Annotated in this window: 63 protein-coding genes, 1 riboswitch and 1 other annotated feature (2 of these 65 cut by a window edge); of the genes, 18 read left to right on the top strand and 45 right to left on the bottom strand. The window is 34.7% G+C overall.

From position 1 onward, the window contains the following. Nucleotides 1-420: the 5' portion of a YIEGIA family protein gene (locus CO726_RS07545; RefSeq protein WP_098759519.1), read on the bottom strand. Its footprint begins 474 nt before the window's first position; 420 of the gene's 894 nt are visible here — the first part of the coding sequence; it begins with the start codon at nucleotides 418-420; its stop codon lies off the left edge, out of view. Further along, nucleotides 413-1024 carry a YphA family membrane protein gene (locus tag CO726_RS07540; RefSeq protein ID WP_099683847.1) on the bottom strand — a complete coding sequence of 204 codons (612 nt, stop codon included), beginning with the start codon at nucleotides 1022-1024 and terminating at the stop codon, nucleotides 413-415. The genes CO726_RS07545 and CO726_RS07540 overlap by 8 nt, the downstream gene beginning before the upstream one ends. 116 nt (nucleotides 1025-1140) lie before the next feature. On the opposite strand from CO726_RS07540, the gene CO726_RS31430 reads away from it, so the two are divergent. Further along, nucleotides 1141-1275 carry a YpzI family protein gene (locus tag CO726_RS31430; RefSeq protein WP_000513900.1) on the top strand — a complete coding sequence of 45 codons (135 nt, stop codon included), beginning with the start codon at nucleotides 1141-1143 and terminating at the stop codon, nucleotides 1273-1275. Between the two features lie 312 nt (nucleotides 1276-1587). Here the strand turns inward: CO726_RS31430 and CO726_RS07530 are convergent, their stop codons facing one another. The 4 genes from CO726_RS07530 to CO726_RS31720 all read right to left on the bottom strand — a co-directional run bounded on the left by CO726_RS07530 (nucleotide 1588) and on the right by CO726_RS31720 (nucleotide 5113). Continuing rightward, a complete protein-coding gene (locus tag CO726_RS07530; protein WP_099683846.1) occupies nucleotides 1588-2637 on the bottom strand; it encodes a type 2 isopentenyl-diphosphate Delta-isomerase in 1050 nt (349 codons plus the stop codon). A 12-nt stretch (nucleotides 2638-2649) separates the two neighbouring features. Further along, on the bottom strand, nucleotides 2650-3798 hold the full coding sequence (gene rpsA / locus CO726_RS07525; RefSeq protein WP_098759522.1) for a 30S ribosomal protein S1: 1149 nt from the start codon (nucleotides 3796-3798) through the stop codon (nucleotides 2650-2652). 335 nt (nucleotides 3799-4133) lie between these two features. Beyond that, on the bottom strand, nucleotides 4134-4811 hold the full coding sequence (gene cmk, locus CO726_RS07520) for a (d)CMP kinase (protein WP_099683845.1): 678 nt from the start codon (nucleotides 4809-4811) through the stop codon (nucleotides 4134-4136). 128 nt (nucleotides 4812-4939) lie between these two features. Continuing rightward, a complete protein-coding gene (locus CO726_RS31720) occupies nucleotides 4940-5113 on the bottom strand; it encodes a YpfB family protein (RefSeq protein ID WP_098759523.1) in 174 nt (57 codons plus the stop codon). A gap of 181 nt (nucleotides 5114-5294) precedes the next feature. Between CO726_RS31720 and ansA the strand changes: the two genes are divergently transcribed. Continuing rightward, complete coding sequence (gene ansA, locus CO726_RS07510) at nucleotides 5295-6269, top strand: asparaginase (RefSeq protein ID WP_099683844.1); 975 nt, start codon at nucleotides 5295-5297, stop codon at nucleotides 6267-6269. Nucleotides 6270-6307: 38 nt separating this feature from the next. Here ansA and CO726_RS07505 read toward each other — a convergent pair whose 3' ends face one another. The 12 genes from CO726_RS07505 to CO726_RS07450 all read right to left on the bottom strand — a co-directional run bounded on the left by CO726_RS07505 (nucleotide 6308) and on the right by CO726_RS07450 (nucleotide 16304). Further along, nucleotides 6308-7288 (bottom strand): YpdA family putative bacillithiol disulfide reductase, encoded by a 981-nt coding sequence (locus CO726_RS07505; RefSeq protein WP_099683843.1) that lies wholly within the window; start codon nucleotides 7286-7288, stop codon nucleotides 6308-6310. Nucleotides 7289-7396: 108 nt separating this feature from the next. Beyond that, nucleotides 7397-7927, bottom strand: coding sequence for a peptidoglycan recognition protein family protein (locus CO726_RS07500; RefSeq protein ID WP_001240643.1), 531 nt, complete (start codon nucleotides 7925-7927; stop codon nucleotides 7397-7399). Nucleotides 7928-8006: 79 nt separating this feature from the next. Continuing rightward, nucleotides 8007-8243: a DUF3961 domain-containing protein gene (locus CO726_RS07495; protein ID WP_001983018.1), complete on the bottom strand. Its 237-nt coding sequence runs from the start codon at nucleotides 8241-8243 to the stop codon at nucleotides 8007-8009. Nucleotides 8244-8335: 92 nt separating this feature from the next. Beyond that, nucleotides 8336-8545 (bottom strand): hypothetical protein, encoded by a 210-nt coding sequence (locus tag CO726_RS07490; protein ID WP_099683842.1) that lies wholly within the window; start codon nucleotides 8543-8545, stop codon nucleotides 8336-8338. Between the two features lie 78 nt (nucleotides 8546-8623). Next, a complete protein-coding gene (gene gudB, locus CO726_RS07485; RefSeq protein WP_048527007.1) occupies nucleotides 8624-9910 on the bottom strand; it encodes an NAD-specific glutamate dehydrogenase in 1287 nt (428 codons plus the stop codon). 352 nt (nucleotides 9911-10262) lie between these two features. Further along, on the bottom strand, nucleotides 10263-10871 hold the full coding sequence (locus CO726_RS07480; protein ID WP_099683841.1) for a genetic competence negative regulator: 609 nt from the start codon (nucleotides 10869-10871) through the stop codon (nucleotides 10263-10265). Nucleotides 10872-10948: 77 nt separating this feature from the next. Beyond that, nucleotides 10949-11824, bottom strand: coding sequence for a MerR family transcriptional regulator (locus tag CO726_RS07475; RefSeq protein ID WP_136699457.1), 876 nt, complete (start codon nucleotides 11822-11824; stop codon nucleotides 10949-10951). Continuing rightward, entirely contained in the window at nucleotides 11824-12600 is a 777-nt protein-coding gene (locus CO726_RS07470) for a metallophosphoesterase (protein WP_099683839.1), read from the bottom strand. The genes CO726_RS07475 and CO726_RS07470 overlap by 1 nt, the downstream gene beginning before the upstream one ends. A gap of 58 nt (nucleotides 12601-12658) precedes the next feature. Continuing rightward, the gene (locus tag CO726_RS07465; RefSeq protein WP_099683838.1) at nucleotides 12659-13138 is read right to left on the bottom strand and encodes a LysM peptidoglycan-binding domain-containing protein; all 480 of its coding nucleotides are present in this window, start codon (nucleotides 13136-13138) and stop codon (nucleotides 12659-12661) included. A gap of 22 nt (nucleotides 13139-13160) precedes the next feature. After that, a complete protein-coding gene (locus tag CO726_RS07460; RefSeq protein ID WP_098759097.1) occupies nucleotides 13161-13724 on the bottom strand; it encodes a CPBP family intramembrane glutamic endopeptidase in 564 nt (187 codons plus the stop codon). Beyond that, nucleotides 13724-15253, bottom strand: a complete 1530-nt coding sequence (locus CO726_RS07455; RefSeq protein ID WP_099683837.1) for a RecQ family ATP-dependent DNA helicase — start codon at nucleotides 15251-15253, stop codon at nucleotides 13724-13726. The genes CO726_RS07460 and CO726_RS07455 overlap by 1 nt, the downstream gene beginning before the upstream one ends. Beyond that, nucleotides 15243-16304 (bottom strand): YpbB family protein, encoded by a 1062-nt coding sequence (locus CO726_RS07450; protein ID WP_099683836.1) that lies wholly within the window; start codon nucleotides 16302-16304, stop codon nucleotides 15243-15245. Before CO726_RS07450 ends, CO726_RS07455 begins: the two co-directional genes overlap by 11 nt. 290 nt (nucleotides 16305-16594) lie before the next feature. Between CO726_RS07450 and CO726_RS07445 the strand changes: the two genes are divergently transcribed. After that, nucleotides 16595-16843, top strand: coding sequence for a ferredoxin (locus CO726_RS07445; RefSeq protein ID WP_001151996.1), 249 nt, complete (start codon nucleotides 16595-16597; stop codon nucleotides 16841-16843). Between the two features lie 199 nt (nucleotides 16844-17042). Here CO726_RS07445 and CO726_RS07440 read toward each other — a convergent pair whose 3' ends face one another. Next, nucleotides 17043-17621 (bottom strand): ECF transporter S component, encoded by a 579-nt coding sequence (locus CO726_RS07440; protein WP_000810851.1) that lies wholly within the window; start codon nucleotides 17619-17621, stop codon nucleotides 17043-17045. A gap of 162 nt (nucleotides 17622-17783) precedes the next feature. Further along, a riboswitch (FMN riboswitch) is annotated at nucleotides 17784-17923 on the bottom strand. A 245-nt stretch (nucleotides 17924-18168) separates the two neighbouring features. Between CO726_RS07440 and CO726_RS07435 the strand changes: the two genes are divergently transcribed. Next, nucleotides 18169-18855, top strand: coding sequence for a hypothetical protein (locus CO726_RS07435; protein WP_099683835.1), 687 nt, complete (start codon nucleotides 18169-18171; stop codon nucleotides 18853-18855). A 29-nt stretch (nucleotides 18856-18884) separates the two neighbouring features. Here CO726_RS07435 and CO726_RS07430 read toward each other — a convergent pair whose 3' ends face one another. From CO726_RS07430 to CO726_RS07365, 14 genes are all read right to left on the bottom strand, one after another. Beyond that, nucleotides 18885-19499, bottom strand: coding sequence for a peptidoglycan DD-metalloendopeptidase family protein (locus tag CO726_RS07430; protein ID WP_099683834.1), 615 nt, complete (start codon nucleotides 19497-19499; stop codon nucleotides 18885-18887). Between the two features lie 84 nt (nucleotides 19500-19583). Further along, a complete protein-coding gene (locus CO726_RS07425; protein WP_099683833.1) occupies nucleotides 19584-20165 on the bottom strand; it encodes a cob(I)yrinic acid a,c-diamide adenosyltransferase in 582 nt (193 codons plus the stop codon). A 137-nt stretch (nucleotides 20166-20302) separates the two neighbouring features. Further along, on the bottom strand, nucleotides 20303-22078 hold the full coding sequence (gene resE, locus CO726_RS07420; RefSeq protein ID WP_099683832.1) for a sensor histidine kinase ResE: 1776 nt from the start codon (nucleotides 22076-22078) through the stop codon (nucleotides 20303-20305). Further along, nucleotides 22078-22794, bottom strand: coding sequence for a DNA-binding response regulator ResD (gene resD, locus CO726_RS07415; RefSeq protein WP_098759145.1), 717 nt, complete (start codon nucleotides 22792-22794; stop codon nucleotides 22078-22080). The genes resE and resD overlap by 1 nt, the downstream gene beginning before the upstream one ends. Nucleotides 22795-23096: 302 nt before the next feature. Beyond that, a complete protein-coding gene (resC, locus tag CO726_RS07410) occupies nucleotides 23097-24254 on the bottom strand; it encodes a cytochrome c biogenesis protein ResC (RefSeq protein ID WP_099683831.1) in 1158 nt (385 codons plus the stop codon). Between the two features lie 14 nt (nucleotides 24255-24268). Then, a complete protein-coding gene (gene resB / locus CO726_RS07405; protein ID WP_136699455.1) occupies nucleotides 24269-25891 on the bottom strand; it encodes a cytochrome c biogenesis protein ResB in 1623 nt (540 codons plus the stop codon). Between the two features lie 124 nt (nucleotides 25892-26015). After that, the gene (resA, locus tag CO726_RS07400; RefSeq protein ID WP_016088669.1) at nucleotides 26016-26537 is read right to left on the bottom strand and encodes a thiol-disulfide oxidoreductase ResA; all 522 of its coding nucleotides are present in this window, start codon (nucleotides 26535-26537) and stop codon (nucleotides 26016-26018) included. A 94-nt stretch (nucleotides 26538-26631) separates the two neighbouring features. Beyond that, nucleotides 26632-27360 (bottom strand): 23S rRNA pseudouridine(2605) synthase RluB, encoded by a 729-nt coding sequence (rluB, locus tag CO726_RS07395; RefSeq protein ID WP_063224409.1) that lies wholly within the window; start codon nucleotides 27358-27360, stop codon nucleotides 26632-26634. A gap of 289 nt (nucleotides 27361-27649) precedes the next feature. Then, nucleotides 27650-28180 carry a spore maturation protein SpmB gene (gene spmB, locus CO726_RS07390; RefSeq protein WP_099683829.1) on the bottom strand — a complete coding sequence of 177 codons (531 nt, stop codon included), beginning with the start codon at nucleotides 28178-28180 and terminating at the stop codon, nucleotides 27650-27652. After that, nucleotides 28177-28773 carry a spore maturation protein SpmA gene (spmA, locus tag CO726_RS07385; protein ID WP_000247806.1) on the bottom strand — a complete coding sequence of 199 codons (597 nt, stop codon included), beginning with the start codon at nucleotides 28771-28773 and terminating at the stop codon, nucleotides 28177-28179. Before spmA ends, spmB begins: the two co-directional genes overlap by 4 nt. Beyond that, nucleotides 28766-29890, bottom strand: coding sequence for a D-alanyl-D-alanine carboxypeptidase DacB (dacB, locus tag CO726_RS07380; protein WP_099683828.1), 1125 nt, complete (start codon nucleotides 29888-29890; stop codon nucleotides 28766-28768). The genes spmA and dacB overlap by 8 nt, the downstream gene beginning before the upstream one ends. A gap of 111 nt (nucleotides 29891-30001) precedes the next feature. Next, nucleotides 30002-30916 carry a superoxide dismutase gene (locus CO726_RS07375; RefSeq protein ID WP_099683827.1) on the bottom strand — a complete coding sequence of 305 codons (915 nt, stop codon included), beginning with the start codon at nucleotides 30914-30916 and terminating at the stop codon, nucleotides 30002-30004. 106 nt (nucleotides 30917-31022) lie between these two features. Beyond that, nucleotides 31023-31514: a YpuI family protein gene (locus tag CO726_RS07370; protein ID WP_099683826.1), complete on the bottom strand. Its 492-nt coding sequence runs from the start codon at nucleotides 31512-31514 to the stop codon at nucleotides 31023-31025. Nucleotides 31515-31536: 22 nt separating this feature from the next. After that, the gene (locus CO726_RS07365) at nucleotides 31537-31926 is read right to left on the bottom strand and encodes a hypothetical protein (protein WP_099683825.1); all 390 of its coding nucleotides are present in this window, start codon (nucleotides 31924-31926) and stop codon (nucleotides 31537-31539) included. Nucleotides 31927-32112: 186 nt separating this feature from the next. Here CO726_RS07365 and mprF point away from each other — a divergent pair, with 186 nt between their 5' ends. Continuing rightward, nucleotides 32113-34695 carry a bifunctional lysylphosphatidylglycerol flippase/synthetase MprF gene (gene mprF, locus CO726_RS07360; RefSeq protein WP_099683824.1) on the top strand — a complete coding sequence of 861 codons (2583 nt, stop codon included), beginning with the start codon at nucleotides 32113-32115 and terminating at the stop codon, nucleotides 34693-34695. 4 nt (nucleotides 34696-34699) lie between these two features. On the opposite strand, the gene CO726_RS07355 is transcribed toward mprF, so the two are convergent. After that, nucleotides 34700-35488 carry a hypothetical protein gene (locus CO726_RS07355; RefSeq protein ID WP_136699453.1) on the bottom strand — a complete coding sequence of 263 codons (789 nt, stop codon included), beginning with the start codon at nucleotides 35486-35488 and terminating at the stop codon, nucleotides 34700-34702. A 175-nt stretch (nucleotides 35489-35663) separates the two neighbouring features. Between CO726_RS07355 and deoD the strand changes: the two genes are divergently transcribed. From deoD to CO726_RS07335, 4 genes are all read left to right on the top strand, one after another. Then, nucleotides 35664-36371, top strand: coding sequence for a purine-nucleoside phosphorylase (deoD, locus tag CO726_RS07350; protein ID WP_000110707.1), 708 nt, complete (start codon nucleotides 35664-35666; stop codon nucleotides 36369-36371). A gap of 156 nt (nucleotides 36372-36527) precedes the next feature. Continuing rightward, nucleotides 36528-38339 carry a sensor histidine kinase gene (locus tag CO726_RS07345; RefSeq protein WP_099683823.1) on the top strand — a complete coding sequence of 604 codons (1812 nt, stop codon included), beginning with the start codon at nucleotides 36528-36530 and terminating at the stop codon, nucleotides 38337-38339. A gap of 107 nt (nucleotides 38340-38446) precedes the next feature. Next, nucleotides 38447-38977: a tyrosine-type recombinase/integrase gene (locus CO726_RS07340; RefSeq protein WP_000806236.1), complete on the top strand. Its 531-nt coding sequence runs from the start codon at nucleotides 38447-38449 to the stop codon at nucleotides 38975-38977. Nucleotides 38978-39096: 119 nt separating this feature from the next. Beyond that, a complete protein-coding gene (locus CO726_RS07335) occupies nucleotides 39097-39291 on the top strand; it encodes a DUF3924 domain-containing protein (protein ID WP_001094861.1) in 195 nt (64 codons plus the stop codon). A 294-nt stretch (nucleotides 39292-39585) separates the two neighbouring features. On the opposite strand, the gene CO726_RS07330 is transcribed toward CO726_RS07335, so the two are convergent. Beyond that, the gene (locus tag CO726_RS07330; protein WP_099683974.1) at nucleotides 39586-40431 is read right to left on the bottom strand and encodes a DUF72 domain-containing protein; all 846 of its coding nucleotides are present in this window, start codon (nucleotides 40429-40431) and stop codon (nucleotides 39586-39588) included. A 160-nt stretch (nucleotides 40432-40591) separates the two neighbouring features. On the opposite strand from CO726_RS07330, the gene CO726_RS07325 reads away from it, so the two are divergent. Continuing rightward, nucleotides 40592-41863 (top strand): ATP-binding protein, encoded by a 1272-nt coding sequence (locus CO726_RS07325; protein WP_099683822.1) that lies wholly within the window; start codon nucleotides 40592-40594, stop codon nucleotides 41861-41863. A gap of 594 nt (nucleotides 41864-42457) precedes the next feature. Further along, entirely contained in the window at nucleotides 42458-42886 is a 429-nt protein-coding gene (locus CO726_RS07320; protein ID WP_099683821.1) for a hypothetical protein, read from the top strand. Between the two features lie 123 nt (nucleotides 42887-43009). On the opposite strand, the gene CO726_RS07315 is transcribed toward CO726_RS07320, so the two are convergent. Then, complete coding sequence (locus CO726_RS07315; protein WP_099683820.1) at nucleotides 43010-45052, bottom strand: transglycosylase domain-containing protein; 2043 nt, start codon at nucleotides 45050-45052, stop codon at nucleotides 43010-43012. Nucleotides 45053-45364: 312 nt separating this feature from the next. Between CO726_RS07315 and CO726_RS07310 the strand changes: the two genes are divergently transcribed. From CO726_RS07310 to CO726_RS07300, 3 genes are all read left to right on the top strand, one after another. Further along, nucleotides 45365-45985, top strand: coding sequence for a DUF47 domain-containing protein (locus CO726_RS07310; protein WP_000231448.1), 621 nt, complete (start codon nucleotides 45365-45367; stop codon nucleotides 45983-45985). An 11-nt stretch (nucleotides 45986-45996) separates the two neighbouring features. Further along, nucleotides 45997-46995, top strand: a complete 999-nt coding sequence (locus CO726_RS07305; RefSeq protein WP_098759121.1) for an inorganic phosphate transporter — start codon at nucleotides 45997-45999, stop codon at nucleotides 46993-46995. A 117-nt stretch (nucleotides 46996-47112) separates the two neighbouring features. After that, nucleotides 47113-47913 (top strand): sulfite exporter TauE/SafE family protein, encoded by an 801-nt coding sequence (locus CO726_RS07300; RefSeq protein ID WP_099683819.1) that lies wholly within the window; start codon nucleotides 47113-47115, stop codon nucleotides 47911-47913. Nucleotides 47914-48205: 292 nt separating this feature from the next. Here CO726_RS07300 and CO726_RS07290 read toward each other — a convergent pair whose 3' ends face one another. Further along, a complete protein-coding gene (locus tag CO726_RS07290; RefSeq protein ID WP_000882907.1) occupies nucleotides 48206-48433 on the bottom strand; it encodes a hypothetical protein in 228 nt (75 codons plus the stop codon). A 169-nt stretch (nucleotides 48434-48602) separates the two neighbouring features. Here CO726_RS07290 and CO726_RS07285 point away from each other — a divergent pair, with 169 nt between their 5' ends. Then, entirely contained in the window at nucleotides 48603-49115 is a 513-nt protein-coding gene (locus tag CO726_RS07285; protein ID WP_098273431.1) for a Crp/Fnr family transcriptional regulator, read from the top strand. A gap of 30 nt (nucleotides 49116-49145) precedes the next feature. Here the strand turns inward: CO726_RS07285 and hmpA are convergent, their stop codons facing one another. The 3 genes from hmpA to CO726_RS07270 form a co-directional block, all read right to left on the bottom strand. Beyond that, nucleotides 49146-50354, bottom strand: a complete 1209-nt coding sequence (gene hmpA, locus CO726_RS07280) for an NO-inducible flavohemoprotein (protein WP_099683817.1) — start codon at nucleotides 50352-50354, stop codon at nucleotides 49146-49148. A 163-nt stretch (nucleotides 50355-50517) separates the two neighbouring features. After that, a complete protein-coding gene (locus tag CO726_RS07275; protein ID WP_099683816.1) occupies nucleotides 50518-51036 on the bottom strand; it encodes a hypothetical protein in 519 nt (172 codons plus the stop codon). A 114-nt stretch (nucleotides 51037-51150) separates the two neighbouring features. Then, the gene (locus CO726_RS07270; RefSeq protein ID WP_099683815.1) at nucleotides 51151-52248 is read right to left on the bottom strand and encodes a site-2 protease family protein; all 1098 of its coding nucleotides are present in this window, start codon (nucleotides 52246-52248) and stop codon (nucleotides 51151-51153) included. Nucleotides 52249-52399: 151 nt separating this feature from the next. Here CO726_RS07270 and CO726_RS07265 point away from each other — a divergent pair, with 151 nt between their 5' ends. Then, the gene (locus CO726_RS07265) at nucleotides 52400-52597 is read left to right on the top strand and encodes a hypothetical protein (protein WP_098759125.1); all 198 of its coding nucleotides are present in this window, start codon (nucleotides 52400-52402) and stop codon (nucleotides 52595-52597) included. Between the two features lie 70 nt (nucleotides 52598-52667). Here the strand turns inward: CO726_RS07265 and CO726_RS07260 are convergent, their stop codons facing one another. Then, nucleotides 52668-53519 carry a YhfM domain-containing protein gene (locus CO726_RS07260; protein WP_136699451.1) on the bottom strand — a complete coding sequence of 284 codons (852 nt, stop codon included), beginning with the start codon at nucleotides 53517-53519 and terminating at the stop codon, nucleotides 52668-52670. A 108-nt stretch (nucleotides 53520-53627) separates the two neighbouring features. On the opposite strand from CO726_RS07260, the gene CO726_RS07255 reads away from it, so the two are divergent. Then, nucleotides 53628-54404, top strand: coding sequence for a class I SAM-dependent methyltransferase (locus tag CO726_RS07255; protein WP_099683814.1), 777 nt, complete (start codon nucleotides 53628-53630; stop codon nucleotides 54402-54404). A gap of 39 nt (nucleotides 54405-54443) precedes the next feature. Here CO726_RS07255 and CO726_RS07250 read toward each other — a convergent pair whose 3' ends face one another. Beyond that, the gene (locus CO726_RS07250) at nucleotides 54444-54653 is read right to left on the bottom strand and encodes a hypothetical protein (protein ID WP_000880630.1); all 210 of its coding nucleotides are present in this window, start codon (nucleotides 54651-54653) and stop codon (nucleotides 54444-54446) included. A 269-nt stretch (nucleotides 54654-54922) separates the two neighbouring features. Further along, nucleotides 54923-55181, top strand: a binding site (T-box leader). 56 nt (nucleotides 55182-55237) lie between these two features. On the opposite strand from CO726_RS07250, the gene brnQ3 reads away from it, so the two are divergent. Next, entirely contained in the window at nucleotides 55238-56593 is a 1356-nt protein-coding gene (gene brnQ3 / locus CO726_RS07245) for a branched-chain amino acid transport system II carrier protein BrnQ3 (RefSeq protein WP_099683813.1), read from the top strand. 23 nt (nucleotides 56594-56616) lie between these two features. Here the strand turns inward: brnQ3 and CO726_RS07240 are convergent, their stop codons facing one another. The 3 genes in view from CO726_RS07240 to CO726_RS07230 are tightly spaced (at most 54 nt apart) and all read right to left on the bottom strand, a layout consistent with a single transcriptional unit that may run on beyond the window. Continuing rightward, nucleotides 56617-56955: a DUF3922 domain-containing protein gene (locus CO726_RS07240; RefSeq protein ID WP_136699476.1), complete on the bottom strand. Its 339-nt coding sequence runs from the start codon at nucleotides 56953-56955 to the stop codon at nucleotides 56617-56619. 54 nt (nucleotides 56956-57009) lie between these two features. Next, nucleotides 57010-57642 (bottom strand): response regulator, encoded by a 633-nt coding sequence (locus tag CO726_RS07235; protein ID WP_000598709.1) that lies wholly within the window; start codon nucleotides 57640-57642, stop codon nucleotides 57010-57012. Further along, nucleotides 57639-57671, bottom strand: partial view of a sensor histidine kinase gene (locus CO726_RS07230; RefSeq protein WP_098759129.1) — the 3' end only. Its footprint extends 1023 nt past the window's final position; the window shows 33 of its 1056 coding nt (coding positions 1024-1056); its start codon lies beyond the right edge, outside the window — the gene reads right to left on this strand; the stop codon is at nucleotides 57639-57641. The genes CO726_RS07235 and CO726_RS07230 overlap by 4 nt, the downstream gene beginning before the upstream one ends.

Below are 57671 nucleotides of genomic sequence, written 5' to 3'. Positions count from 1 at the left end.
CATAATTACCCCAGCAATCCATGAACGGAATCCTATATACGCAAACGTCGTTGCAAACGACGTTAACATCGCCAAATAGTTACGACTTTCAAAAACTAATGCAATTCCTTCAATGTATGTATTTCCACGCGGTACGAGCTCATATCCATCTAATTGTTGAAGTGTATTTCTTTCCATATTACGCACATCACGAAACTGTGTTGCTGCTAACGTAAGAAACGTAATGGCAGAAAAATCTTTTTTCAAAATTGACGGGATCGCAATTGCTCCTAAAGCCGCTGCAATTAACCCCATCGCAATGTGAATAATTTTCCCATGAAGCCTCGTCGGATATTGCCGCGTATCCGTCCGGAGCATTAGCACTCTCGTTATTGTCCCCGCTATTACGCCGCATAAAATGGCCGGTGTATATTCAGTCATGTATTACCCTCGCCTTTCTTTTACGTGTTTTTCCCTTGAACTGTTCCATATATACTGATGCTTTTGCAATCCAAAACAAAATTGCCATGAAAAATGTAGAAACGGCGACGATATCAAAAAACGCTAAACTACCGTAATCGTAAGGAAAATGTAGCTTTCGAAAAATAAGTGTCACTAACAATTCTCCCTGTAACATTCCTATATACAGAGAACATAATCGTAATATGCGATCCTCGTGTAATAAAACCGTTGCATACACAAGAGCACCACTTAACAAAAACAACCTGTCCACCACAATCCAAATCGGATCATATACTTCTAACAAATGAAAACTTGTATATAACATTGCAATAATAAGTGCCGAAAGTAAGCTATATAATTTTTTCCAAATAGAATATAGTGTGATTCCTATAAAAGCAACAACAGAAAGTAAAAATGCATTTACTGATACCGTGAATGAAGCAATCGTTACATGTAACGGAGAGCAAATAATAAAAATCAATATACAGGCGCTTATCTTCCACCGAATAGAGTCCTTTTTCATAAAAAAAGTTACAACAATCCACCCTATCCAAGCTACAAAATAAAAAGTACTCCCTTCCATCATTTCACCTCCTATGTTTTCCATTATGGGAACTTTTTATGAAAGTTAATCCACTTTCTTCGCGCATAGTTTTTTCATATAACAGCAACACTTTTAATAAGGAGGTGCAATTCATTATGGGTAAAGATCGTCAAGAACGAAAACTAAGAGAATCACGCCGCGTTGAATCTGACCGTGACCAATCATTACAATATCCGGGTGCTACTGGGCTTGATACACCAGAGCAAGCTCGAAAACAAAATCAACACTAATGAATACAAAAAGACGGTTTCGATATTGTACGAAACCGTCTTTTACATATTTCTTCATAATTTCTATTTATATTGAAATAACATTTCACATACAAATCTTTCTACACTTTATTTTTATCCATCCCTATTTCCCTTGACAAAATTAAACCTTCCTCAATAATTCAATAGCACATTATCTACATTTTTCAGTCGCGACTTTTACAAAATAATATATATGAATAATTTCATTTTTATAGAATATTAATTCCATTCCTCACTTTATATTACTAAAAAAGAACAGAAAACAAAAAAATCAACCAAACGGTTGATTTTTCATCTCCTACTATAATGCGTCGTATCAATACCACGCTGCGTTAACCAATGATATGTTTCGCCCTTTATAACAAGAGGTACAGACTGTAACTCTTCTATCGTCTTCGCACCGAGAGCTGTCATAATAAATTTCAAATCTGTATGTAAAAGATCAATTTCATCTACTAATTTCTCGATACCGCCTTGCATTAAAATGCGTAAAAAGTATCCAGCAAACGCAGTTGTATTCGCCCCTAATGCGATTGCTTTCGCTACATCAAGCGCTGTTTGTATACCCCCAGATGCAATAAAAGAGAGGTTATTATTTGTAGAGGTTGCTTCAATAATCGAGGTTGCTGTTTGTATGCCCCAGTTATTAAAATAAGAAAGCATTCGCTGTCTTCTTTCATTTTCAACAGCAGCAAAATTCGTACCACCTTGTCCGCCAATATCAATTGCCGTTACACCAACGCTCGCTAACTGTTGGACCGTTTCCTTACTCATCCCAAATCCAACTTCTTTCACAATGATAGGAACTTTACTATTTAAAACAATTTTCTCAATGCGCTGAAGTACACCAGTAAAGTCACGGTCTCCTTCTGGCATCGTTAACTCTTGTATGACATTTAAGTGAATTTGCAATGCATTCGCTTCAATCATATCAACGGCACGCTCTGCCTGTTCGGTAGTTGCCTCACTACCTAAATTAGCAAAGAAAATACCATTTGGATTTACCTTTCTAATAATCTTATAAGAAGCAGCCTCACTTTCATCTTTTAACGCCGCCATTTGCGACCCTACAGCCATAGCAAGATTATGATGTTTCGCTACATATGCTAATTGCTCATTAATATGTAACGTTTGCTCTCCCCCACCACCAGTCATCGCATTGATAAAAATCGGCGAACTTAGTGAAAGTTCGCCGATTTTTGTTTCACATGTTATTGTGTCATAACTTGAATTTGGCAAACCTTGATGCACAAAATCAATATCATGAAAGCCATGCGTACGAGACTGACCAGTAGAAAGAGCGTATTCAATATGATCTAATTTACGTTTTGCCCTTACCACTTGTACCCCTCTTTATTTCTTTAATTTTTTCAGTTGTTCACCAATAATATCACTTAATTGGAATGTAGCAGAATCAGCATTTGGTTCATACTGACTGTAATCTTCAATTACATTATTTTCCTCAAGCGCTTCTTTTATACTTAAAGAAATACGTTTCTCTGCTACATGGACTTCAAGCACTTTCACTTTTACTTCTTGTCCCATTTCCAATACTTCATTTGGATTTTTCACGTGACGATTTGCAATTTGAGATACGTGCACAAGCCCTTCAACGCCAGGTAAAACTTCAACGAATGCACCGAATGTAACAAGACGTTTTACTACTCCCTCACGAATATCTCCAGCTTTTAGTTCGCCAGCAACATTTTCCCAAGGTCCTGGTTGAGCTGCTTTAATTGATAAAGAAATACGTTGTGTATCCGCATCAACAGATAACACCTTAACCTTTACCTTTTGACCTTGCTCTAATACTTCAGAAGGTTGCTCTACACGTTCGTGTGAAATTTGTGAAATATGAACTAAACCGTCCACACCACCAACATTAACGAAAGCACCGAAATCCGTTAATCGTTGTACTGTTCCTTCAACAACGTCTCCTTCTTTTAATGAAGAGATTGCTTCTTTTTTCTTAGAATCTAGTTCTAATTCTACTACTGCTTTATGTGAAAGGATTACACGATTTTTTTCGCGGTCTAATTCAACAATTTTTACATCTAATGTTTTGCCTTTATAGTCAGTAAAATCTTCTACATAATGTACTTCTACAAGTGAAGCTGGGATAAAACCACGAACACCAAGGTCCACAACTAACCCACCATTCACAATATCTTTTACAGTAACATCAAACACATGACCAGAAGTGAATTTCTCTTGTAATTCTACCCATGCTTTTTCTGCATCAACAGCACGTTTAGATAAGACAAGATCATCTTCTTCTAATTTAATAACCTTTAATTCTAGTGTTTGATCTAATTCTACAACATCGCTTGCTTTTTCAATATGAACGTTAGCTAATTCACTAATTGGAATTACGCCATCTGTTTTGTATCCAACATTTACAAGCACTTGTTTCTCTTCAACTTTCGTTACAGAACCTGTAACAACGTCACCAACTTGTAATTCTTTTGAATCCATAACTTCTTCATTCATTTTCTCTACCATGGAAATACCTCCCTACAGAATTGACAAAGCATTTTTTATGTATATACGAAATGAAAACAATTGTTTTCATTTGCATGTTTAAGAATTTATCATCACATACTCGGTTTTCATACATTTCACTAGAAAATATATTAAACTTATATAAATAGTATACAGCAAAATCATCTTGAAGAAAGTATGTTTTGAAATATAATAGCGAATATATTCTGAAAGTTTTATCCCTCTTTTACTAACTTCTTACAAATCCGATCATTTGTCAAGGAAAGTGGCTCACAATTCACGTATCCTTTACATTTCTATACAAACAAAAAAAAGAAAGAGGCTATCCCCTTCCTTTATTTCGCAAACACTCCTGAAACAATACTCATAATTTTTTGGACAACTTCTTCAATTGATAAAGAAGTTGTATCTAATTCCAATGCATCCTCAGCTTTTTTTAGAGGAGAAACTTCGCGTTCTGAATCTAATTTATCACGCTGAGCAATTTCTTCTTTTAACTGCTCTAAATTAGAATCGAAACCTTTATTCATATTTTCTAAATGTCTTCTTTCTGCTCTTTCTTCAACTGAAGCAAGCATAAAGATCTTCACTTCAGCATCTGGTAACACATGTGTACCAATATCACGGCCATCCATTACAACGCCGCCTTTTTCCGCTAACTCTTGTTGACGACGTACCATTTCTTCACGAACAAGGCGATGCTTTGCCACAATAGATACTCGATTCGTCACTTCAGGTGTACGAATTACTTCAGAAACATCTTGTCCATTTAAAAATACAAGTTGTGTATTTTCTCCTTGCTGAAACTCAATATTTACATTCTTTACAACTTCCATTAACTGCTCTTCATTTTCAATGTCCACTTTTTGCTCAAGGGCTGCATATGTAAGCGTACGATACATTGCGCCTGTATCAATATAAACGTAAGAAAGCTTCTTCGCTACAACTTTCGCAACTGTACTTTTTCCAGCAGCTGCTGGACCATCTATAGCAATTGAAATTTGTTTATCCATTGTAACACCTCATTTTTTCACTTATAAAACAAAACGAAAAGCAGGTATTTTCCTGCTTCTTCTCATTTGCTTCACGTCATTAAATCCTCAATTATTGTAGCATAATCCTTAATAGAAGAAAATGAAAACTACCTATTCACCTGTAAGATTTCTGCTTTGTTTTTTACCATGACACCTTCATAATAAACAATTTTAGATAAATATTTCACTGATGACTTATGTATAAATAACAATTGCACAACACAAAGACAAATGAATTGTATAATTAATATACGAATAAAAATTTTCTCCATCTTTTTCAACGTAATCGCCCCTTCCTATCCTATATTTGCACATTTCGTTTCGTGATTTTATACATCGTACATATAGCAGTTAATTTTATTGTCATTTTCGAGACATACTTTTATACATTTCCATTGTCGAATTTACTCAAAACATGTTATGTTCTAAATGTATTTTTTTTACTTGAAAGGGGTATAAGCATTGAAAAGAATCCTAGTTTTACACACAGGTGGAACAATTGCAATGGAGGAAGATAAAGAAACTGGAGTCGTACAACCAGGTGAAAAAAATCCTCTTTTAAAATTTATTCCTGATTTAGAAGGCGATGTTGATTTAATCGTTGAAGATGTGTTCCATCTTCCATCTCCTCATATGACACCGAGCGAAATGTTACAATTACAAGTCATCATTGATGAAAGAGTAAAACAAGACAACATTCATGGCGTAGTCATTACGCATGGTACGGATACATTAGAAGAAACAGCCTATTTCTTAGATTTAACAGTACAAGCAACTATTCCAATCGTTGTGACAGGTGCAATGCGCTCTAGCAACGAATTAGGTGCTGATGGTCTATATAACTTCTTATCAGCTGTAAAAGTCGCTAGCAGTAGTGAAGCTGCCGAAAAGGGTGTTCTAGTCGTATTAAACGACGAAATTCATTGCGCTACAAATGTAACGAAAACACATACAAGTAATGTAGCAACATTCCAAAGTCCACAGTATGGACCAATTGGTATGGTCACAAAACGTGGTGTTGTATTCCACCATGCTTTAGTACATCACGAAACATATTCAGTAAATACGATTTCTAAAAACGTAGTCGTTCTAAAAGCATACGCGGGTATGGACGATACATTATTAGCAGCAATTGAAAATCTTCCAGTAGACGGGATTGTTATTGAGGCACTTGGACAAGGTAATTTACCTCCAAGAACACTTCCTAGTCTAGAACGATTAATAAACAAAGGAATTCCTGTGGTATTAGTTTCTCGCTGCTTCAACGGCATCGTTCAAGATGTATATTCATATGAAGGCGGCGGCAAACGATTAAAAGATATGGGTATTGTATTCACATACGGTTTAAATGCTCAAAAAGCACGTATTAAATTATTAGTTGCATTAGAGAATACAAATTCTCATGAAACAATCCAAAATATGTTTATGCACGATTAAAAAAAGAAGCTGTCGAAGTTTATTTCGACAGCTTCTTTTTATATTTCTCTTGTTGCAATGGTTTGCGCAATCGCATCTCCATGAAATCTACCGTTCTCGATAAATATTTCATTCGCATTATTTCCAGCAGCAATTACACCTGCAATGAAAATATTTTCAGCGTTCGTTTCCATTGTATCCTCTGCATAAATTGGACGTCCTGTTTCTCCATCAATCTGAACACCCATCTTCGTTAAGAAACTATGATCAGGATGGTAACCAGTCATCGCAAATACAAAATCATTTTGGATTGTATATGCCTCGCCATCAACTGTATACGTTAATGTATGTTCAGTAATTTCTTTCACATGAGCCCCGAAATGCATTTGAATTGTGCCGCTTCGTACTAATGCCTCAAACTCCGGCAAAATCCACGGCTTTATGCTTGGTGAATATTCACTTCCGCGATATAGTACCGTTACACGCGCACCCGCTTTAATAAGTTCTAACGCGGCATCTACACTCGAGTTTTTCCCACCTATAACTACTACATCTCGGTCAAAATAAGGATGCCCTTCTTTAAAATAGTGAGCTACTTTCTTCAGTTCCTCACCCGGAACATTCATATAATTTGGATTGTCATAATATCCAGTTGCTACAACAACGTATTTCGCTACATACATTTCTTTACTTCCATCACGTTTTGTCGTCCCAACCTTAAAGACTTCTCCCTCTTTTTGAACTTTCTCTACTCGTTCAAAAGCATTTACACGTACAGATTTACGCTTTACTACTTCACGATAATACGCAAGCGCTTGATTTCGAACTGGCTTACGGTTTTCTGTAATAAAAGCTACTTCACCAATTTCTAATTTTTCACTAGAAGAGAAAAATGTTTGATGAGTTGGATAATTATAAATGGCATTTACAATGTTTCCTTTTTCAATTACTAACGGATTTATCCCTACCTTTTGCAACGAAATTGCTGCTGCTAATCCGCACGGACCGCCTCCGATTATAATAACTGTTTCTTTCTGCATACTCGTCCACTCCTAGTCTTCTACCTCTGCACTATTTATAAAAACAAGAAAAAACCTACTTACAGCAGTAGGCACCTATCTTTATTGTATTCATTTTTCATATATTTGTCATCTAAACGAAACATACATCCGATAGACATCTGCTAAAAACTGCTGAAATTTAATGCCTTGTTTCCCTAATACATTTTCAGGATCAATCTTTCTAGCTGGGTCAAGCGTTTTATGTGATACGATATCTTTTTTTGGATTCAAGCCGAAGTTTTGACATAAATACGCATGGTACCACGTAAAACGGGTATACGCTTCCCAAAAGTTAACATCACCGCCATAGCAAAGTTCCACTCCAATGGCAGCCTTATTTGCATCATAACCATATAAGTCATTATCTGTCGGCACACCATATCGAACATGATAAGCAACTTCATTTATAGGTATAATTTCTAATATTGTTTTGTCATCTATAAATGTATGTGCCGAGGCTTTCGGTTGTATCTCATTAAAATAATCCCGATTCCCTATCGCATTGCTACCAGGATTCCCCGTATCATGACTTACAATAAACCTTACTTTAGAAAGAGGAATTCCCGGTCGTGAACTTCCATATCCAATATAGTTACGCTCTATAGGAAACATCGCCATTACTACCAACTCCCGCTTCTGAAGATTACCTTACTTCCTTATATATGTATTCGGTAGTAATGTCCTTATAGCATATTTCTTAAGCGAAGAGAAAATCGAAAATATTTGATGTGAACACCATAAATAATAAAATACTTACAGCCACTCCATAAAAACCGTAAAACCAAACACAATCTTCTTTCGTATCTAAACCGAAAAATTTATTTACTGATTGTAATAATGTGCCACGCTTACTTTGCTTGTTTCGTAATACTTCCACTCGTTCTACAACATCCGCTGGCATCATAAATCTTTGGTCCACTGTCATTTTCATCATTAATCTCTCCTTAAAATCATTTCCGTTTTGTTTATCTAAAGAGAGTATAGCACGTTTGTTCGTGCAGAACAAGCGTTCTTTTTATTTTTGTTTTATTTTTCAGCAATCCAAGTAAGAATTGAGATTACAACGGCGATAATCGGCCCTACTACAACCAAACCAAATATTAAAAACAGTAGCCCTTCCCCGAACACCCGAACGATACTTGTTTTTCTAGCTTCCATCGTTCTTGCAAGTTCTCCCTCTAACCTCTTAACCTTTTCTTCTAATTGTTCTACTCGTTCCATCATTTCATTTTTCATATACAACACCTCAATTTAATACTTCAACAAAAAAACGTGATTCCCTCGAAAGGAATCACGTTTTCTCACGATATAATATTATACCCAACCTCTGAAGCGACTTGCTTCAGCCATTTTACGAACACCGACCATGTACGCTGCTAAGCGCATGTTCACTTTACGAACTTGTGCTGTTTCATAAATAGAATCAAATGATCTTACCATTACTTTTTCTAAACGTTGTTCTACTTCTTCTTCAGTCCAGTAGTAACCTTGGTTATTTTGTACCCACTCAAAGTAAGATACTGTTACACCACCAGCACTTGCTAATACGTCTGGAACAAGTAAAATTCCGCGATCTGTTAAAATTTTAGTTGCTTCTAATGTTGTTGGACCATTTGCAGCTTCAACAACGATTTTCGCTTTAATATTATTAGCATTTTCTTCTGTAATTTGGTTTTCAATTGCAGCTGGAACTAAAATGTCGCAATCAAGTTCTAACAATTCTTTATTTGAAATTGTATTATTAAATAATTTTGTTACTGTACCGAAGCTATCACGGCGGTCTAATAAATAATCAATATCTAATCCGTTTGGATCATGCAATGCACCGTAAGCATCTGAGATTGCAATAACTTTCGCACCTGCATCATGCATAAATTTAGCTAAGAAGCTACCAGCATTACCGAATCCTTGAACAACAACGCGCGCACCTTTAATATCAATGTCGCGTTTTTTTGCAGCTTCGCGAATACAAATTGTTACACCTTTCGCCGTTGCTGTTTCACGTCCATGTGATCCACCTAATACAAGTGGCTTACCTGTAATAAATCCTGGTGAGTTAAATTCATCAATACGGCTATACTCATCCATCATCCATGCCATAATTTGAGAATTTGTGAATACATCTGGAGCTGGAATATCTTTCGTCGGTCCTACGATTTGGCTAATTGCTCGTACATAACCGCGGCTTAATCTTTCTAACTCACGGAATGACATTTCACGTGGGTCACAGATAATTCCACCTTTACCTCCGCCATATGGTAAATCAACAATACCACATTTTAAACTCATCCAGATTGAAAGTGCTTTCACTTCATTTTCTGTTACATTCGGATGGAAGCGAATTCCACCTTTCGTTGGACCAACAGCATCATTATGTTGTGCACGATATCCTGTAAATATTTTAACAGTCCCGTCATCCATACGAACTGGTATTTTCACTGTCATCATACGAACTGGTTCTTTTAATAATTCATATACTTCGTTTGGATAACCCAATTTTTCTAATGCTTCACTAATAACAATTTGTGTCGAATTCAATAGTTCAAAATGTTGTTCCCTTTGTTGTTGTGTTTTTGTTTGAGTTCCCTTTTCGGCTACCATAGTAAGTAAACCCCCTGTAATTTCACTTGTTTAGTAAACCTTCATTGCCTAGTATACACCGTTAAATTTGGAATGCAATAGAAAACGCTAACAAATATATACAAACTTTTTTCTGTTGCAAGCGTTTTCACTATCATTATAGTCCTTTTATTACTTTTAGAAAAGTAAAATACTTAAATATTTAAATATTTTTTATTTCACTTAAATACAACACCTTAAAAAGATACATTTAAGTAAAAGAAAGAATGATTAAGTATTTATGATTCCCACTATACCATTGATCGTTTTGAAATTTTCAGACCAATATTTTAGGCTTTCCAAATAAAAAAAACAAAACCTTAGCTATGTTATATTAGCTAAGGTTTTGTTTTTTTACAAAGTAATTGTGTATTTGTTCAATTGCTTGAGAATCCATTAATTCTTTACCATACTCCATTAGACGATAAATAGTTGCTGTAGACGGATTACCATATTCCGCTAAAATAGCTATAAAATCTGCCTTCAGTAATTGAACTTGCTCCTCTTCTTCCATCCAAAGATAGAAACGCCCATCCCACGTATATAGTTTTCCGCCAGTTACATCAAGGTTATATAAACGATTCGACAAGTTAATTACGTCATCTAGTGTAGCAAACTCATAAAGGATGTGCTCGCTTTCATCTAGAGTCACTTGCATTTCAATAAACTCGTCACGGAACTCATCATCTGTATCCGCTTCTTGATGTTCTTTCGTTACAATTACGACCATTCCTTGCGCTTGTAGAGAAAATACTTCAACTGCAATCGGACCATCCGCTTCAAATCCTAATTCTTTATTTGCTTCTTGCATCATATCACGAAATAATTGCTGTACTTTCGGTGCATTTCTCCATAAATCTTCTTTCGTTAATCCTCGTTCAGATAAATCATCAAATGTTAAGAAAATTTTTATCTTATTGTAATTTAATCGTTCCAGCCTCATCTCATACCCTCCCTACGCAACCAATGAATATAATTTTTATTATATGAAATAGAAAATAGATGGTTCTTTTCGAACAACTATTCTGACATTTTTAACCAATCATCCCATTCTTCTTTCGTATCACCAATTAGGCTTGTTTGAATGTTCAACTGATCTCGAGCACCTATTTCTCCTATAACCCCAACAGAAAGGTTCTCATTTTTTTCTTGCAACAAATTCACGTAGTTCACCGCGTTCTTAAGTTCTCGTCCGTCATCAAAAGAGATTACTACATATTTAGGTCTTATTTGCTCAACAGCTAACGAAATGCTATCTTCCGCCAAGCTTGCCCTAATATATATCACCTCATATCCTTTTAATCGTAAATACGTTGAGAAAACAAACCCTTTCAACATATTACTTTCTAACACGACAACTTTGTGTATAGAAGAAAACGATGATGCATTATGATACACCATCCCTAGACGCGTTTGTAAAAATGATACGACATATTGGAATTGCACCATTGTAACTTCATTATTATTTTTTAACGTTAACAATTGATTTGACACTTGAAGAACAATACTTGCGATAACTTTTTCTGTTGCATAAATACTAAAAGCCTCGTTTAACAATGCAGAAGTTGTAATTTCATCAAATTTTAACAAAGCTTGTAGTAAATCGTCCACTAAAACAACTTCTCTATCGTAATGTATTTCTTTTTGAACATCACTCTGCAAACGATTCCCTTCTAATAATTGAACTGCTTGTCCAATCATCATGCCGGAAGAAACCTTGTCCATTAACCATTTCAAAATTTGAATATGCTCTTCTGTATATAATCGATGCCCCGCATGATTCCGCTTTGGGGCAATAATTTGATATCGTCTTTCCCATGCACGAAGCGTACTTGGTTGAATTCCAATTATATTCGAAACAGCTTTTATATTATATTTTCCGTTTAGAGTTGGCATCATTTCCCTCCGCATAACGTAATAATATGTGTTTGAGCAGGTGCTCGGAAGCGAAGTGGAATCAACGTTGTTCCATACCCATTACTAACAAAAAGAGTCATATTTGAATGCTTATATACGCCGCCTTTTAAATATTTTTCAGATGGAAATAATCGAATCTGCCCTCCATGTGTATGTCCACTTAGCACAAGTGAAATTTGTTCTTTTCCAGACATTTTATTTATTATATCAGGGTTGTGGCTAATTAATATACGAAAACCATCTTCTTTACAATCAGCCAATGCTAAATCTAAACGATCGCGTTTCAAACCAACATCATCTACACCGAGCAAACAAATTTTCTCTCCTAATTCAGATTCAAATACAACTCTTGTATTATCTAAAACTTTCACATTATTTTCTAATAACAAAGCATCTAATTCATGATATTCAATCTCATAATCATTGTTTCCCCATACAAAATATACAGGAGCGATCGCTCTTAACTTTTGTATATTAGCAGAGATGTTTGATAAAGGGACACCTCTTTCCGCTAGATCACCACCAATAATTACAAGGTCTACTTTTCCTTTTACTTGTTCAATTAACGAATTTGAAATGACCCTTCTATGAATATCAGAAATAAAAAACACATTTACCTTTTGAAAACTTTCCGGAAATTCTTCAAATATTAAAGTATGTTCTAGCACCGTATTACGCATTGCTTCTGTATACATTACAAGAAGAAATATAATACCAATACATACGAGAGTACTTAATAAGATAATCCATATCATATATTTTTTACTCCCCTCCTCATAAAGATGATCCTCAGTTTTTATAGCAAGTATGTTACTAACTCTCTTGCTTTGTGGACTTATCTTTTATCGGAATTTTTAATTCTTGACCTACATTCACTTCATCTTCTTGTAAATTATTATACTTTTTAATCACTTCGATCCCAGTTTCATCTGAAAAATATTGCTTCGCTATACTTTCTAAAGTTTCTCCCTCTTTCACCGTATGCGTTACCACTTTCTCAGATGGTGCCCCTGACTCAGATTTAGCTGAGTCAAAGAAAATGACCTCAAATGCACTTTTTCCAGCGTTATTACCATCACTTTTCACCTGAATATATTTATCTGTATACCATAAGATACTAATTGGTAGTAATATGAATAGAAATGTTAATACTCGGACGAAAATATGATTCATTTTAAACTTTTGTTTTTTCTCTTTATTTCTATGAATTTCACTACGCGGCGGTAAACCTTCTTTTTCTTCCACTCGCTCAACTTCTAATTCCTCTTCAAAATCAGGAATTCGTTTCCTCATGTTGTTCACCACCACCTTCCATTTATTTTCTTAATTGGAGTCCCATTATAAAATCAACAAGAAAGTGTGCAAAGATTGTTATAAACAAATTTCCTGTCCATTCAAATACATAACCAAAGACAAAACTAATGAAACAGACGAAACAAAACAAAAATGGCTTTGTTATATACCGAATATGTAACACTGCAAATACTAAACTCGCTATTATAATTCCAAAGTGCGTCTGCACTACACCTCTAAATAAAAATTCTTCTGCAAATCCGATAATGAACGTAACAACAAGTAGATGCATAACTGACATCCCTTGAAACATCCTATCGTTAATACCACCGTCATCAAACCAAGACTCTGGAAATACTCGCATTGCAACATAATCTAATAACACAATACCAATCGCTAACAAGCCACCTATTATAAGTATAGACACCGGTTCCCATTTCCACAGACTATACACCGATTTTATATCTCGGAATAATATATATGCTAGTAAACAACCGATGCCGATAATAATGAACTGTGTAATATACAGATTCAGCCTTATTTCTTTCGGACTCATTTCTTCAATATTATGCCTTTGAATGTTCATCATTCCCCCATCTTTTCTAGACCGAAAAGCTTTTGTAACTCTGTTTCCCAATTATAGTCGAAATCCGATTGTTGCGCTTGTCTTTTTTTATAATCTGTTTTTGTAATATGACAATAGTCACAGCAATTTTTCAACTCGTTCTCTTTTTTATAACCGAACTGTTGTAGCAAATATTCACGTCTACATCCTTTCACTTGTATCCATGATTTCATGTTTTCTAGCTCACTATATTTATTACGTAGCCTTATTTCTACTTCAGCTATTAATCTGTTCATAATTTCATCTGACAAGCTCTCTAATATTAATTTTCGCTGCTGTATGATTCCAAGCTGTTCGAGATGATAGCGGATGAAACGCCAATATTGTTCATTAAATCTTGCTGCATTATAACAAATTTCTTCTACCTCTTCTATTGGTAATTCTTTCGTTTGAAACATTCTTTCTTGTAATAAAGAAAATAAAAATTGTATTTGCGACGGACTTGGCAATTCATCTTCAATGATTGAAATTGGCAAATCGTGATCTAACGGACTACATAATAAGATAGCTATACTTGGTTCACCATCTCTTCCAGCTCTTCCGATTTCTTGTAAATAAGAAGCTATATTAGTCGGATAATGGAAATGAATAATATATCTCGTATTCGACTTATTTACTCCCATACCAAAAGCGCTTGTACATATTACAAGCTGCAACTGGTCATTCATAAACTGCTGTTGAATTAACATACGCTCTTCATGTTCCATACCACCATGATAGAAAGCGACACCAGTAACGCCTTTTCCTCTTAAATATTCCGTTAAACGTTCTGTCCACGCTCTGCTTGAACAATATACAATCCCTGGCCCTTGTAAATACATCACCTGGTCCAAAAGCGCCTCTTTCTTCTCTTCTATTGTCTCCACAAATTGTACTTCCATTGCAATATTTGGACGATCAATAGAGTATACATGCTGCGTCACATTCTTCAAATCTAAACTTTCTGCTATATCTCGTAGTACATCTTTCGTTGCTGTTGCCGTTAATGCTAGCACCGTTGGAGACCCGATATTCTCAATGACTACATTTAGTTTTTTATAGTCTGGTCTAAAATCATAACCCCATTGCGAAATACAATGCGCTTCATCCACAACAAATAACGAAATATGAACTTTCTTCAATTCTCTTATTAACAATTCCGACTGCAACATCTCTGGCGAAACAAAAATAAATTTATATGAAGCTAATTTTTTCATCGCTTCTCTTTTTTCATGTAATGTCCGAAAACTATTAAGTGCTATCACTCGGTTTTTCACAACATATTTTAATTGTGTAACCTGATCTTCCATCAAAGATAATAATGGTGATACAACAAGTACTGTTCCTTCTTGCATTAGTCCTGGAAGTTGATAGCACATAGACTTCCCTCTTCCGGTCGGAAGCATCGCTATAACATCTTTTCCTTCCAATAAATCTGTAATTACCCCTTTTTGACCTGGACGAAATTCAGAATATCCAAACCACCTATATAAATATTCCTCAAGTTTCATTTATACCCTCCATCCGCGCCAATACAAGACGAACTTCAAAATAAGAGATATCCTCTCCAACTGCTTGTTTCAACTCACGCAACTTACGTGTTTGTAATGCATCAATTACTTTTGTTACTTTATCTATTTTGGCTTTTTCCATAAACATCTCGATAGAAAAATCTCTTTCTCGCAAAGCAATTTCAACAAAATGATCTTCTATCGTTGCAACCTTTAAATTTCTAATTGTCGCTATTTCTTCTAAAGAGCGCCCTTGCCTCCAAAAATTATATGTTTTTTTCGTTGATAAACTAAATAATTCGGCTCTCTCATTTGGATAAGAGATAATCTCAGCTAATAATGGAAATTCATTTTCTTTATCGCGAACTTCTTGTATAAGGAAATGAATTGTACCCCAAAATAAAAAGTACACCCTGAATATATCTTGTTTCGTAATTTCCGCTAATTGCTGCAATGTACAACCGATACGTTCATATCCTGTTAATCTATATGTTACAATCGTCGCTTCTACCACATTACATTTACCTAGAAGATTATGTATTTCTTTCCATAATCTTTTTGCCAATTCATTTCGCCTATACGGCATACCTGTTAAAAATCGTTTCACCCACACCATTATTTCTGTATCTTGTTGAATAGGAATAAACTTCGTATTATTCTGTTGTAAATTAGATATAGTTTGAATAATTAAGGATAATCTTTTCCAAAATGTTTCACCTAATTCACCATAGTGCAAACCATGTAAATGCGCTGGAAAAGTATACACTTCCTCCCATGTATGTAACTGCCTTTTACCTTTAGATGTTAACAAATATGTATTTTCATGTATTTCTTGAATCAAGTCTGCTTGCAACAACTTTGCAACTTCACGATCATATTCGATTCTATTTAACGATTTATATATTCCAAATAAAAAGGAAATTCGGAACATATTTCCATCTTGTAACGTTTGCGAAGAACGTTTTCCCTTTAATAAATAATAAATAGAAGAAACGGTCCTTTCACCATTCAATTGTTTTAAACAATACAATAAAGTATATTGTAGTTGCATTATACCGCTTCCACCTTTCAATCTAACTTAATTGCTTTTTGATATGATTGTATCACTCATTAAACTTTTCATATCGACACTATACACTTGTATATATTCTATTGTACCAAACGAAATAACATTTACGTATTTTGAAAATCTTATGACATAATGCAAAAATCAGTTGACACCCTAATTGATAAGCATTATCATTATAATTTTATGTTGAAAAGTTTTAAAAACCGTTTTACAATAAGGTTATAATTTTTATGGCGAGCTTTTCACATACATATTATCAGGAGGGAAAAAAGATGGCAAAATATACAATCGTTGATAAAGATACTTGTATTGCATGTGGTGCTTGTGGCGCTGCTGCACCAGACATTTATGACTATGATGATGAAGGTATTGCATTCGTAACATTAGATGATAACCAAGGTATCGTTGAAATTCCAGATGTATTACTTGAAGATATGATGGATGCATTCGAAGGTTGTCCAACTGACTCAATTAAAGTTGCTGATGAATCATTTGACGGCGATGCTTTAAAATTCGAATAGTCTTTTATTAACTTCAAAAAATGTCCCTCATATTAATGAGGGACATTTTTTGTTTTCATGATACTTATTAAAAAACCATTAGTAGTTCCATACTACTAATGGTTTTTTAACCCCGCTATTTGCTGGGCAGCCCGATTGGTGAGGGCTAATAATCAGCGGGGGATGAACCCCCCCACTGATTAAAGTTTCACTTTATATTTTATGCATTTTTCATTTTTGCAAACACCCATACTTTCAGGCGTGAGAATAACGCTACAAATACAATTGTCACAACAATTCCTTTAATCAAATTAAATGGTAAGATTGCCGTTACAACCGTTGTTCTTATAGCCTCGCTAGACATAGCTGGTGAATTTAAAAACCAAGTGTAAGCTGGGAATATGATAATGTAATTTAACACACTCATAATGAGCGCCATTGTAATTGTCCCTAGCATTAATCCTGTCGTTAAACTCTTAACAGTACGATACTTCCTAAATAAGAAAGCTGCTGGTCCAATAAATAAACATCCTGCAATAAAGTTAGCAATTTCTCCAACTGGTACTCCCGTTAAACTCCCTTGAATCCCGTAATGTAAAATATTCTTTATCGCCTCTACAATTATACCTGCAACTGGCCCGAAAATAATTGCAGCAATTAGAGCTGGCACATCACTAAAATCAATTTTTAAAAATGGCGGAAGCCCTGGGAACGGGAAATCCAACATCATCAGTAAATATGCAATACTACTTAGCATCGCTACACTCACCATCTGCACTACACTGTTTTTTTGTTTCATCTTTCTCTCTCCTTTTCCATCGATCATCTCATGGAAAGTGGAAAGGTTCTGCTATGCCTACTTTTTCATAGAACGAAAAAACCCTTTGTATTTTACACAAAGGGAGAATTTAAGGCACATCAAACAGACGTTCAAATCCATATCTTTTTTGAACGCTTGAACCTCCATCTTCTCCCATCCAGACTATACTGTCGGCTTTGGAATCACACCAAATCCTGCCTTAACGGCTCGCGGGCTTAGAACAAAATCACATATAGTTCATCACCGCCGGTCGGGATTTTCACCCTGCCCCGAAGATAGACCGATATTCTATTTTCCATTTCATTATACAACAACATGATTGGATTGTGAACAAAAAAATCGTAACTTATTAAAAATAAGTTATTAATTTTATATAACCAAAACCATTCGTTATATTTTACAATACACCCCAGATTTTTTAGCATTCGGCATTTCTCCTATAAATCCCCTAGTCATATATAATTAAAAGTGATAAGATGTTGAATTGTTAAGATAAGAACATTTTCTGGATTATGGAGGAAATGTCATGAAGAAAGAAAAGAGACACTCTATTCGAGAAACAATGAAAAAAAACTTAAGAAAAGAATACTTTTACTTAAAAAAAGAATTACTTTTCTACTGCCCAATTGATTTAGGCACATTCTCAAGCGAGACATACTATGCTGCTTTCGATGAAGATGGTATCAGTATTTATCAGTATGATAAAAAAACAGAGAGTAAATTAAAATTGCGTGAGCGTCATCCGTGGAAAAGTTGGAGTAAAGTGAAGGTGGATCATTATTTAACAACTTCTCAATTTATTTTTCAAGGGGAGCGAAACTGGATATTATCCCTTTTCCAAAAAGGAAAAGAAGCTCAAAAAATAATCGAAGAACATACATCTTTACAAACTGAAGTTGTTTCCCGCTCTTTCTTAAAAAAGCTTCCAGGTTTCCGTTCTAATGCACCGTTGAATAAATACATCGGCAGCATTTGCTACACTGCACTTATTGCATTTTTATTAAAATGGATGATTCCATTTCAAGCACCACAAATCGCCCTGTACTCCATTTCAATCGGTTGTATGCTTCTTGGTTTACTTTGTTTGACAATCGGTTTAATCGAACCGACTATTGTACTGTTTAGAACAAACGAAAAAACAAGAACAAAAGTATTTTACTTATATAGCTACTTAGCTATTTCTGGATTTATATGTGTCTTTATTTTTTGGTAAAAAAAGAGCTAGTTAAACTAGCTCTTTTTTTACTTTACATATAATTGTTGATTTGGATAAATCAGCTCTTGCTGCAGCCCGTTCTTTTCTTTAATTTCCTTAACCGAGATACTAAATTTCCGTGCAATACTCATTAAAGTATCCCCTTTTTGGACAACATATAACGATGAAGAAACTGCTTCATTTCTTTGCTCATGTAAAACAAGCAATGGATTCATCGCATTTTTTTTCGCCATCGTCCACCTTCCTTGATGAACTTCTAAATGTAAGTGTGCACCTCGAGATTCTCCTGTATTTCCTACTTCTCCAATTATTTCTCCTTTTGAAATATAATCCCCTTGAACTACATATCTCTTATTTAAATGTGCATACACAGCCTCATATTCTCCATGTTTAATAAATACAACATTTCCATAACTACTTGAATAATAAGACTTTGTTACCTTACCATCTTGAATAGCTGCCACAGCCGCGCCAATCGGTGCGGCTATATCTATACCGTAGTGTTTTCCATGCCTTGTCCCAAAATAATCACTTATCTGCCCTTCAACAGGCCATGTCCATTGATTTCCCTCTGCGTACACATGTAATTGAGATAAAAACAGTATAGTCAATAACATGACGCCGTATTTTAAAGCCTTCATATACATCCTCCGTTTTCTAATTACCACCATACCTTCTCTATTTTGGTATATTACAGAAAAAAGTATACAAAAAAAGAAAGTGAATCACTCCACTTCCTTCTCTATTTTATCTCGAAAAACTATTGCGCTGCGATTATACTCCACATCTTTTACTTGTAATCGAGCGTTTATTACTCTAGCTACTGCAAACAAATAATCAGATAATCTATTTACATACTTTAGAACAACTTCATTTATTTCTCCTTCTTTTTGCAAGGACACTACACATCGTTCCGCTCGCCTTACAACTGTACGTGCAATATGAATAGCAGCTGCCGCCTCGCTTCCACCTGGTAAAATAAAGCGCTCTAACGGCGGTGCTTCTTCTATATACGAATCAATCCTTCTTTCTAAGCTTTCGACCATTTCAATCGTTACTTTATAAGGAATTTTCTCTCCTACTATCGCCAAGTCTCCCCCGCAATCAAATAGTTCATGTTGAATATTTTCAAGTTCATTGTAAATATCTCCGAAAGACCCGCCTCGTAGCTTAGTCATCGTATATCCAATATGAGAATTCGCCTCATCTATCGTGCCATATGCTTCAACTCGAATATCATCTTTATCCACTCTACCACCTATTACACTTGTTGTCCCTTTATCCCCTGTTTTCGTGTATAATTTCATCGCTTCACGACACCCCTCTCATTATTCTTCATTCGACTAAGATAGAAAAAAAGTTCTACTATTATTTATTTAATTGATTTTACAAAAAAATAAAAAACAGTAGAACTTTATTCATTATCAACTTTAAAAACGTATATCTAAATTATACGATTCGGTAAATATACAGAGAATGTAGTTCCCTCTCCAACAACACTTGAAACAGCAATTTTCCCATCATGGCCTTGCACAATATTCTTTGCAATCGCAAGCCCAAGTCCTGTTCCACCTTTTTTCCCACGTGTTCTTGCTTTATCAGCTTTGTAGAAACGATCAAATAAAAATGGAATATCTTCTTCTGGAATACCAGCGCCCGAATCTTGTACTTCAAAAATAAGACCATTATTTTTCGTATTAATTACAAGCGTTACATGTCCACCTGCATTCGTATGACGAATTGCATTATCAATTAAATTCGTCAATACTTGCTCCATACGATCTGCATCAAACGGGTATTGTTCGATTGGATTTTGGAAATCAACCGTTAGTGCTACTTCTTTATCCTTTGCAATCCCTTGGAATTTACGACCTATTTTTTCAACGAAAGGATGAATATCAACTTCACCTATATGTAGCTCTACATTACCGCTTTCCATACGTGCTAAATCTAATAATTCATTTACAAGTTTACCTAAACGAACGGATTCATCATAAATGATTTGAACAAACTCATTAATTTCTTCTTTCGTTTGTACAATATCATCTAAAATTGCTTCACTATACCCTTGAAGCATGACCATCGGTGTACGAAGTTCATGTGATACGTTCGCAATAAAGTCTTGTCGCATCTTCTCAAGACGGCGTTCTTCCGTCATATCACGCAATACAGCTACAGCTCCACGAATTTTCGTTTGATTGTAAAGCGGCGTCATAAGAACTACATAGTTACCTTTTTGTAAATTAATTTCAACCACTTGTTGTTGTTCGCTTTCTACAACGAGATGGAATAATTCAACAAGTTCAGAAGGGAGCTGTTTACTTAGCTCTACTTCTTTTTCTTCTTGCCAAACTTGTAAGAAATGTTCAGCTGGCGGATTGATTACAACGACTTCACCTTCTTGATTTAACGTAATAACCCCATCTGCCATACTGCTTAAAATACTAGCTAACTGTTCTTTCTCTTGCTGCAGGGCATTCATATTAAACTTCAACTGTTTCCCCATTTGATTTAAGGCCGTTGCAAGCTCACCAATCTCGTCCTGAGATACCATAGGAGCTTTCGCATCAAACTTCCCACGCGAAACCTCAAAAGCAACCTCACGCATTTTACGGAGTGGTGCTGTAATTCGAGTAGATAAGAAGAATGCAAAGAAAGTTGTTAATATAATCGCAATCCCTGCTGATAAGAATATAAAATCAGTCGTTCTCTCCATACCTTGTATCGGTACTTGTAAAGATTCGTATACGAACACTGCACTTTGATTTTTTGAATGCACTGGTTTTCCGACAATCATAATATCATTTTCAGTATTTTTATTCTTTCTACTATTAGAGGCTTTTCTAATGTTATTTTTAATTTCTTTTTTGTCTGTAAAAACAGCCGCTAATTCTTTATCTTCTTTTAAGTCATCCATTGTAAGAGTGACTAACCCTTCTTGTTTCGGTGAAGAAGAAATTTCCTTACCATCTTCTACAATAATAATCCTTGAAAGTGGATCAGAGAATTTGTACGCGATATTCTCAATCGTTTTTACATCGGCACCTTCTTCAATTAACTCTGAAACACTTGTTGCAACTTTTTGAAGCCTTGCTTCACTCATATCAACATAATATGTTCTAAAAAACTGTGAAAGTAAAATCGCAACAAATCCAAGTACAAACGAAACGAGAAGTAATATGGTCATCCATAACTTCCCTACTACACTTCTCCAAAGCATCAGTCGTTCACAACCTCAAACTTGTAACCTACGCCCCAAACAGTAACAATCATCTTCGCAGCATCTGGGGATTTTTTGCTTAACTTCTCACGTAAACGCTTTACATGCGTATCAACTGTACGTAAATCTCCGAAGAATTCATATTGCCATACTTCTTTTAACAATTGCTCACGATCAAATACTTTATCAGGCGCTTTCGCTAAGAATAATAGTAATTCGTACTCTTTCGGTGTTAAGTTCACTTCATTACCATCTGCTGTAACACGATGTGCATCATTATCAATTGTTAAATGAGGGAACACAGTAACATCTTTTGTCGTTGTATCTTGTGTAAAGAATGTTGTTGGTACAGCACGGCGTAAGACCGCTTTCACACGAAGCACGACTTCACGTGGGCTAAATGGTTTCACAATATAATCATCGGTTCCTACCTCAAACCCTTGTACTCGATTTACTTCTTCACCCTTTGCTGTCAACATAATAATTGGCGTCGCTTTCTTCTCACGAACCCCTTTACATACTTCAATACCATCTTTACCAGGCATCATAAGATCTAATAGGATTAAATCGTAATCATTTTGTAACGCCATTTCTAAAGCTGTATCACCATTGTCCGCTTCTTCAATTGCGTATTGTTCTCTTTCTAAATACATTTTCAACAAACGACGAATACGATCCTCATCGTCTACAATTAAAATTCTTGATTCATTTTCCATTTCTACCCGTTGCGTACTTTTACCACAACGGTTCACACCTACCCTTCTACACTATTATGTTGCGCTATTCTCGTTTATTTAAGCAATCTTCTAAATGTTTCACTTCCCATATTATGCTTCACAAGAATAATAAAGTTTGTTCAATTTTTTTCCAAAACTATGTATTTTTTTTGAACAGTATATAATGTCCTCGACATCATTTTACAAAATCAACCGCTACTTTGTCATGTTTTTCTCAAAAAAGAAGAAAAGTTGACAAAAATAAAATAGGAAAGTGACATCCACTCTCCTATTTTATTTCTCTATGCGTATGAATGTAAACCCGCGATAATTAAGTTTACTACAATAAAGTTAAACATAATAATTGCAAAACCAATTACCGCTAACCAAGCTGACTTCTCTCCATGCCATCCTTTTGATAGGCGTAAATGTAATACCGCAGCATAAAAGAGCCAAGTAATAAGCGCCCAAACCTCTTTTGGATCCCAGCCCCAAAAACGTGTCCACGCTATTTGTGCCCAAATCATCGCAAAAATTAATGCACCTAATGTGAAAACTGGGAATCCGATTGCAATAGAGCGATATCCGATTTCATCTAGTAAGTCACTATTCGTATTCTTTACTAACGGCTGAAGTGCTGCTGATACTCGTTTCCGTAAAACAAATCTTAATACAATATAAAGTAATGTTCCAACTAACACTGACCAAATCACAGTATTTAATTTTTTCGCATTTACAATCGCTGGAACTTCAACTGTCGGCTCTAATTTATTTTCTGTCAGTAACTTCCCTTCATGCGGCCCTACTAAAGCCGGAAGATTGTACTTCATTTCCACTTTCTGTTCATTTTTATCAATCCATTGAAACTTCGCTTCATATTTCATACTAGAAAATACCGTTGTTACTCCAATAAATCCAACTGTACAAACAAGCGTGAACACGACCGTTTCCAACCAAAATGTACGTTTACTTTTCACTGATTGATCTACATTTTTCAATAAATACATAACGCCCGTAATAAAACTAATTGCTAAAATTGCTTGTCCTGCAGCCGCAGTTGTCACGTGAACATGTAACCAGTTACTTTTTAAAGATGGAATAAGCGGAGATATTTCCCTCGGAAACATACTCGCGTAGGCAATTAATAAAAGCGCAACTGGTAACGCAAAGAGTCCGATTATACTTACGCGGTACATAAAATACATGACAATAAATGCTCCGACAAGCATCATGCCAAAAAACGTACCGAACTCAAAAAAGTTACTAACTGGTGCATGTCCTGATGCAATCCATCTTGTAACAAAATATACTGTTTGTGCAATAAACCCTAAAATTGTAATCGTTATTCCTACATTTGCCCATTTATGACCCTTTTCTTTAATTGCTCCCCCGAAAAATAGAGTTGCAATTAAATATAAAATAAATGCGGTAAAGAGAAAGTTACTACTTATTTGCACCATATCATTTCCCCACCTTAACTAATTTTTTTATCCACTACTTTATCGTTTGGCTGCGGAATTGCTGTACCTTCTATTACTCTTTCAATATCTTTCTTTAAACCGAACCAATTTTTATTCGTATGTCCTGCAATCCACCATTCATCATTAACGCGTTGTATCCAAATACGGCGATGATTCCAATACATTCCTTGAATCACACCAACCATAAATATAAATCCTCCAATACCGAGAATCCAAAGCGTTAAATCTTTCCTTACAGTAAGTGCTGTTGCATTTTGCATTTCCACACCTGCAAAGGACATTTTATATTTGTTATTCCCATCAGGTTCTATATTTTGCTGAATACCAACAAAACTCACTTCACCATCCGGTGTTTCAGGTGTAAACATTTTAAAGACAAATGCAGGATTGTTTGGTAATTTCGTTTTTGTGTTCGGTCTTCCACTCTCGTCAAAATAAAAATCAGGAAAATAGCTTAATAGTTCTAAAGAATAGCCATTTCCTAAATCGAATTTTTCTGTAGGATTCGTTAAATCAACTTTAATCGGTCCCCACTTTTGATTATTTTCTTTGTTTTGCAGGTTAAAGGACATACTTTTAAATTCATTTTCTTTATAATCCACTTGATACACTGCAAACTTATCAAATTTCAGTGGTTCATTCACTCGAATTTCCGATTCTTTTACTTTTTCCAATTTTGGTTTTTGTCCTGCTATATTTTCGCCGACCGCTTTATATAATACAGCATTCGTTTGGAAGTTTTTCGCAATCATTTTATCACCTACACGGTCAATTGCTTCATCAAAAACTTCCTTGTCCTTACTTTTATCATAAACTTCCTTTATAAACTTCTCGTTTTTTAAATAGTATTGGCCATCTGTCCCTGGTATTTCTTTCGTTTCTCCATCACGTAACCAAAGCGCTTCGTCTACGTACATACTCGGTAAAAAACGGAGCATTGCACCGAATAAAAAGATAATGAGACCGATATGATTTACATATGGACCCCAGCGTGAAAACCGTCCCTTTTCTGCTAAAACATTTCCGTCTTCCACTTTCACATTATAGTTTCTTTTCTTTAAATTCTTTTGAATTCTTTCCAAATCACCATCTTGCGGTGTACCAGTGCCGTATAATCTTTGTCTCTTTAAAAAGCTAGGGTGTCTTTTCACCCCTTGCTTCTTTAAAGCTTTATAAAGCGGAATGACACGATCTAAACTACATATCACAAGTGAAATACCAATCGAAGCAATTAACATCATATACCACCATGAACCGTATAAATTATTAAATCCTAATTGATAGTATAATTGCCCTAAAAATCCGTATTCTTGCTTATAATATTCAGCTGGCGCAACCCCTGGAGTTATGTACATTTCTTGCGGAAAAATAGTTCCAATCGCCGATGCAGCTAAAGTGATTACGATTAGCCATACACCCACTTTTACAGAAGAGAAAAAGCTCCAAATTTTATCTACTATCGTTTTTGTTTGCGTGAGAGATCTCCGCGCACTCCCCTCATAGCGCATATCCAATAGTTTTATAGTTTCATTGCTTTCAAATGGTTTCCCGCAAGCTTCACAAAAAACAGTTCCTATTGGATTAACATGTCCACATTCACACTTAATTTCTTTCAATACTCTCACCGCCCCTGTATCTATATGTACTATTGTATATTCTAACCTAGAGTTACCGCAATACTCAGAATTTTTAAACCAAAGACGCTATAGGTAAGCGCCTCGTATGTAAAGGCTTTCTTTATTACGGAGTAATTTTCTTTAAATACTCCTCCAATTGTTCCTTCGTTTGTTCACCTTTAATCTCTTGAATCACCTTACCATCTTTATCAATCAAGAAGCTTGTTGGTAATGGTATTACTCCATACGTTTTTATAATTTCTCCACCTTTATCGATTGCGACCGGGAACTTAAGATCGTATTGTTTCACAAAATTCTTAACAGCAATATCCGTTTCATCTGCATCTAGCGCAATGATTTCTACGCCTTTTTCTTTATACTTTGGATATAATTCGTTCATATAAGGCATTTCTTTCTCACAAGGTTTACACCAAGTGCCCCAAAAGTTTAAAAATACACCTTTTCCCTTTAAATCTTTTAATTCAATTTTCTTTCCTTCTAAATCTGTTACAACAAAGTTAGGTGCTTCTTTTCCGATTTGCATTTTCTCTTCTTCAGTGAAATATCCTTGATAAAGTGTAAATCCTACAGCACCGCATAAAATGAGCAGAATAATAACGCGAAATAATAAGCGATTTTTTTTCATATTGTCTCCCCTCTCTTCGACGAGTGATGAATATATGTATTTTTTAATAAATCACCAGCGGAGCATTCCACTGGTGAAAGTTTCACAATATCGATTAGCGAGGCTTTGTAGAAGCCAATGCGCGTAATTGTTTCACCTCATGTGGTGTCAATTCTCTTGCATCACCAGGTCTCAGGCTTCCTACTTCTAAGAAAGCATAGCGTTCACGCTTTAGTTTCACTACTTTACAATCTAAAGCTTCAAACATACGACGTACTTGACGGTTACGTCCTTCATGAATTGTTAATTGTACAATCGCCATTTCTTTACGCTTGTCCCAAGAAATAATCTTCACACGAGCTGGTGCTGTTTTTCCGTCTTCTAGTGCAACCCCACGTTCTAACATGCGAATTTTCTCACCTGTTAGTGGACCTTTAATTTTTGCAACATATGTTTTTTCAACTTTATATCTAGGGTGCATTAATACGTTTGCGAAGTCCCCATCGTTTGTCATTAATAATACGCCAGACGTATCATAATCTAAGCGTCCGATTGGGAATAAACGTTGTGTAATCTCCGGGAAAAAGTCTGTTACAACATTTCTTCCTTTATCATCTGATACACTTGAAATTACGCCGGTTGGTTTATATAGTAAAAAATAAACAGGTTCTTCTTTTTCAAGAGGGATGTTATTTACTTCTACTTTATCTTGAGGAGTTACTTTCGTTCCTAACTCCTTCACTATTTTTCCGTTAACTTTCACTTTTCCTTGCTGAATTAATTCCTCAGCCTTTCTTCTCGATGCAATACCTGCTTGCGCAATCACTTTTTGTAATCGTTCCATTTCTTTTTTTCACCTCGAATTTATCTTACCTTACATTAGAAAGACTTGGCAACCGCATACGCTTGACGGCTTTTCGCTTCATCTTACTTAAACAACATAGCGATGATAATAAACATATAAAGGTAAAATCATGTTTTTACCTTTTATTATTGTCCATCTTTTTCATATTTCTCACAATAAAAGTTCATCATTTTGTCAAAAATACCGCATAAAAAAACCACTATTAAGCAGCACCTTAATAGTGGTCGTATACATATTATAAGCGAAATAGCATAAAAAATGAATAGCATTACTTAAACATTAAAGAAACAAACACAATTGAACAAATAATTCCGATCAAATCGGCAAAAAGTCCTACTTTTAATGCATCTCCCATTTTTCTAATTCCAACAGCTCCGAAGTATACTGTTAAAATATAAAAAGTCGTATCTGTACTCCCTTGCATCGTAGAAGCCAATCTTCCAATAAACGAGTCTGGCCCATATGTGGCAATTAAATCGGTCGTTATACTTAAACCAGCAGAGCCTGAAATAGGGCGTATAAGTGCTAGTGGAACAATTTCTGCTGGAACATGAATTAAATCTAACAACGGCTTCATTACCGATATCATTGCATCTAATGCACCTGATGCTCGAAATATAGAAATAGATACGAGCATTCCAACCATAAACGGTAAAATAGAGATCGCAATTTGAATCCCTTCTTTTCCTCCCTCAACAAAAGATTCATACGTCGGAACTTTCTTTATCGTTCCATATAAAAGGATAAAACCGATTACACAAGGGATTACCCATAATGATATCGTATTGACAATACTCATTTTTTCCGCCCCTTCCTACTCCTTCTTCGGTAAAAATAGCGATCAATCCAAATTGCTCCGATCATAGAGAGTACTTGTGCAATGAATGTTACCCCAACAATTTCAGTAGGATTCGCTGATTCATACGTCATTCGAATCGAAATGACAGTAGTAGGAATTAAAGTAATCGCTGATGTATTTAACGCGAGAAACGTCACCATAGAACGGCTCGCCGAATCCTTCCCTCCGTTTAACTCTTTCAATTGTTCCATCGCTTTAATACCAAGAGGGGTCGCTGCATTACCTAATCCAAAAAAGTTTGCCATCATATTCGATAAAATAAATCCCATTGACGGATGATCTTTCGGTATTTCTGGAAACAACCTTTTTACTATCGGCATAAAAAGTGACACTAACTTTTTTAACAATCCTGCTTCCTCTGCAATTTTCATTAAGCCGAGCCAAAATACTAAAACACTAATAAGTCCTATACAAATTGTTACTGCATCTTTTGCCCCGTCAAATACGGCTTTATTTATTGCTTCCATCGTTCCATTTATCATGGCATATACGATCCCTATGACCGCCATCGCTACCCATACGAGATTAACCATCGCTCCCAACACCTATCATATGAGAAAAAATTTCTTTCACATTATTCCAGTACATTCCCGTTGTAGCTACTAACTTTCGTTTACTATAAAATAAATTCCGTTCTCCAACTTTCTCATTGCCAACATAAATTTCTGTCTTTCCAACCTTTACGCCATCTTTAAGTTTTGCACTTTTATCGAGTTCAACTTTTAATACGACATTCTTTCTTTCCTGCTCAGTTAAAGGCACCGCAAAACTATTTTTCGTATAAACATGATTGGCATATTTCTTTTCAGTTATTTCAGCCAGAGCTCCTTGTCCTACAACGTTTGTTTGCTTGAAACGTTCAAAACCTTTATCAAATAAATTCATATGATCATCCCAATCGCTAGAAGCGCTCAAAGTTACGACAATTAGATCTAGTCCATCTTTTGATGCTGTTGTAACAAGCGTCCGTCCTGCTTTCTTCGTAAAACCTGTTTTTCCTCCTGTTGCAAATTCATAATACGACGTCACGAGTTTATGTTTGTTTTTCCAAGGATAATCCCATGAATCTGATTTATACGTTTTTGTCCCAAAAATCTTCTTAAATGTTTCGTTCCCCATTGCATACTTCGTTAAAAGTGCCATATCATAAGCCGACGAATAATGGGATCCATCTCCATCCAAACCATGTGGGTTTGAAAAGTGAGTATCTTTCATTCCAATTTGTTTCGCCTTTTCATTCATTAAATAAACGAACCCTTCTATACTCCCTCCTACATTTTCAGCAATCACTTGTGCTGCATCATTACCAGATCTAAGCATGAGTCCGTATACTAAATCCTCTAGCTTTACTTTCTGCCCTGGCTTTAAATAAATTGCTGATCCTTCTACTCTCACCGCTTCATTACTAACCGATACCATTTCTTTCATTTTTCCTGATTCAGCAGCTAACAAGGCAGTCATAATTTTTGTTATACTAGCAATTTTTTGCGGCTCATGTTCTGCTTTTCCGTATAATACACGACCTGACTGTTGTTCCATTAATACAGCATTTCGAGCACTGACATTACTGTTCATCTTTGCATATGTAGGAATTGACATAACGCTTGCGTACATAATAAGAAGCGTAATTATTACACAAATTCGTCTCATATTTCCCCCCACGTCCTTTTGGCACTTTTTGTACAAGTGTATGCTTGGCCTTTTAAAATATGAACGAAATCTCCCTCTCCTTCCAATAAAAAAGACGCAGAGAACCTGCGTCTAATACGGTGTCCATTCTATTTGTTTCGCACTTTCAAATCTTTTTTCTACATCAGGCCAATTTACAACATGCCACCAGTTTTTTATATATTCATCTTTACGATTTTGGTATTGTAAATAATACGCATGTTCCCACACGTCTAGTACAAGGAGCGGTATCGTATCCCATTGTGTAAATAATTGATGAAGTGTACTCTGCAAAATTTCTAATCTTCCAGATCGTGGCACCCAAACGAGAATCGCCCAACCTGACCCTTCCACTTTAGAAGCTGCTTCTGTGAAATGTTTTTGAAAACGTAAAAAACTCCCAAAATCTTGTTCAATCTGTTGTGAAAGAGCCCCCCTCGGACTTCCGCCACCATCTTTTTTCATGTTATTCCAAAATATCGTGTGTAAGTAATGACCGGATCCATGAAAAGCCGCTTCTCTTTCCCAATGCTTAATTAAATCAAATTGATTTGTTTTTCGAGCTTCTTCCATCATCTTCTCTGCCTTATTTAATCCTTCCACGTAACTGCGATGGTGTTTATCATGGTGTAACATCATAATTTCTCTAGAAATATACGGTTCTAACGCATTATACGGATAAGGTAATGGTGGAAGTGTATGCCCACCAATCGGAACGGCTCGTTCACTATCTCCTCTTTCATATAGTTCATATTCCTCTTCTCCCTGCACAAATACTTCCTGTAAATGATGCTGAATATGTTCTACATCATCACTTATTTCATACATAAATTCTGCATCTGTGTCGTACTCATGTTCTTTCATACGCTCTAATAACGTTTGAATTTTATAAGCAAGCATATGGACATCATACACTTCCACTGCGCGGCTATCTAATACGTGAAGAACACTTTCACACCAGCTTTCTACTTCATGAAAGTAATCTGTAAATACACCTTGCTGACTCATGTTACACCTCCTTAATGCTATCCCCTTAAATATATTCAAAGGAAATCTCTTATATAACTGTACAAAAGGAAAAGAAGCTAAGTCCCCTTAGCTTCTTTTTTCGCAATTAATATTTGTGTAACATCTTTGTTTGGTAATCCGTCTCATAATATTCTAGTTCTTCACGCATCAATTGAAATTTACCTTCTAAACTCTTCATCACTTGCTCTATAGATGCAGGTGGCGTTTGCTGAAAAACGATGGAATTTTTCCCTGTATAGGCAGACCGACTATTTTCATACCAATGATCACTCTTTGGTGAAAAAAACTCTGCAATTACTTGATGATAAATTTTATATAAAATTTTTTCAGCTGCTGTTTTTCGAAATGGCTGGCTATTTAACAAAACAAAACATGCATCATGCCCTTCTTCACAAAAAACGAGAAGACGTCTTATTGATGCTAATAACCCTTTATAATATTGTTTGTTCCCTGCTGGTGTCTCTTCTAATAAAGAAGGTAACGTATGATAATTTACATAATTGGTTATCAAAGTAATAACATCTTCTAAAAACATAGAAACTTGTTCTGTTTGATTTTCAACCATTAGATTAGACATTTTTTCCCTCTCCTTTGCCATTTCACGCTATTTCTACTCTTTTATTTTTATGTAATTCAGCCAATATTTCTTGTACTTTCACCACTGTTCCCGCATCAAAATATTGTTGGAATTCTTCTATATTATTTAAATACAAACGTTTTTGCATGCGAAGCTCATTCTCTTTCAGTAAACAACATATCGCTACAATATCCCGTAAATATATGTCTTGTTCTTCTACTTTACATACTGGATTTCCTTCAAAAGGAGTAATTTCTTGTAACACTTCTTCAAAATACCGAACGTATAAAACAGAAAACGTTCTCTCTTTATCATTTAATATATATCTCACTTCAGATCTATTAAAAAAATCTTCTGATGTATTAGGTTTTGCTTTCTCTAATTCGTATCCCGCATAACCTATTATAATCATCTACTTCCCCTCTCTTCCTTCTTTTAATTCATTTTAACTTAATTTTCTGACAAACAAAATACTCTTTTAAATATACCTCTTATAAAAAATAGCTTCCTTATACAGGAATTTACCTTTTTATTTTTCTTGAAGTTTGTCATAATAATATTATTGTCTCAGTTTTCTTATACAAGGAGAGTTGTATTTATGTCGTTTTCATGGAAACGTTTCTTACAAATCGGGAAAATTATCTTCCCATTTGTTGTATTAACAATTGTATTCTTTCAAGCAAAAAAAGAATTAGCAGGCATTTCTTTTTTAGAAGCAATCAATACAATTAAAAACATTCCAACCGGAGGAGTCTTTTTAGCAATTACACTTGGCGCATTTGCCGTATCAACAATGTTCTTTTATGACTATGTTATGCTTCGCTATTTAAAAGCTGATATACCAGTCCAAAAGATTTTCCGCATCTCATGGATTGCTAATACGTTAAATGGATTTATCGGATTTGGTGGTCTCGTTGGAGCGGGTGTACGCACAATGCTTTATCGTCCATACATAAAAGAAAATGGCAAGCTTATTAAAAGTATCGCCTGGATGACAACTGCTTTTATTAACGGACTCGCAATTCTTTCATTCCTCGGTCTAATCGGAATATTAGACACAAGTTTTATTTTGCATGAAAAACCGTGGCTATGGCCTGTTCTTATCTTTTTCGCTCTTTTCGTTCCCATATATATTGGCTTTTCTAAACTAAAAAATAGAAAAACAAAGCAAACCGAAGGACAAGAAGAAGGAGAAGAGAAAAACCCAACTGTTTTATACTCATTAGTTTCATTAGTTGAGTGGGTATCTGCTGGTATTGTTATGTACGTCATATTAATATTATTTGGCATCGATATCGAATTTCAAAAGTTTTTAGGTGTGTATGTAATTGCTGCTTTGGCTGGCGTTGTTAGTCTTGTGCCTGGTGGACTTGGTTCATTTGATCTTGTCTTTTTAACTGGGCTCGGACAATATGGCATTGATACAGGCGTATTACTACCTGCAATGTTATTATATCGCCTCGTCTATTACATTTTACCTTTCTGCCTTGGTCTTATTTTTGCAGCTTTTGAAATGACAGGTGTGGCCATTAAAAAGTTTGAAGATAAACCTTTTATCGCGCCTGCATTAGAAACAACTGGTGTTATATGGACTTTACAGCGTGACTTTCTCGGAAAGCTTGGTTCATGGGCATCTGCTGCTTTAACAGTATTTGCTGGACTAATGGTTATTTTATCGACCATTCTACCGACAAGTATAAACAGAGCACACGCCTTACATATTCTAGCTCCAAAACATCTTATTCAATTTTCTTTTAGCCTATCACTAACATTTGGTATTCTCCTCCTAATCCTTTCAAGGGGGATATATTATGGAACAAAGCGTTCTTACTATATGACGATTATTTCTTTAATCGGAGCAGCCATCTTTAATACGCTAAAAGGAATTGATATTGAAGAAACGTTTATTTTATTAATCGTACTCGCTGTATTATATATGCTTCGCAAAAGATTTGTACGCGAGAAAATGGAAGTCTCACTTTCTGATATGGTAAAAGTTTTTATATTCTTACTTGTAACTTTATATTTATATAAAAACTTAGGTATTTTATTTGCAGGTGCAAAAGAAGCTTTTAAACCTGATTTTGTCGTTCGTAATATTACGCAAGTGAAACGAAGTGCATTAGCAGCTGCCTTTTTCGTTCCTACTTTTTTACTGATTGGCTCACTCATTGCCAATCGTTATCGAAACGAATTTCCCGGGCAACCAGCTAATGATAAAAGATTGCAAAACTTTTTAGAGGAACATGATGGAAATGTACTTAGTCATTTAGGATTTTTAGGTGATAAACAATTCTTCTTCAGTAGTGATGGGAAAGCGCTCCTTCTCTTCTCTATAACTGGAAAACGTCTTGTTGTACTAGGTGATCCAATTGGTGACCCTTCCTCCTACCGTACTGTGTTACAAGAGTTTTTAGCTGAGGCTGATCGATTTGGATACATTTGTGTATTCTACCAAATCGAAAGTAAATGGATGAGTTTATATCATGATTTCGGTTATAACTTCTTTAAGCTTGGTGAAGAAGCTGTCGTTGATTTGAATACATTTACAATAACGGGGAAAAAACGGGCCGGTATGCGAGCGACTTTCAACCGTTTTGAACGAGAAGGCTATACATTCTCTATTCACCAGCCACCGTTCTCAAACGAGTTATTTGAAGAGTTAAGAAAAGTTTCAGATGCGTGGCTCGGCGGAAAAAAAGAGAAAAGTTTTTCACTCGGATACTTTGATCGTGAATATATTAGCCGAGCACCTATCGCTACATTATCTGATGCAGATGGAAAAATCGTCGCATTTACAACCTTTATGCCCGTATACCAAGACGGATCATTATCGGTTGATTTAATGCGCTATTATCCAGATGCGCCTAGCGGCATTATGGATGCAATTTTCATTCATCTATTCCAGTGGGCAAAGGAAAATGAATACCATTCCTTTAATATTGGTATGGCACCACTTTCAAATGTAGGTTTATCGACACAGTCTTTCTGGTCTGAACGAGTTGCTGCTGCCATCTTTAATAATGTTCGTTATACATATAGTTTCAGCGGGTTACGACATTTTAAAGAAAAATATAAACCAGCATGGAGCGGTAAATATTTAGCATTTAGAAAGAATCATTCTTTACCAATTACAATGCTCTCTGTAACAAAATTAATAGGAAAGAGAAGAAACAGCTAAATATTTAGCTGTTTTTTCTTTTTTGAACTTGTACAATAAATTCTTTTTCATATTTCTTACCATTTATATAGAAATCTCCCCATATTTTATACGTTCCTTCGGCAGGAAATGTAATGCGATATTGTAATTGCTCATCTGTATCAACAGGTATTGCATATAAAAAGTTTTCTCTCGTTTCGTCTACGATATAGAGCGCCTCAACTTCACCTCTCTCTGAATGTAATTTCAATTTTTCACCCTTTTTCGATTGGAATTGAAATGTTAAGGTCACTGGTTCATCCGGATGCAATGCACCGAATAAAAGAGAAACTTCATACTCCCCTATTTTTTTTGTAAGTACACTATCGATTGGGAATTTTACTTTTTTCTTATTTTTCTCCTCTACTTCTCTCCCAAAATCTTTCTTCGCTAATGATTTCACCGACTTATTTTTGTCTTCATATAAAAATATTGTATATCTTTCATCTTTCGCTATTTTGGAAGATACTTTATATGATCCATTCCCTGCAAATGTAGGTTTCATTTGTTGTACATGCTTTAATTGTCCGTCTACAAGAACTGCGCGAATTTGATCATTCACACCACGAACTTCGTTATTTTTATTATTTAGTAATTGAAACGAAATATCTACTTTCTCATTTCCTTTTCCGTATGACACATCCCAATTTACTTCCTGAATATCACCTACAGTCTCTGTGGTTTCTTGATACTTTTTTATGTAAAATCCGCCTACTACAATAAATAGCAAAGCAACGAGTCCAATGACAAGATTTTTCAAAATATCACCTACCATTTTTATTGTCTCTGTTTATACAAAACTTCTTACATATATATTCTAGATTGTAATTTATGAAATCCTTCTGTTTTGCACATATTACAAATAATAAAAAGATTTTAATTGAAAGGATTCGTAGTGTATAATGCAAATGATATTGATTTCTATCAATACACTATAAGGAGGACTTTTCATGAGTGTACATATTGAAGCAAAACAAGGCGAAATCGCTGAATCTATTCTATTACCTGGTGATCCATTACGTGCAAAATATATTGCGGAAACATTTCTAGAGGACGTTACTTGCTATAATAACGTGCGTGGCATGTTAGGTTTCACTGGAACTTATAAAGGAAAACGTGTATCTGTTCAAGGTACAGGTATGGGTGTTCCTTCTATTTCTATTTATGTAAACGAATTAATTCAAAGCTACGGAGTTAAAAATTTAATTCGCGTTGGAACTTGCGGTGCCATTCAAAAAGACGTAAAAGTACGTGACGTGATTATTGCAATGACAGCTTGTACAGATTCTAATATGAACCGTTTAACATTCCCAGGTTTCGATTTTGCACCAGCTGCAAACTTTGACCTTTTAAAGAAAGCTTACGATGCTGGAACTGAAAAAGGCTTACATGTTCGTGTTGGTAATGTTTTAACAGCTGATGTATTTTACCGCGAAAGCATGGACATGGTTAAAAAACTTGGTGATTACGGTGTACTAGCAGTAGAAATGGAAACAACTGCTCTTTACACTTTAGCAGCGAAATACGGTGTAAATGCGTTATCTGTATTAACAGTAAGCGATCACATCTTCACTGGTGAAGAAACAACATCTGAAGAGCGTCAAACTACATTTAACGAAATGATTGAAATCGCTTTAGATGCAGCAATTCAACAATAATACATTAAAGAACTCGTCATACGTCTGTCGAGTTCTTTTTATGTGACTTTTTATTAAAAACTACTTTCGGAAGAGACAGATTTTCTCCTCTACTTTTTTGTACCATTTGTTATAATAAAGTAATCATTTACAGTATTTCTCACAAGAGGTGACGCAGTGAAAAACAGAAGTATCGTCTTTAAACTATTTTTATTAACATCAACATTATTTACAATCATATTCCTCCTCTTTTTCCTAGGACAATCTCTATTTTTAGAGAAATTTTATATTAATAAAAAAGTAAAAACAGTTCAAACTGCCTTTGAGAAGTTCGTAGATACGTACGAACAAAGTGGGAAAAGTTATGAAGAAATTCGAAAACTAAAACAAGAATTTCATGATAAAACAAATGCTGACATGCAATTTTTAAATACGAATGGCATTATTAAAAGCGACAACAATTACTACATTGATGTATTTAATCCTAAAAATAATGAAACATATTCCATTCCGCTCAATAATCTTTTAACACCCGAAGAATATAAGAAATTCGAAAACTTAGGATTGAAAAAAGACGATGTGATAAATGTCGTCGGTTTGCTACAAAACAAAACAATAACACCAATAAAATTGACAACAAATTATAATCGATGGCAAAACGAATATACCAATTCAGATTTTTCATCTATTAATGGTAATCCTTCTAAAAATAGACTTACAAACCGATACAAACCTGTTACTCAAATTGAGTTTACTGGTACTATATCTAAGTTACAGCTTCCATCGAAAGCCGAGGTTCGTCTTGCAAATGATATCGAAACATTACAAGCCGTTCAATATTTTGCAGAGCTTATTAGAAATGGCACTGCTAACTCCCAGCAATTAAACACTTATATAATAGATAGCGGGGAGAATATAAAGAATAGTATCTTTGTAAAACCTATTATGGAAAATGGAGAGATTACAGAATATGCTTTTGCGATAGCATCCTTGCAGCCTGTTAATGAAGCGATGCTCGTTTTGAAAGATTATTATGTCTATGCCTTAATCATCGTATTTCTCGTCATTATTTTGTTATCCTTCTACTACTCAAAAATCATTGTAAAACCATTAATTAAAATTAATCGCGTTACAAAGAAAATGGCCAATTTTGATTTTAGCGAGAAATTACCTGTCACAGCAGACGATGAAATTGGCGGGCTTTCCGGTAGTATTAATACGTTATCTGTAAACTTAAAAGACCGAATCGATCGATTAAATGTTGCCAATACAAAATTACAACAAGATATTGAACGTGAACGTCAATTAGAGAAAACGCGAAAAGAATTTATTTCTGGTGTATCGCACGAATTAAAAACACCACTTAGTGTCATTAGAAGTTTCGCAGAAGGAATTAAAGATGGCGTTAGTAAAGATACGACGTATTACACCGATGTTATTTTAGAAGAAACAGAAAACATGAACAGACTTATTGTTGAAATGTTGGAATTAGCAAAATTAGAATCCGGTACGTACAAACTAGATATGACGTCATTCTCAATCGGGGAATTAATTCAACAAGTCTATACAAAGCTACTATTTAGCATGGAAGAAAAGCATTTACAAGTGAACATAGATGTAGACTCTTCTATATTTGTTAAAGCCAATCGTAGTCGTATTGAGCAAGTGGTTGTGAACTTACTTAGCAATGCAATTCGCTATACGCCAGATGGAGAAAAAATACAAGTCTCTGTTATAGTAATGGAAGATACAGTAAAAGTCGAAATCGAAAACACAGGAAACCCTATCCCAGAAGAAAGTCTTGAAAAAATTTGGGATCGTTTCTACCGTTTAGATGCATCTCGTAGCCGTCATACTGGTGGTACTGGTCTCGGATTATCTATTGTAAAAAACATTTTAGACCTCCACAAGGCGGAGTACGGTGTATATAATACGACTAATAGTGTTGTATTCTACTTTAATTTACAAAAAGTAAAAGAAGTCAAATAATTTGTCTTAATTTCACTAGGAGTTCACATGAAATTCACACTCTCCCTTTATAGTAAGAAACAAGTTAATCCTTTCCTTTACACACATAAAAGAGGAGAGTGCGTGAAATGAAACAAGCAGGACAACCTATTCAAAATGAAAAACAATTAGAAACTATCAAAAATATACTTTTACAATCTTCGAAACGTGATGGCTTATTATTCGTATTAGCTGTAAATTCTGGCTTAAAAGTAAGTGAAATCTTACAATTAAAAGTTAGTGATGTAATCGATGAAAATGAAAATGTTCGCCATTCCATTTTATTTTACAATGAAAAAGTAAAGAAACATAAATGGTTTGCTGTTAATGAAGACTTACAGCACGCGATCGAAGACTACATGAAAGAACGTAAAACTTGGAAACGTAATGAACCATTATTAAAGTCTCAAAAAGGAACAAAATCTATTACGAGACAACATGCATGGTACATTTTAAACAAAGCTGCAAAAGAAGTTGGATTAGAAGGGATTAGCTCACATACACTTCGAAAAACTTGGGGATATTGTGCATACAAATCAGGTGTTGATATCGCATTTTTACAACACTTCTTTGATCATAGTACTCCATCAAAAACTTTAAAGTATATCGGTATTGCTTAATAACTCTTATACATAAAAAAGGTTACCATTTATAAATGGTAACCTTTTTTATGTTTCACATTCTCTTTTCTTGTCTCTCCTATATTGTAGTGGTACTCTAATAGTAAGGGGGAGAAATTATGAACACATTAACAATTGAATTACCGAAAGAAACGGCTGAAAAACTTGATTTATTAAAACAAGCTTATGAAAAGAAAACAGGTGCTTCCATTTCTGAGAGTACTCTTGTTCAAACGCTTATCTCAAAAGAATTTATCCAAGCGATAACTCCTTTTGATTTACAACAATTCGTCACTGGAAAAGAACAGCATTAATTGCTGTTCTTTTTTTATACTTTATCAGGGGTTTACTAGAAATCTCCCTCGAAAAACTTCTTTGCTTCAGCCAAGCTTTTTAATAGGAATCTCTCTTCCGTTAATATCTCATAAAAAGTTTTTTATTTATTTTTCGGAAAACCATTGACAATGATAATGATAACCATTATCATTTATTACGAAGCCAACAATTGATGAATCAACCAAACGCTCAGTAACATTGTTACCCCTCTTTTTCATATAGAAAGGCACTGTACATTCCCCCTGTTTGTACAGTGCCTTTCTTGTTTATTATCATTCAAACAAATTTAATTGCTCAGGCTTCGGCTCACCATATGTAATATTCATCATTTTCATAAGCTGTTTCGCATTATCTGCTGCATCTCCGCCCGAATTATTGTTAAATAGTACATATATGTCTTTTGTCTTCTTTTTTAATTTCTCTAGTCTTTCTACCCATTCTTCTAATTCTTTATTGTTGTAGCGATATAAGCAGCGAACCGCTCTCCAATTTTCCCCTTTATCAAGCCAGCCATGGACATTTCGACCATGAAAACGTATTAACACCATCTCTGAATTCGTTACTTCTAAAACGAGCGGTACCGAACCTATCCCCGCCTGTGGCTCATCACAAATTGTATGAATCCATTTCTCCTGTTCCAAAAACTGTAACGTCTTATCTCTCATTTCTGGATCAAACCATGTTTGATTTCGAAATTCTATGGCACACGGTAAACCTTCCATCTTTTCTTTCGTATATCGAAGAAAATCTACATTTTTCTTTTTACAATCAAACCATGGTGGATATTGAAATAAAATCGTTTTTAATTTATCAGCTTCTATTAAAGGAAGAATAGATTGTTTATACACATCAAACATCTCATCGAACGTAGAAAAAGGAATTTCACCTTTCATATGTCCCGTCATCCCTTGATATGCTTTTACGACAAAAGAAAAATCTTTCGGTGTCTCCATTGCCCATTTTGTATAGTTTCGTACAGGTTGCATCGCATAAAATGAACTATCCACTTCTACAATAGGAAAATGCTCACTATATGTTCGTAATTTATTTCTATTTTCATAGGGATCTATATATAAAGAATCATGATCTCCCCATCCTGTTACTCCAATGAAAAGCAAATATATCCCTCCCTTTTTAACTTCACCTTCTATCCATTCTACCCACTTCCCAAACACTTCGACTAATCAATTTCATTAAGTAACCCCTTCTTTAAGAGTATCTGTATAAAAATATGATATACTAGATGGAAGAATTTTTAAATTGAGGGGTTATTTATTTATGCTTCCAAACGATGATATTGTATCTCATGAAAAACGAATAGAAGAACTAGAAAATAAAGTACGTTTTTATGAAGAACTTGTGAATCAATTACCACATCATTTCACATACAAAAATCCACATATTGGTTTACAAATAAAGAAAACGAGAACGACTCATTCCATTCAAAACATACAAAAAGAGAATAAAGAGGCTAATTTTCAACTTACTTGCGATTCATTATTTTTATTTGAGCAACTTGAAACATACTTTGTCCATATTTTTGATGCTTTTTCACATCATGTAACCTTTGTTGATGGTAAAGGAAATATAACTTTATGTAATCAAGCTGCAGCCGATGATTTTGGTGTAGTACGAAATGATATAATTGGAAAGCCAATTCAACAATTACTAAAATTGCCAGAAGAAAAAATTAAAGCTCTTGAAACATTAAGAACGGGCACAGAAATATACAATGAAGAAGTTTTAGACAAAAACTATGGCATTTTAAATAACCGAATTATTCGTAATTATAACGGAGAGATTTTTAGAGTTATTAGTGTCTTTCATTATTTAAACACAGAACGTGATGCAGAAAAATTTTCGTTAGCAGGGCGAATCGCCGCCGGGATTGCACATGAAGTCCGTAATCCCCTTACAACCGTACGGGGTTATTTACAATTTTTACAAGAAAGTGTTTCTCCATCTAATAAAGAATTATTTAAAAACTTACTTATTCCTGAATTAGATCGCGCAAATAGTATTATTACAAAATTTTTATCTATTTCAAAAACACGTGAATTTACAAGAGAACCGTTTCCTATTAATACATTTTTACGTGAGTACATTCAACAGTTACTAGCTAGTGAAGTCTTTTTACATAACATTTCAATTGATTATAATTTTTCTACCGAATTAGATGATGTATTAGTCCATATTGATCGTCATGAACTTGTACAAGTTTTTTTAAACCTATTTCAGAACGCTGTCGATGCCCAAGGTGAAAAAAAACTTTCTATTCAAATCACTAGTTATCGCTTAGATAATTTTGTTCGTATTACTTTCACAGATAACGGAATTGGTATTCCTCCAGCCATTCAAGAATATATCTTTGATCCATTCTTCTCAACAAAAGATTCAGGCACAGGACTGGGCTTGTCAGTAACGAAGAAAATTATTCAAAATCACAACGGTACATTAAAAATGACTAGTAATCAAGATGGTACAACTTTCACTATTTCAATTCCAATTTTGCCCAAAATAACCCTTGAAAGAATAAATCAATACAAATGAGGTACAACTCCACGAACTGCATGCGAATTGTTAGGGAATATCTAACAATTCGCATGCAGTTTTTTCTGTTGAACTTTTCTTTTTTACATTATATAAAACTTTCTATAAACCTTACTTATTTTTGCTAGGTGGGCCAATTTCTTATTTTTTAGAAATAGTAGCTTGTCCATCACGAATTTAGTTTAAATTTCATTTTAAAATATAGTAACGACTATTTATTCTATGAAAGAAAGGAATGAAAAGATGCACAACAAAAATAAAGGGAAAATATTTTATGGTAATCAGAAATCCAAGCTACCCTAGTTCAATACGGATCAGGTTGCCTTGGAGGAGGAGCAACAGGCGAAACGACTGCTATACTTTCCATCTTCCGAATTTACTAGCCACAATTTCCAATACTATTTTGGAGTGACCACGCACATTTATAAGTAATAGGTTTTTGATTGTTTATTAAATCTCTCTTTTAATAAAAAGAGCACTTATTTGGGAGGATAAGTGCTCCTTCTTTACGTTTCTTTACCTCAAATTTACTCTATCTTAATCCTCATTTTGTATGATAAATAGTGAAGTCAAAGAAATGAAAGAGGGATGAAAATGAGAGTTATGTCACTAATACGCATTTGGTTCGCTCTTATGGTATGCATTATTTTATGTGTAGGATTTTTTTTAGCTCTAAAATATTCCACTATATCAAAAGCAGAGAGAAAAACTGTTCCATATAAACTTTTGTATACAAAACAAAGCAACATCCCTTATTCCAATGCCACAAAGAATGAAAAAAAAGTTATAAAAGGCATGCTTATTACGCAAGCTTCTAGTTCCGAATCCTTACTTCAAATTGCTGAAACGATTAAAAATCAATATACAAATAAAAAAATCGATGAAATTATACTTTCTATTCACAATGAAAATAATGGTAATTATGAAGAAGAATTACCATACGAACCCATTAGTAAAGGCAAAATAATCGTCACATACGATGCCGAATCCGTTGGCAGTACAAACATTATACTTAACGAGTAATATCATGTGTCTCAATGGATATGGATTAATAACTAGTAGGAATAGACAAAAATCTCTACCGATTAAAATTTTATTTTGTTTTCATACAAAAAAGAGGCGAATTTCGTTATTCGCCTCTTTCTTTTACCAAAATGAAGGAATCCATTCTTTCACTTTATCAAGCCACTCTTGTTGCTCTTGTTTTCGTTGTTGTTCCTCTTCTTTCCTTCTCTTCTCTTCTTCTTTTCTTCGCTTTTCCTCTTCTATTGTAGTCAATTGTTTTTTATAATCAGCCTCAGATATGAGCGATAACTGGAATGCTTTTTGAGATGGATTTGCGTTCGCTTTTTTCATAATATCCCGGAACATCGTCGTCGTAATTTGACTACCACCCGGAACATAATGATCACTATCTGTTTTATCATATCCTACCCAAATCGCACCTACTAAATCTGGTGTGTATCCAACAAACCATGAATCCTTTGCACCGGTGCTTGGGCCATTTACAATTTGAGTAGTTCCTGTCTTACCTGCCGTATCAACATTATTAACTTTCGCCTTTTCCCCCGTTCCCTTTTCGACAACACCTTTTAATAAATATGTCATCTTTTGAGCAATTTTCTCGCTCGTCACTCGTGTCTCTTTCTTATACCACTTTCCAAGCGTTTCACCTTCAGCATTTTGTATCTCCCTGATTGCATGAGCTTCCACTTGGACACCGTCATTTGCAAATGTACTGTATGCTTGGGCCATTACAAATGGAGATGTCCCCACATGCATACCGCCTAAAGCAATCGGATACGTACGATCTTCCGACACTAATGGAATACCAAATCGCTCTAAAGATTTCAATCCTTTATCTAGTCCAATTTGTTCTAATAGCCACACAGCCGAAACATTGTACGACTTTGCCACGGCTTCATACATTGTCACATCACCGTGAAAAGTATGATCGCTATTTTGTGGTTTATATTCTTTAATGTTAAATGGTTCATCTTTTAATATATCGTATACTTCATATCCTTGTTCTAACGCTGGTACATATACAGCCAAAGGCTTTAGCGTTGAGCCAGGTTGTCTTTTTAATTGGGTTGCATGGTTAAACTGTAAGAACTGATACGGCCCTCTGCCTCCAACTAAAGCTGGTACACCACCTGTTTTTGGATTCATAAGAACCACACCCGTTTGCATAAGTTGGTCTGAGCCACTATCTTTGAAATAACTATCATTATTCACAACGTCTTCTACAGCCTGTTGTTTTTTCGGGTCAAGTTCTGTATAAACACGATAACCACCCGCTAAAATTTCATTTTGTGTTAATTCGTACTTGTCCATCGCTTCTCTAACAATATAGTCTACATATTGAGAGTATTTTCCCTTGTATTTATCATCAACGCCACGTTTTAACACAAGTCCGCTCTCTTTTTCTTTATTATACTGTTCGTCAGAAATATACCCTTGCTCTTTCATTAAACTTAATACGACATTACGTCTTTCAATTGACTTGTTAAAGTTTTTATAAGGTGAATACGCAGATGGTGCTTTAATCAAGCCCGCAATCGTTGCAGCTTCTGAAATTGTTAAATCTTTTACATCTTTATCAAAATAAGATTTAGCTGCCCTTTTTATACCCCAAGCACCTTCACCAAAATAAATTTGGTTCATATACATTTCAATAATTTCATCTTTCGTATACGTACGCTCTATTTTTTTTGTTAAAAAATATTCCTTTATTTTTCGAGAGTATGTGCGGTCTTGTGTCAGAAATACATTTTTCGCAAGTTGTTGTGTAATTGTACTTCCCCCTGCTACAACTTCTCCTGCTGTAATATTTTTGAAAATCGCACTTATAATTCCACTATAGTAAATACCGTGATGGTTAAAAAATTCCTTATCTTCTACTGCAACAATTGCCTGAACCATAATATCAGGAATATCTTTCTTTTTAACGCCTTCTGTTTTAGAAGAAGCTAATTTAGTTGCAACTTCATTATTTGCATCATAAATTAAGGTCGGTTGCGGAACAGCTTGCTTTAATTCAGATATGTCTTGAATGGAAATTATTATATTTATAGCAATAAATAGAGTAGCGAGCAAACTTCCTAATACAATTAATGAATTACGAAGTTTCTTCCTCTTGTTGAACCACTCCTGCATTTTTTTTAAGTGAGTGTTCTTCAATTTCATTCGTTCACTTCCTTCGTTTGTTTACACTCTTCTTTTCAAAAGGAAGAATATACCTCCTTTTGAATTTATTATAATAACGTAGTCTTTCCTGTAGTGTAAAGCTTTTCTTTCACATTCATACTTTTTGCAAGAAAAGGACATTCTACAAGTAAGATATTCAACATTGATTATTAATATTATTAATACAACAATGAGAGTTATGTTAAGTTTTTGTAAACTTTTCGATAAAATGTTTTAAAAAACGACAGTTTTTTGTTAGAATTGACTAGCCAATATATTTTACATATATTACTTTTGTGGGGGTAACTAATAATGGTCTTTAAATCAAAAAAAGATAAATTTTCTGAAATGTTAATGAATGTTTCCGAAAATTTAAAAGAAGGCGCGCAGTTTTTCGTGGAGTATAAAATTAAAAATGCTAGCGATTTAAAAGAGTTTTCTATGCGCATGAAAGAGTATGAGTCAAAAGGTGACTCATTTATTCACGAAATCATTATGGAGCTAAACAAAGCGTTTATTACTCCTATTGAGCGTGAGGACATCCTACAACTTGCAATGAGTATGGATGATGTATTAGACGGATTAGATCATAGTGCTGGTCTATTCGAAATGTATTCTATTACAGAAGCTGATGAATACATGATTAAATTCGTAGAAGCAATTAATCAATGTGCAATTGAAATTGCAAACTCTGTTGAATTAATGTCTAACAAAAAATTAGTCGACATTCGTACAAATGCGATTAAGATTAAGGATTACGAATCACAATGTGATGATATTCGCCGTCATGCGATTAAACACTTATTCTCTCGTGAAAAAGATCCGATTAAGATTATTCAATACAAAGAGATTTACGAAGAGCTTGAAGAAGTAGCGGATAGCTGCCAAAGCGTTGCAAACGTATTAGAAACAATTATTATGAAGAACGCGTAAGGAGTTTGATCATGGATACACTCTTGATACTGACCGTTTTAGTAGTCATTTGCGCTTTAGCTTTTGACTTTATCAATGGATTTCACGATACAGCAAACGCTATTGCAACGGCTGTTTCAACGAAAGCTCTAAAGCCTAGACATGCAATTATTATGGCAGCTATTATGAACTTTTTAGGTGCGATGACATTTACAGGTGTAGCAAAAACAATTACGAAAGATATCGTCGATCCATTCGCTTTACCAAATGGTTCTCTTGTAATTTTAGCTGCTTTACTTGCGGCAATAGCTTGGAATTTGATTACTTGGTACTACGGTATTCCAAGTAGTTCTTCGCATGCAATTATTGGCTCAATCGCAGGTGCAGCTATCGTTGCTGCTGGTTTTAGTTCATTAAACTTTAAAGGGTTTATAAAAATTCTTGAAGCTTTAATCATTTCACCAATTATCGCTTTTGTTATCGGTTATATCGTATACAGTATATTTAAAGTAGTCTTTAAAAACTTTAATTTAACGAAGACAAACAAAAATTTCCGTATATTCCAGATTTTCACTGCCGCATTACAAGCTTACACACATGGTACGAATGATGCGCAAAAAGCAATGGGAATCATTACGATGGCTCTTATGGCCAATAACTATCATACTTCTAGCGATATTCCGTTTTGGGTTCAATTATGTTGTGCCATCGCAATGGGACTTGGTACTTCTGTCGGTGGATGGAAAATTATTAAAACTGTCGGTGGACAAATTATGAAAATTCGTCCTGTAAATGGTGTAGCTGCCGATTTATCATCATCACTTGTTATTTTCGGCGCAACATTCATTCACTTACCAGTTAGTACGACGCACGTTATCTCTTCTTCTATTTTAGGGGTTGGTGCTTCTCATCGTGTAAAAGGTGTAAAATGGGGAACTGCAAAACGCATGTTAATTACTTGGGTTATCACACTTCCTATTTCAGCTTCTTTAGCTGCTTTATTTTACTCTTTATTACACTTAATCTTTTAATTAAAAGTCGTCTTCCTTATTTTTCTAGGAAGACGACTTTTTTGTGAACAAGCCTATTTCTCATTAAAAAGCGTGTATAATAATTGGTGGATAAGTTATTTAGAGGAGTTGGCCATTTTGGAATACATCATGTTACTTTTCATCGGACTAATCGCCGGAACAGTCGGTAGCCTAGTCGGGCTTGGAGGCGGAATTATTATTGTTCCGTTATTAATTGGATTACACAGTTTATCACCACAACTTGCAGTAGGGACTTCTATGGTAACAGTCGTTTTTACAGGACTATCCTCTACCCTTACTTATATGAAGCATAAACGAGTAGATTACAAAAGTGGACTTATTTTATTTATCGGGAGTGGTCCTGGTGGTATCATCGGCTCATGGGCAAATAAATTTTTAAACCAAGATACATTTTCTTTATATTTTGGGATTTTCCTTATTTTTGTCTCAATTCTTCTCATGCTACGGGATAAATTAAAACCTCTTTCCCTGTCAAATATGTCTGTAATTAAGCGTTCTTTTACAGACAATGAGGGAAATACTGTACACTATCAATTCCCGCCATTTCTTGCTATCTTTATCGCCTTTATAGTTGGATTTATATCTGGGTTATTCGGAATTGGTGGCGGTGCCTTACTTGTTCCTGCAATGATGCTACTTTTTGCATTTCCAGCACATATTGCTGTAGCAACTTCGATGTTTATCGTATTTCTATCAGCAATTGTAAGTTCTGCAACTCACATCTCCCTTGGAAATGTCAGCTGGATTTACGCATTAATTCTTATTCCTGGTGCATGGATTGGTGGAAAAATCGGGGCTTATATCAATACAAAATTAAGTGGTAAAGCCGTAATTAATTTATTACGTATCACATTAATTATTCTCGGAACTAGATTAATCATTACTTCTTTTTTATAACGCGTTCTTTTTAGAATGCGTTTTTTTATACACATGAATATAAAAATCCTCCTAAGAGAACAAATAAAATCAAACAAACACATAATAGCATATAATTTGAAATATGTACTTTCTTCAAGTTGACCACTCCTATAACTGCGACTGTTATCTTTATGATAGCGAAAAAATAGTTTACTTGCAGTTACAAAGTGCTAACAATGCAAAATCATTTATTACAAATTTTATCCTTATATTTCATTTCTTTGTATATTCTATCGATTTAATAAAAAAAGATGTCACATTGACATCTTTTTTAGTGAAGAAGTGACCATCCCATAAAATCCTCATGTACCTGGCACGCTCTCTTATCGTTTCGATCATATAATTCAGCATAACTATCTGTTTCTTCATCATAAGCCATTGTATAAATAATTTGGCCGTCTACTTCAACGGATAACACGACTCCACCTTTCATCTCTTCTACATGAATGATAGCATTCGCCGGAATTCTCATATCCGTCATTTTTATCGCATCTAACAATATACTAAACCCCCTACAGCGTATTCATTGCTAGTACTATTACACACTAAATAGTATACTACTGTAATAGCATACATTTCGTCAATGAAATTGCTGTTTAAAAGCATATTATCTTTATACATATACGCTAAAATAAAAGAAATAGAAATGTTTAAATGGGGGGCTAACATTGATTCTACACAAAGGAGATGTACTATTCCGTCAAGGCGAGGACGGTCCTTTATATTTTATAAAAACAGGTTTATTAAAAGTAGTAAGAATAGAAGAAGATGGAACACCATTTTTGTTCAACATTATTGTTCCAGGTGAAACGATACCTCACCATTCTTTAATTTCACCGAAGGAATATCACGGTACAGCGATCGCTTTAATGAAAACAGAAGTTGAACCTATAGTTAGTAATGAATGGTACGATCAACTTCAGGCAAATCCTGCATCCTATGCAAATATCGCTATGCAATTACAATCAAAGTTAAGAATGATGCAACAGCGTATCGATCAATTGACAACCGTTTCTCCGAAAGAACGTCTTCATCGTTTACAAGAATGGTTCACACTATATCTAGGTGACATCCCTATATACGAAATATTAACGCAAACTGAAATTGGTCAACTGATTGGTATACGCCGCGAAACAGTAAATCGATTATTACGAGAACAAATAAAAAACGAGGTAAAATAATACCTCGTTTTTTTGCTTATTCAGGCCAATCTATTGTAAGCTTGCTGCCGGACCGAAAAATTCATAGTGAATATGCTCTTGTTTCACACCTAAATCAGTTAGTGCAGCATTTATATGCTTCATAAATGGGACAGGGCCACAGAAATAAAATTCTGCTTCAGTTGTCGGAATAATAGTTTGTAACCATTCAACTTCAATGAAACCTTCTTTATCAAAGTTCTTCATTTCCAAATCTTTTTCAGTTGGTGCCGAATAGCAAGTGTATGCTTTAACTTGTTCGTATTTATTATCTACTGCCTCAACATGTTCTTTCATTGCATGTGTATTACTATTTAGCGCCGCATGAACAAAACATACATTACGTTTTGATTCTTGTTCAATTAACGTATTTAGCATACTCATCATTGGTGTAATACCTACCCCACCACTAATTAGTACAACTGGTAATGTTGAATCCATATTTAATACGAAATCTCCTGCTGGCGCACTTACTGGTAAGATATCGCCTTCTTTGACATGATCATGTAGATAATTAGATACTTTACCATCTGCTGTATCTATGCCTTTTTCTTTCTTCACACTAATACGATAATATTCTTTTCCTGGAGCATCCGATAAGCTATATTGACGATTATGTGTATATGTCTCACCTTCAATATTGATTTGAATTGTTACATATTGTCCCGGAATGAATGAAGAAACTTTCCCACCATCTTCAGGTTTTAAATAAAATGATGTAATTACATCGCTTTCCTTCACTTTTTTAACAACTACAAAGTTACGGAAATCTTTCCATCCACCTTCTTTATGTGCCGCTTCTTCATACATCTCAGCTTCAATGCTAATAAATGCATCAGCAATAACACCATAAGCTTCTCCCCATGCATTTAAAACTTCATCAGGTGCACCTGCGACCTCTTTAATTGCACGTAGTAAACATGTACCTACAATCGGGTAATGCTCTGCTTTAATACCTAAACTTCTATGCTTATGACCAATTTGTTTTACAACTGGAATAATAGCTTCTAAATTATCAATGTACGTTGCAGCTGCATAAACAGCATTCGCTAACGCTTGTTGTTGTCTTCCCTTTTTCTGATTTGTATGGTTGAAAACATTCAATAACTCCGGATGTTCCGAAAATAAAATCTCATAAAATCTCGTTGTAATTTCAACGCCTTTTTCTTGTAATAATGGTACTGTTGACTTTACGATTTCAATTGTTTTTGCACTTAACATTGTATCCCACTCCTCTATTTCCTTAACTGTTTTTAGTTTAACTGAATTGTATAATGCAGATTGTGATTTTAATCACTATTAACACTGTGTTTTTGTGAAAAATATATGAACATTGCACTTACAAAAGAAAATAAGCCAACTAGAAATGCTAGCTAGCTTATTATTATTTAGACTGTATAGCTTGTTCAATTACCTTTATATATTTCCCATCTCCAAACTCTGTATACCCCCAGATGTTCGTTTCACCTCTATACTTATTTACGATAATATCTAAGTCATGGTATACACGGTGTGCATACACTACATACTCAATATTTTGGAGCTCCACACCTTTTTTTACAATTTCATAGCTTCTATTTACATCACGTTTTATTTTTTCATTCTTTATGTCTGTATGTATATTTTTTAACGATGATTCTTGTTGTTGAAACCATTGTTTAAATTGGTTCCAGTCCCCTTCTGTATAATTCTCTGCTTTACCATAATTTAAGAAATTATTATAACTTTCATGTGTCATACGAATAAAATCTAGTACTTTTGTCTCTTCTTGCACATCTTCTATTTGAGCTATTGTATTTACCTCAGCAGGCTTATTCGCATAATGTAACAATACTTTCATAAGACTATAACTCGCAATGATCATCACAATAATAATCCCGAATACACTTAACAGTTTCTTCATATACAGAACCCCTTCTCTACTAGAGATATTACAATGTAGTACTATACTTGTACCATTCTCTCGTAGAAATATAATTCCTGTATAAATCCTTCCTATCATTTCGACAATATTTTTCTATACATTTCTCCTTGGCAAATGTTCTTGTAAAACAATATACCCTTCATAAGCTGTATAACCAAGGATAGCCATTAATCCAATATAACAAGCAAAGACTGTCCATTTCGTTTTCATATCCACTTTATAATAGTTTTCCTGTTGTCTCTTTTCTGTCTCCCATTCCTGTAATTTTCTTTCTGACATTTCAAATGCTTCTCTTATATGAATTGTATGCGTTTCTTTTTCATCTTCATACGGGACATAATCCAGTGGCTCAAACTTTGGTAAAAGATACTCTAACACTTCAATCTTTTGAAATTCTCCTGTTTTTAATTCTTTCTCTCTTTCTTTTTGCCTTAATACATTTATTTCATGTTGCATCATGTATATATTTCGATGCACTGCACCAGTTTCTTTTAACTCCTCTTCAAGCCTTGCAACATATTCTTTCATTCCATCAATTCTATATCCTAATTCCTTAATTGGCTCATCTCTCTTTATTACTCTATATAATTCCATACAGCCGATAATAAAAATAAATCCTCCCAAAATACTTTTGAAATAAATGGAATAACCGAGCAATACAATAAGGCCTGCCCCCCAAATCTTTGTACTTACAACTGAGATAATTCGTCCACCATCTAGTGGAGAAACTGGAATCAAGTTAAAGAAGTTAATCATACTTCCAAGTAAAATAATTAATGCCCAAAATGGCTCTTTCGTTATTATATAAAGTGGAATCGCAGGCAAAAATGACACCAATCCGAAAAGAGGTCCCATATAGGCGATATAAGCTTCATCTTTTGCATTTTTCGGCATCTCTTTCATCCCAATAAGAGCACCCATAAATGGAATAAATATTGCTGGAGATGTTGGTATACCTTTTCTTCTCGCAGCCCATAAATGGCCCATTTCATGAATAAACAACAAATAAATGAGCGCTACCCCAAATTTCCAACCATATATAACTGCGTATGCACCAAGTGATAAAAACATACTAAATACCGTTGAAAACTTTGCTAATTTAAAAATTGCAAATACCCACTTTAACTTAGAAAGTAGAAATAGCCCTATTGCAACAATAATTCCCCATAATCCTTTTTTATTATTTTTCATATTCCTCTCCTTTATCTCTCATTAATGAATCATATTCATTCATCAAAACTTGTTCTTTTCTCTATTATGACATATTTTTTTCTAATGTTAGAAATAATGTTTAGATAATCCATTTTTAGCCAAAAATATAAATAAAAGGAGGTGTATACGAATGAATTTACAATCTCTCATAATAGGCGCTCTATCGTTTTTAGCTTCAACTCTTATTTTTTATACCGTTAGCTATGTATTATTATTAGATTTGTTGCCAAATTACGTATTTATTGCTCTTATCATCCTTTCCGCTCTTATGATTTCTTTTCTTATTACACGAAAATCAATGAATGAGCCATCTGCAAAAGCAAAATAATAGAGAGGGGTGTTTTTCCCCTCTCTATTATCATTTCCTAGGAAAGACCCTATAAATTTTATATTTCACTTTATCTTTGTAAATTCATTTTTTCACCATACTCTTTAACGATTTGAATGATATTTTGAAAAACACCTATTTTTTCTTTTTTACTATTTAATATTTTCAAATCATAATTTTCATAATATGTTTCTAATGACTTTAATTGTGATTCTGAAGCACCTTGTATCGGAACAGTAGCATGCAATTCATACTGTTTATATCCTTCCTTTACCTTTTCACCTGAAATCATTTCACTCTCTTTTTCTCCAATTAATTTTTGAACTTTTTCCGGGAAAATGACTTGCAAATAATATTTTTGTTCCTTCTCTAACTTATTGTATAGTGATTGTGAAATCGTATACCGTACCGTATAATTCACTTTTTGATCGCCTGCTTTAATATGAAACGCGGTAATCTGCAAATCTTTTTTTGTTATTTCCGTTAAAGGACCTACCTGCATCTCATCTTCTTTTTGCTCTGAAACATTTGGGAATATAGCCAAAAGCTTTTCCGTATCTTTTTCATTCAGCATATACATAGCTTTCTTATATTGTACCCAGCCCCGTCTATCTTCTCCTCTTAGCCATGCATAATATGTTTCTTTTTTCCCATCCCTATTAATTTGTATTTCATATTCAGGTTCACCGAAGCTACCTGTTATTTCTTGTTTTTCCGCTTTATCTATAATTTCTATTACTACCTTAGCTTCTGATTCCTGTAACTTTTTCTCTTTATGTTTTTTTTGTATAACGGTTACCCCTATCGTTTCTTTCACTTCATTCACCGTCTCTTCCACTTTTTTTGTTTCTTTTTTTTGCTCAACTTGACTACAAGATGCTAGTAACATAGCAAATAACACCAATACATATTTCCTTTTCAACTTAATCCTCCTTTTACAATAAGAAATTCTTATAATCTTCATATAAAAAACAAAAACGTGACACACTATAAAATACGCTATACTAAGCATTGAAAGGAGGTCTTTTTCATGTCCATTAATTTTCACGATGCAAATAATAAATACACATACGCACAGCGAAACGCTCATATTTCTTGGGGAGAACTGATAAAAAGTATTACAAATATACAGAACAAGCAAATAATTGATATCGGCTGTGGTGGCGGGATTTATACGAAAGAACTTGCTCTTATGGGAGCAGAAAGTGTTGTTGGGCTTGATTTTTCAAAAGAAATATTACAGGCTGCAAAAGAAAATTGTAGAGGATTTTCAAATATTTCATTCATTCACGGTAATGCTCATAGCGTCCCATATCCTAATGATACATTCGACATTGTTATTTCGCGCGCGGTTATTCATCATTTACAAGACATTCCTACATTTCTACGTGAAGCTTCTCGTATATTAAAGAAAAACGGTGTACTTATTATACAAGACCGAACCATTGAAGATTGTACAATTCCAGGAAGTCCCGAACACATCCGTGGATATTTTTTCTCTACCTTTCCAAAACTCATTGAAATAGAATCAAAAAGACGTCCAAAAACCACCACGATACAACAAGAATTACAAAAACATTTTCTTCACGTTTTCCCCACTCAAACACAATGGGAGGTACGAAAAATACATGATTCTGTAGAGGCATTATTGCAAGATTTATCACCTCGAACAGGTCGATCCATTCTATACGAATTAACAGATTATGAACTTTCTCAACTTCTACAACAAGTACAGACCGCCTTACAAAACGTCTCTCCTATTATCGAAAGAGATCGGTGGACCATTTGGAGCGCCATGAAATTGTAAGGAAGGAAGCCTCACAAAATAATGTGAGGCTTCCTTCTTTCATAATCTAATTTTGCAACACTCTTGATATCCCCCACTTCTGGCCTGTGCACTTCCACACTTCGGACATACTAAATATCTAGACTGATTTGTCAACAAACTACCTTTTTGAAAGAGTAAAACTTCTGCTTGTTTAAACGAACGCGAATAATATAACCACATAAAACCAATTATAGCAATAATGCCAAATAATACTCCCATCGCAAGCATTTCAGTCACCTCTTTTGGTTTGTTCTTTCCAGCAAGTGGATTGTTGTATTATTCTCTGTAAATTCAAACAATCCCTTCTTTACTCCTATAAATATCAACTTTCTCTATAAATTTTACAATTCTCTGCAAATTTTCACTTCCGTTTTACAATTCACTTTACATCAACCATTCATTTCAAAACAAATAATATTTCCGTATATATATTTCCCACCAAAAATATATTGACTTTCTAAAAAAAAAATGTAACAATACTGTCAGAATACTTGAATAAAAATTCATTGACGAGAACGAGTACGTTATAGGACTGTCCCCCAGAGAGTTGGCGAGTTGCTGAAAGCCGACGTTCAGTGCGTAGCCGAAAATCATCTCCGAGAAGTAGAACCGAATGTTACAGTAAGTTCTTACCGGCTGTCCCCCGTTACAAGGAACACGTATCATGTTGTACGTTGTAAAGCCGTATACATATAGACTCATTTCTACATGTATAAATTAGGGTGGTATCGCGGGTAAATATAACTCGTCCCTTTCTTTAGGGACGAGTTTTTTGTGTTCTTACAAATGAATTTAAAAAAGGAGGAAAAACAATGAACACTGTATCAAAAAAACATATTTTTTTCACGGGTCTTATGCTATTTTCTTTATTTTTTGGGGCAGGTAATTTAATTTTCCCTCCCATGCTTGGACAAAATGCAGGTGAAAATTTTTGGCCGGCAATGATTGGATTTTTACTAACAGGAGTCGGTTTACCATTATTAACTGTTATTGCAATTTCTTTATCAGGAAACGGTATGCAACAACTCGCAAGTCATGTTCACCCATTATTCGGAATTTTCTTTACGGTAGTTGTATACATCGCAATCGGTCCTTCTATGGGAATTCCACGCGTTGCGAATGTCGCTTATGAGATGGGCGTTAGTTCTTTCTTACCAGAAACAATTCGCTCTAGTAACCTAATACTATTCTTATACACAGTTATCTTCTTCGCTATCGTATTTTGGCTTAGCTTAAATCCATCCAAACTTGTCGATCGCATCGGAAATATATTAACACCTATTTTATTACTTTCTATTTTCTTATTGTTTGTTAAAAGTGTATTTACACCACTCGGGCAATCAGGACCAGCAATGCAAGAGTATCAAACTTCTCCAATCTTCAAAGGCTTTATGGAAGGATACTTAACGATGGATACCATTTCTGCGCTTGCATTTGGAATTATCGTTGTAAATGCGATTCGCTCTAAAGGTGTAAAGGATCGTAAATCCATTGCCATCGCAACAGCGAAAGCAGGACTTATTGCCGCTACTGGTCTCGTACTTGTATATGGTGCACTTGGCTGGCTCGGTGCAACTAGCGTCTCGCTCGGATATGCAAAAAATGGCGGACAATTACTAACTGTTATCGTACAACAGTTATTCGGTCCATACGGTTTGCTTCTATTATCTCTTATTGTTACACTCGCTTGCTTAACGACATGTGTTGGACTTGTATCTGCATGTAGTCAATATTTCTCAACATTATTGACTACATTTTCATACAAAACGTTAGCGAGTATCATTTGTGCATTAGGATTATTAGTTGCCAACTTAGGATTAACAAAAATTATTGCCATCTCTGTTCCAATTCTACTTGTTGTATATCCAATTGCAATTGTACTTGTTCTACTATCATTACTTCATAAATATTTCGGCGGATATCGCTCTGTTTATGTAGGTGCTTTAATTGGAGCAGCAATCGTAAGCGTATTTGATGGATTAAAACAAGGTGGTATTTCAGTTTCATTTATCACTCCATATTTTGAATTTATCCCTTTATATAATGAAGGAATAGGCTGGCTAATACCAGCATTAGCCGGAGCTCTTATCGGCCTTATAATCGCTAAGTTAAGCGGTGCGAAAAAAGTGCCCTTACTAACCGAATCTAATGAAGTAAAAGTATCCTAAAAAACTCCCTTTCGGGAGTTTTTTTACATTTGAAAAGCAGTATGATTAAAACTGCTTATTTTATAAGCTTTCGTATAATAGTCAATATTTGTATCCACTGTTTCTACTTTGACAACATCGTAACGATCTTCTTGTTTCACTAAAAATAAATAGTACTCTTCTGTCGCCTCAACAATTGCAATTTTATCTGTTTCAACATTATATTGTTCACAAAGCGCTTGTAATGCGTTCACATAATCCCCTAATTTTTTAGACTTATCCATGCCAAATATAGTTTGAACTAACATATACATTCTCCCCTTTGTATGTACTGTTAACAACTTAATGATAACGCTTACATTAATTAACGTCAATAAAAAGATTTGGAGCAAACTGTAATCAGTGGGGGAGCCCCCACTGATTACAGTTTCACCTTATCACTTCGTCAATTGATGTCTAAACGCATAAATAACCGCCTGCGTACGATCACTTACATTTAATTTATTTAATATATTACTTACATGTGTCTTTACCGTTTTAAGTGCAATAAATAGCTCATCCGCAATCTCTTGATTACTTTTTCCCTCTGCAATTAATAACAAAATTTCAGACTCTCTTTCTGTTAACTCTTCATGCAAAGGCTGTTCTTTCTTCTGACGCATACGAGACATCATTTTACCAGTAACTTTTGGCTCTAATACCGTTTCTCCATCGTAAGTAGCTCGTACCGCGTCTGCTATATCACTTGCTCTTGATGTTTTTAATAAATAACTTGTCGCTCCAGCCTCAATAACAGGGTACAATTTCTCATCATCTAAAAAGCTCGTTACAACTACAATTTTTGCTTCTGGCCATTCCTGAATAATAGCACGTGTGGCTTCAACCCCATCCATCTCATCCATGACAAGGTCCATCAAAATAATATCTGGTCTTAATTGCAAAGCTAACTCTGAACCTTTTCTGCCATTTTCAGCTTCTCCAACTACTTCAATATCTGGCTGCGTTGATAAATATGCTGATACACCCATTCGAACCATTTCATGATCATCAACCAATAATACTTTTATCATGACTCTCCCCCTCTCTCAATCATAATCGG

This window comes from Bacillus fungorum (assembly GCF_002746455.1).
Taxonomy (GTDB): Bacteria; Bacillota; Bacilli; order Bacillales; family Bacillaceae_G; genus Bacillus_A; species Bacillus_A fungorum.
The sequence above is the reverse complement of the archived record's forward strand: the minus strand, read 5'-3'. Positions and strand labels throughout refer to the sequence as shown.

Coding starts and splice junctions, on each gene's coding strand:
- CO726_RS07490 (WP_099683842.1), bottom strand. CDS start 8,545: ATGAAAAATGAAATGATGGAACGAGTAGAACAATTAGAAGAAAAGGTT.
- rpsA (WP_098759522.1), bottom strand. CDS start 3,798: ATGGTAGAGAAAATGAATGAAGAAGTTATGGATTCAAAAGAATTACAA.
- CO726_RS07505 (WP_099683843.1), bottom strand. CDS start 7,288: ATGCAGAAAGAAACAGTTATTATAATCGGAGGCGGTCCGTGCGGATTA.
- resE (WP_099683832.1), bottom strand. CDS start 22,078: ATGCTTTGGAGAAGTGTAGTAGGGAAGTTATGGATGACCATATTACTT.
- CO726_RS07355 (WP_136699453.1), bottom strand. CDS start 35,488: ATGGTAGGTGATATTTTGAAAAATCTTGTCATTGGACTCGTTGCTTTG.
- CO726_RS07315 (WP_099683820.1), bottom strand. CDS start 45,052: ATGAAATTGAAGAACACTCACTTAAAAAAAATGCAGGAGTGGTTCAAC.
- dacB (WP_099683828.1), bottom strand. CDS start 29,890: ATGAGACGAATTTGTGTAATAATTACGCTTCTTATTATGTACGCAAGC.
- CO726_RS07455 (WP_099683837.1), bottom strand. CDS start 15,253: ATGAAACTTGAGGAATATTTATATAGGTGGTTTGGATATTCTGAATTT.
- CO726_RS07480 (WP_099683841.1), bottom strand. CDS start 10,871: ATGAGGCTGGAACGATTAAATTACAATAAGATAAAAATTTTCTTAACA.
- CO726_RS07445 (WP_001151996.1), top strand. CDS start 16,595: ATGGCAAAATATACAATCGTTGATAAAGATACTTGTATTGCATGTGGT.
- CO726_RS07370 (WP_099683826.1), bottom strand. CDS start 31,514: ATGTCTAATCTAATGGTTGAAAATCAAACAGAACAAGTTTCTATGTTT.
- CO726_RS07270 (WP_099683815.1), bottom strand. CDS start 52,248: ATGAAAAATAATAAAAAAGGATTATGGGGAATTATTGTTGCAATAGGG.
- CO726_RS07430 (WP_099683834.1), bottom strand. CDS start 19,499: ATGAAGGCTTTAAAATACGGCGTCATGTTATTGACTATACTGTTTTTA.
- spmA (WP_000247806.1), bottom strand. CDS start 28,773: ATGGTTAATCTCGTATGGGTAGCGATGGCGGTCATAGGGATCGTATAT.
- CO726_RS07465 (WP_099683838.1), bottom strand. CDS start 13,138: ATGAGGAAACGAATTCCTGATTTTGAAGAGGAATTAGAAGTTGAGCGA.
- CO726_RS07435 (WP_099683835.1), top strand. CDS start 18,169: ATGAAGAAAGAAAAGAGACACTCTATTCGAGAAACAATGAAAAAAAAC.
- CO726_RS07460 (WP_098759097.1), bottom strand. CDS start 13,724: ATGAACATTCAAAGGCATAATATTGAAGAAATGAGTCCGAAAGAAATA.
- resA (WP_016088669.1), bottom strand. CDS start 26,537: ATGAAAAAAAATCGCTTATTATTTCGCGTTATTATTCTGCTCATTTTA.
- CO726_RS07335 (WP_001094861.1), top strand. CDS start 39,097: ATGAACACATTAACAATTGAATTACCGAAAGAAACGGCTGAAAAACTT.
- CO726_RS07425 (WP_099683833.1), bottom strand. CDS start 20,165: ATGAAATTATACACGAAAACAGGGGATAAAGGGACAACAAGTGTAATA.
- CO726_RS07320 (WP_099683821.1), top strand. CDS start 42,458: ATGAGAGTTATGTCACTAATACGCATTTGGTTCGCTCTTATGGTATGC.
- CO726_RS07255 (WP_099683814.1), top strand. CDS start 53,628: ATGTCCATTAATTTTCACGATGCAAATAATAAATACACATACGCACAG.
- mprF (WP_099683824.1), top strand. CDS start 32,113: ATGTCGTTTTCATGGAAACGTTTCTTACAAATCGGGAAAATTATCTTC.
- brnQ3 (WP_099683813.1), top strand. CDS start 55,238: ATGAACACTGTATCAAAAAAACATATTTTTTTCACGGGTCTTATGCTA.
- cmk (WP_099683845.1), bottom strand. CDS start 4,811: ATGGATAAACAAATTTCAATTGCTATAGATGGTCCAGCAGCTGCTGGA.
- CO726_RS07365 (WP_099683825.1), bottom strand. CDS start 31,926: ATGATTATAATAGGTTATGCGGGATACGAATTAGAGAAAGCAAAACCT.
- resC (WP_099683831.1), bottom strand. CDS start 24,254: ATGGTGCAAATAAGTAGTAACTTTCTCTTTACCGCATTTATTTTATAT.
- CO726_RS07475 (WP_136699457.1), bottom strand. CDS start 11,824: ATGCCAACTCTAAACGGAAAATATAATATAAAAGCTGTTTCGAATATA.
- gudB (WP_048527007.1), bottom strand. CDS start 9,910: ATGGTAGCCGAAAAGGGAACTCAAACAAAAACACAACAACAAAGGGAA.
- spmB (WP_099683829.1), bottom strand. CDS start 28,180: ATGAGTATTGTCAATACGATATCATTATGGGTAATCCCTTGTGTAATC.
- CO726_RS07310 (WP_000231448.1), top strand. CDS start 45,365: ATGGTCTTTAAATCAAAAAAAGATAAATTTTCTGAAATGTTAATGAAT.
- CO726_RS07470 (WP_099683839.1), bottom strand. CDS start 12,600: ATGATATGGATTATCTTATTAAGTACTCTCGTATGTATTGGTATTATA.
- CO726_RS07375 (WP_099683827.1), bottom strand. CDS start 30,916: ATGAGTCAGCAAGGTGTATTTACAGATTACTTTCATGAAGTAGAAAGC.
- CO726_RS07500 (WP_001240643.1), bottom strand. CDS start 7,927: ATGGCGATGTTTCCTATAGAGCGTAACTATATTGGATATGGAAGTTCA.
- CO726_RS07325 (WP_099683822.1), top strand. CDS start 40,592: ATGCTTCCAAACGATGATATTGTATCTCATGAAAAACGAATAGAAGAA.
- CO726_RS07305 (WP_098759121.1), top strand. CDS start 45,997: ATGGATACACTCTTGATACTGACCGTTTTAGTAGTCATTTGCGCTTTA.
- CO726_RS07340 (WP_000806236.1), top strand. CDS start 38,447: ATGAAACAAGCAGGACAACCTATTCAAAATGAAAAACAATTAGAAACT.
- hmpA (WP_099683817.1), bottom strand. CDS start 50,354: ATGTTAAGTGCAAAAACAATTGAAATCGTAAAGTCAACAGTACCATTA.
- CO726_RS07495 (WP_001983018.1), bottom strand. CDS start 8,243: ATGATGAAAATGACAGTGGACCAAAGATTTATGATGCCAGCGGATGTT.
- CO726_RS07540 (WP_099683847.1), bottom strand. CDS start 1,024: ATGGAAGGGAGTACTTTTTATTTTGTAGCTTGGATAGGGTGGATTGTT.
- CO726_RS31430 (WP_000513900.1), top strand. CDS start 1,141: ATGGGTAAAGATCGTCAAGAACGAAAACTAAGAGAATCACGCCGCGTT.
- rluB (WP_063224409.1), bottom strand. CDS start 27,360: ATGGAACGATTACAAAAAGTGATTGCGCAAGCAGGTATTGCATCGAGA.
- CO726_RS07440 (WP_000810851.1), bottom strand. CDS start 17,621: ATGAAACAAAAAAACAGTGTAGTGCAGATGGTGAGTGTAGCGATGCTA.
- CO726_RS07275 (WP_099683816.1), bottom strand. CDS start 51,036: ATGAAGAAACTGTTAAGTGTATTCGGGATTATTATTGTGATGATCATT.
- deoD (WP_000110707.1), top strand. CDS start 35,664: ATGAGTGTACATATTGAAGCAAAACAAGGCGAAATCGCTGAATCTATT.
- CO726_RS07450 (WP_099683836.1), bottom strand. CDS start 16,304: ATGCAACTACAATATACTTTATTGTATTGTTTAAAACAATTGAATGGT.
- CO726_RS07265 (WP_098759125.1), top strand. CDS start 52,400: ATGAATTTACAATCTCTCATAATAGGCGCTCTATCGTTTTTAGCTTCA.
- resD (WP_098759145.1), bottom strand. CDS start 22,794: ATGGAAAATGAATCAAGAATTTTAATTGTAGACGATGAGGATCGTATT.
- CO726_RS07235 (WP_000598709.1), bottom strand. CDS start 57,642: ATGATAAAAGTATTATTGGTTGATGATCATGAAATGGTTCGAATGGGT.
- CO726_RS07250 (WP_000880630.1), bottom strand. CDS start 54,653: ATGCTTGCGATGGGAGTATTATTTGGCATTATTGCTATAATTGGTTTT.